General features: G+C 37.9%; 65 protein-coding genes (2 of these 65 cut by a window edge). 5 read left to right on the forward strand and 60 right to left on the reverse strand.

Annotated elements, in window-relative coordinates; translation table 11 throughout:
* Nucleotides 1-376: the beginning of an acyl-CoA carboxylase subunit beta gene (locus CVD27_RS23675; protein WP_101651045.1), read on the reverse strand. Its footprint begins 1,175 nt before the window's first position; the window shows 376 of its 1,551 coding nt (coding positions 1-376); its start codon is at nucleotides 374-376; its stop codon lies off the left edge, out of view.
* 9 nt (nucleotides 377-385) lie between these two features.
* On the reverse strand, nucleotides 386-793 hold the full coding sequence (gene mce / locus CVD27_RS23680) for a methylmalonyl-CoA epimerase (protein WP_101651048.1): 408 nt from the start codon (nucleotides 791-793) through the stop codon (nucleotides 386-388).
* Between the two features lie 161 nt (nucleotides 794-954).
* Here mce and prli42 point away from each other — a divergent pair, with 161 nt between their 5' ends.
* Nucleotides 955-1,053, forward strand: coding sequence for a stressosome-associated protein Prli42 (gene prli42, locus CVD27_RS28385; RefSeq protein ID WP_180960418.1), 99 nt, complete (start codon nucleotides 955-957; stop codon nucleotides 1,051-1,053).
* Between the two features lie 39 nt (nucleotides 1,054-1,092).
* Here the strand turns inward: prli42 and CVD27_RS23685 are convergent, their stop codons facing one another.
* From CVD27_RS23685 to CVD27_RS23770, 18 genes are all read right to left on the reverse strand, one after another.
* Nucleotides 1,093-1,578: a L,D-transpeptidase gene (locus tag CVD27_RS23685; protein WP_101651272.1), complete on the reverse strand. Its 486-nt coding sequence runs from the start codon at nucleotides 1,576-1,578 to the stop codon at nucleotides 1,093-1,095.
* A gap of 49 nt (nucleotides 1,579-1,627) precedes the next feature.
* Nucleotides 1,628-2,617, reverse strand: coding sequence for an aromatic acid exporter family protein (locus CVD27_RS23690; RefSeq protein WP_101651050.1), 990 nt, complete (start codon nucleotides 2,615-2,617; stop codon nucleotides 1,628-1,630).
* A gap of 121 nt (nucleotides 2,618-2,738) precedes the next feature.
* Nucleotides 2,739-3,461: an amino acid ABC transporter ATP-binding protein gene (locus CVD27_RS23695; RefSeq protein WP_101651052.1), complete on the reverse strand. Its 723-nt coding sequence runs from the start codon at nucleotides 3,459-3,461 to the stop codon at nucleotides 2,739-2,741.
* Nucleotides 3,454-4,113 carry an amino acid ABC transporter permease gene (locus tag CVD27_RS23700; RefSeq protein WP_098530096.1) on the reverse strand — a complete coding sequence of 220 codons (660 nt, stop codon included), beginning with the start codon at nucleotides 4,111-4,113 and terminating at the stop codon, nucleotides 3,454-3,456. The genes CVD27_RS23695 and CVD27_RS23700 overlap by 8 nt, the downstream gene beginning before the upstream one ends.
* A gap of 68 nt (nucleotides 4,114-4,181) precedes the next feature.
* A complete protein-coding gene (locus tag CVD27_RS23705; protein WP_101651054.1) occupies nucleotides 4,182-4,952 on the reverse strand; it encodes a transporter substrate-binding domain-containing protein in 771 nt (256 codons plus the stop codon).
* Nucleotides 4,953-5,143: 191 nt separating this feature from the next.
* Nucleotides 5,144-6,316 carry a M20 family metallopeptidase gene (locus CVD27_RS23710; RefSeq protein WP_101651056.1) on the reverse strand — a complete coding sequence of 391 codons (1,173 nt, stop codon included), beginning with the start codon at nucleotides 6,314-6,316 and terminating at the stop codon, nucleotides 5,144-5,146.
* Between the two features lie 128 nt (nucleotides 6,317-6,444).
* On the reverse strand, nucleotides 6,445-6,882 hold the full coding sequence (locus tag CVD27_RS23715; protein ID WP_101651058.1) for a BrxA/BrxB family bacilliredoxin: 438 nt from the start codon (nucleotides 6,880-6,882) through the stop codon (nucleotides 6,445-6,447).
* Nucleotides 6,883-6,963: 81 nt separating this feature from the next.
* Nucleotides 6,964-8,091 carry a methylmalonyl Co-A mutase-associated GTPase MeaB gene (meaB, locus tag CVD27_RS23720; protein WP_101651060.1) on the reverse strand — a complete coding sequence of 376 codons (1,128 nt, stop codon included), beginning with the start codon at nucleotides 8,089-8,091 and terminating at the stop codon, nucleotides 6,964-6,966.
* Entirely contained in the window at nucleotides 8,092-10,233 is a 2,142-nt protein-coding gene (scpA, locus tag CVD27_RS23725) for a methylmalonyl-CoA mutase (protein WP_257984475.1), read from the reverse strand.
* A 37-nt stretch (nucleotides 10,234-10,270) separates the two neighbouring features.
* A complete protein-coding gene (locus CVD27_RS23730) occupies nucleotides 10,271-12,160 on the reverse strand; it encodes a methylmalonyl-CoA mutase family protein (protein ID WP_101651062.1) in 1,890 nt (629 codons plus the stop codon).
* A gap of 173 nt (nucleotides 12,161-12,333) precedes the next feature.
* Nucleotides 12,334-13,626, reverse strand: coding sequence for a dihydrolipoamide acetyltransferase family protein (locus CVD27_RS23735; RefSeq protein WP_308301824.1), 1,293 nt, complete (start codon nucleotides 13,624-13,626; stop codon nucleotides 12,334-12,336).
* Between the two features lie 36 nt (nucleotides 13,627-13,662).
* Nucleotides 13,663-14,646 (reverse strand): alpha-ketoacid dehydrogenase subunit beta, encoded by a 984-nt coding sequence (locus CVD27_RS23740; protein WP_101651066.1) that lies wholly within the window; start codon nucleotides 14,644-14,646, stop codon nucleotides 13,663-13,665.
* A 13-nt stretch (nucleotides 14,647-14,659) separates the two neighbouring features.
* Nucleotides 14,660-15,661 carry a thiamine pyrophosphate-dependent dehydrogenase E1 component subunit alpha gene (locus tag CVD27_RS23745; RefSeq protein WP_101651068.1) on the reverse strand — a complete coding sequence of 334 codons (1,002 nt, stop codon included), beginning with the start codon at nucleotides 15,659-15,661 and terminating at the stop codon, nucleotides 14,660-14,662.
* A gap of 42 nt (nucleotides 15,662-15,703) precedes the next feature.
* Complete coding sequence (gene lpdA, locus CVD27_RS23750) at nucleotides 15,704-17,125, reverse strand: dihydrolipoyl dehydrogenase (protein ID WP_101651070.1); 1,422 nt, start codon at nucleotides 17,123-17,125, stop codon at nucleotides 15,704-15,706.
* Between the two features lie 22 nt (nucleotides 17,126-17,147).
* The gene (gene buk, locus CVD27_RS23755; protein WP_374703100.1) at nucleotides 17,148-18,278 is read right to left on the reverse strand and encodes a butyrate kinase; all 1,131 of its coding nucleotides are present in this window, start codon (nucleotides 18,276-18,278) and stop codon (nucleotides 17,148-17,150) included.
* Between the two features lie 120 nt (nucleotides 18,279-18,398).
* Nucleotides 18,399-19,508, reverse strand: coding sequence for a branched-chain amino acid dehydrogenase (bcd, locus tag CVD27_RS23760; RefSeq protein ID WP_101651276.1), 1,110 nt, complete (start codon nucleotides 19,506-19,508; stop codon nucleotides 18,399-18,401).
* A gap of 24 nt (nucleotides 19,509-19,532) precedes the next feature.
* Nucleotides 19,533-20,438, reverse strand: a complete 906-nt coding sequence (gene yqiS, locus CVD27_RS23765; RefSeq protein WP_101651074.1) for a phosphate butyryltransferase — start codon at nucleotides 20,436-20,438, stop codon at nucleotides 19,533-19,535.
* A 129-nt stretch (nucleotides 20,439-20,567) separates the two neighbouring features.
* Entirely contained in the window at nucleotides 20,568-22,643 is a 2,076-nt protein-coding gene (locus CVD27_RS23770; protein WP_101651076.1) for a sigma-54 interaction domain-containing protein, read from the reverse strand.
* 182 nt (nucleotides 22,644-22,825) lie between these two features.
* Here CVD27_RS23770 and CVD27_RS23775 point away from each other — a divergent pair, with 182 nt between their 5' ends.
* Complete coding sequence (locus tag CVD27_RS23775; RefSeq protein ID WP_101651078.1) at nucleotides 22,826-23,059, forward strand: DUF2627 domain-containing protein; 234 nt, start codon at nucleotides 22,826-22,828, stop codon at nucleotides 23,057-23,059.
* 73 nt (nucleotides 23,060-23,132) lie between these two features.
* Here the strand turns inward: CVD27_RS23775 and CVD27_RS23780 are convergent, their stop codons facing one another.
* Entirely contained in the window at nucleotides 23,133-23,861 is a 729-nt protein-coding gene (locus CVD27_RS23780; protein ID WP_101651079.1) for a glycerophosphodiester phosphodiesterase, read from the reverse strand.
* A 38-nt stretch (nucleotides 23,862-23,899) separates the two neighbouring features.
* Here CVD27_RS23780 and CVD27_RS23785 point away from each other — a divergent pair, with 38 nt between their 5' ends.
* Nucleotides 23,900-24,037, forward strand: a complete 138-nt coding sequence (locus CVD27_RS23785) for a YycC family protein (protein WP_101651082.1) — start codon at nucleotides 23,900-23,902, stop codon at nucleotides 24,035-24,037.
* A gap of 68 nt (nucleotides 24,038-24,105) precedes the next feature.
* On the opposite strand, the gene spo0A is transcribed toward CVD27_RS23785, so the two are convergent.
* From spo0A to spoIIIAA, 22 genes are all read right to left on the reverse strand, one after another.
* Nucleotides 24,106-24,897 (reverse strand): sporulation transcription factor Spo0A, encoded by a 792-nt coding sequence (gene spo0A, locus CVD27_RS23790; RefSeq protein ID WP_101651084.1) that lies wholly within the window; start codon nucleotides 24,895-24,897, stop codon nucleotides 24,106-24,108.
* A 285-nt stretch (nucleotides 24,898-25,182) separates the two neighbouring features.
* On the reverse strand, nucleotides 25,183-26,481 hold the full coding sequence (gene spoIVB, locus CVD27_RS23795; protein ID WP_374703101.1) for a SpoIVB peptidase: 1,299 nt from the start codon (nucleotides 26,479-26,481) through the stop codon (nucleotides 25,183-25,185).
* Between the two features lie 116 nt (nucleotides 26,482-26,597).
* Complete coding sequence (gene recN, locus CVD27_RS23800; protein ID WP_101651089.1) at nucleotides 26,598-28,286, reverse strand: DNA repair protein RecN; 1,689 nt, start codon at nucleotides 28,284-28,286, stop codon at nucleotides 26,598-26,600.
* Nucleotides 28,287-28,302: 16 nt separating this feature from the next.
* On the reverse strand, nucleotides 28,303-28,752 hold the full coding sequence (gene ahrC / locus CVD27_RS23805; protein ID WP_101651091.1) for a transcriptional regulator AhrC/ArgR: 450 nt from the start codon (nucleotides 28,750-28,752) through the stop codon (nucleotides 28,303-28,305).
* A gap of 135 nt (nucleotides 28,753-28,887) precedes the next feature.
* Entirely contained in the window at nucleotides 28,888-29,724 is an 837-nt protein-coding gene (locus CVD27_RS23810; RefSeq protein ID WP_101651093.1) for a TlyA family RNA methyltransferase, read from the reverse strand.
* Nucleotides 29,725-29,728: 4 nt separating this feature from the next.
* Nucleotides 29,729-31,630: a 1-deoxy-D-xylulose-5-phosphate synthase gene (gene dxs / locus CVD27_RS23815; RefSeq protein WP_101651095.1), complete on the reverse strand. Its 1,902-nt coding sequence runs from the start codon at nucleotides 31,628-31,630 to the stop codon at nucleotides 29,729-29,731.
* Nucleotides 31,631-31,793: 163 nt separating this feature from the next.
* The gene (locus CVD27_RS23820) at nucleotides 31,794-32,687 is read right to left on the reverse strand and encodes a polyprenyl synthetase family protein (RefSeq protein WP_308301819.1); all 894 of its coding nucleotides are present in this window, start codon (nucleotides 32,685-32,687) and stop codon (nucleotides 31,794-31,796) included.
* 3 nt (nucleotides 32,688-32,690) lie between these two features.
* Nucleotides 32,691-32,924, reverse strand: a complete 234-nt coding sequence (locus CVD27_RS23825) for an exodeoxyribonuclease VII small subunit (protein WP_101651097.1) — start codon at nucleotides 32,922-32,924, stop codon at nucleotides 32,691-32,693.
* Entirely contained in the window at nucleotides 32,917-34,272 is a 1,356-nt protein-coding gene (gene xseA / locus CVD27_RS23830) for an exodeoxyribonuclease VII large subunit (RefSeq protein ID WP_101651099.1), read from the reverse strand. The genes CVD27_RS23825 and xseA overlap by 8 nt, the downstream gene beginning before the upstream one ends.
* 119 nt (nucleotides 34,273-34,391) lie before the next feature.
* Nucleotides 34,392-35,249 (reverse strand): bifunctional methylenetetrahydrofolate dehydrogenase/methenyltetrahydrofolate cyclohydrolase FolD, encoded by an 858-nt coding sequence (gene folD, locus CVD27_RS23835; RefSeq protein WP_101651100.1) that lies wholly within the window; start codon nucleotides 35,247-35,249, stop codon nucleotides 34,392-34,394.
* A 34-nt stretch (nucleotides 35,250-35,283) separates the two neighbouring features.
* A complete protein-coding gene (gene nusB, locus CVD27_RS23840; RefSeq protein ID WP_101651102.1) occupies nucleotides 35,284-35,679 on the reverse strand; it encodes a transcription antitermination factor NusB in 396 nt (131 codons plus the stop codon).
* Between the two features lie 256 nt (nucleotides 35,680-35,935).
* Nucleotides 35,936-36,343, reverse strand: coding sequence for an Asp23/Gls24 family envelope stress response protein (locus tag CVD27_RS23845; protein WP_101651104.1), 408 nt, complete (start codon nucleotides 36,341-36,343; stop codon nucleotides 35,936-35,938).
* An 18-nt stretch (nucleotides 36,344-36,361) separates the two neighbouring features.
* Nucleotides 36,362-37,717: an acetyl-CoA carboxylase biotin carboxylase subunit gene (gene accC / locus CVD27_RS23850; protein WP_101651105.1), complete on the reverse strand. Its 1,356-nt coding sequence runs from the start codon at nucleotides 37,715-37,717 to the stop codon at nucleotides 36,362-36,364.
* Between the two features lie 14 nt (nucleotides 37,718-37,731).
* Entirely contained in the window at nucleotides 37,732-38,247 is a 516-nt protein-coding gene (accB, locus tag CVD27_RS23855; protein WP_101651107.1) for an acetyl-CoA carboxylase biotin carboxyl carrier protein, read from the reverse strand.
* Between the two features lie 239 nt (nucleotides 38,248-38,486).
* Nucleotides 38,487-39,044 (reverse strand): SpoIIIAH-like family protein, encoded by a 558-nt coding sequence (locus tag CVD27_RS23860; RefSeq protein ID WP_101651109.1) that lies wholly within the window; start codon nucleotides 39,042-39,044, stop codon nucleotides 38,487-38,489.
* A 15-nt stretch (nucleotides 39,045-39,059) separates the two neighbouring features.
* Nucleotides 39,060-39,710, reverse strand: a complete 651-nt coding sequence (spoIIIAG, locus tag CVD27_RS23865) for a stage III sporulation protein AG (RefSeq protein WP_101651111.1) — start codon at nucleotides 39,708-39,710, stop codon at nucleotides 39,060-39,062.
* Entirely contained in the window at nucleotides 39,703-40,332 is a 630-nt protein-coding gene (gene spoIIIAF / locus CVD27_RS23870) for a stage III sporulation protein AF (RefSeq protein WP_101651113.1), read from the reverse strand. Before spoIIIAF ends, spoIIIAG begins: the two co-directional genes overlap by 8 nt.
* A gap of 11 nt (nucleotides 40,333-40,343) precedes the next feature.
* A complete protein-coding gene (gene spoIIIAE / locus CVD27_RS23875) occupies nucleotides 40,344-41,543 on the reverse strand; it encodes a stage III sporulation protein AE (protein WP_101651115.1) in 1,200 nt (399 codons plus the stop codon).
* Nucleotides 41,544-41,570: 27 nt separating this feature from the next.
* Nucleotides 41,571-41,960 carry a stage III sporulation protein AD gene (gene spoIIIAD / locus CVD27_RS23880; protein ID WP_374703102.1) on the reverse strand — a complete coding sequence of 130 codons (390 nt, stop codon included), beginning with the start codon at nucleotides 41,958-41,960 and terminating at the stop codon, nucleotides 41,571-41,573.
* Between the two features lie 17 nt (nucleotides 41,961-41,977).
* A complete protein-coding gene (gene spoIIIAC, locus CVD27_RS23885; RefSeq protein ID WP_026572556.1) occupies nucleotides 41,978-42,181 on the reverse strand; it encodes a stage III sporulation protein AC in 204 nt (67 codons plus the stop codon).
* 11 nt (nucleotides 42,182-42,192) lie between these two features.
* Nucleotides 42,193-42,708, reverse strand: a complete 516-nt coding sequence (gene spoIIIAB / locus CVD27_RS23890; RefSeq protein WP_101651119.1) for a stage III sporulation protein SpoIIIAB — start codon at nucleotides 42,706-42,708, stop codon at nucleotides 42,193-42,195.
* Between the two features lies 1 nt (nucleotide 42,709).
* Entirely contained in the window at nucleotides 42,710-43,633 is a 924-nt protein-coding gene (spoIIIAA, locus tag CVD27_RS23895; RefSeq protein ID WP_101651121.1) for a stage III sporulation protein AA, read from the reverse strand.
* Between the two features lie 210 nt (nucleotides 43,634-43,843).
* Here spoIIIAA and CVD27_RS23900 point away from each other — a divergent pair, with 210 nt between their 5' ends.
* Nucleotides 43,844-44,506, forward strand: a complete 663-nt coding sequence (locus tag CVD27_RS23900) for an SIMPL domain-containing protein (RefSeq protein ID WP_101651123.1) — start codon at nucleotides 43,844-43,846, stop codon at nucleotides 44,504-44,506.
* A gap of 68 nt (nucleotides 44,507-44,574) precedes the next feature.
* On the opposite strand, the gene CVD27_RS23905 is transcribed toward CVD27_RS23900, so the two are convergent.
* The 17 genes from CVD27_RS23905 to CVD27_RS23985 all read right to left on the reverse strand — a co-directional run bounded on the left by CVD27_RS23905 (nucleotide 44,575) and on the right by CVD27_RS23985 (nucleotide 57,281).
* A complete protein-coding gene (locus CVD27_RS23905) occupies nucleotides 44,575-45,084 on the reverse strand; it encodes a TlpA family protein disulfide reductase (RefSeq protein WP_101651125.1) in 510 nt (169 codons plus the stop codon).
* A gap of 36 nt (nucleotides 45,085-45,120) precedes the next feature.
* Nucleotides 45,121-45,255 carry a CcmD family protein gene (locus CVD27_RS23910; protein ID WP_257984470.1) on the reverse strand — a complete coding sequence of 45 codons (135 nt, stop codon included), beginning with the start codon at nucleotides 45,253-45,255 and terminating at the stop codon, nucleotides 45,121-45,123.
* 9 nt (nucleotides 45,256-45,264) lie between these two features.
* Nucleotides 45,265-46,026 (reverse strand): cytochrome c biogenesis protein, encoded by a 762-nt coding sequence (locus CVD27_RS23915; protein ID WP_101651129.1) that lies wholly within the window; start codon nucleotides 46,024-46,026, stop codon nucleotides 45,265-45,267.
* A 3-nt stretch (nucleotides 46,027-46,029) separates the two neighbouring features.
* The gene (locus CVD27_RS23920; RefSeq protein ID WP_101651131.1) at nucleotides 46,030-46,710 is read right to left on the reverse strand and encodes a heme exporter protein CcmB; all 681 of its coding nucleotides are present in this window, start codon (nucleotides 46,708-46,710) and stop codon (nucleotides 46,030-46,032) included.
* Complete coding sequence (locus CVD27_RS23925; protein ID WP_101651133.1) at nucleotides 46,707-47,411, reverse strand: ABC transporter ATP-binding protein; 705 nt, start codon at nucleotides 47,409-47,411, stop codon at nucleotides 46,707-46,709. The genes CVD27_RS23920 and CVD27_RS23925 overlap by 4 nt, the downstream gene beginning before the upstream one ends.
* A gap of 23 nt (nucleotides 47,412-47,434) precedes the next feature.
* On the reverse strand, nucleotides 47,435-48,430 hold the full coding sequence (locus CVD27_RS23930; RefSeq protein WP_101651135.1) for a hypothetical protein: 996 nt from the start codon (nucleotides 48,428-48,430) through the stop codon (nucleotides 47,435-47,437).
* A complete protein-coding gene (locus tag CVD27_RS23935) occupies nucleotides 48,427-48,801 on the reverse strand; it encodes a hypothetical protein (RefSeq protein WP_101651137.1) in 375 nt (124 codons plus the stop codon). Before CVD27_RS23935 ends, CVD27_RS23930 begins: the two co-directional genes overlap by 4 nt.
* A 14-nt stretch (nucleotides 48,802-48,815) precedes the next feature.
* Nucleotides 48,816-49,319: a cytochrome c-type biogenesis protein gene (locus CVD27_RS23940; RefSeq protein ID WP_101651139.1), complete on the reverse strand. Its 504-nt coding sequence runs from the start codon at nucleotides 49,317-49,319 to the stop codon at nucleotides 48,816-48,818.
* Nucleotides 49,320-49,321: 2 nt separating this feature from the next.
* Nucleotides 49,322-51,304, reverse strand: a complete 1,983-nt coding sequence (locus tag CVD27_RS23945; protein WP_101651141.1) for a heme lyase CcmF/NrfE family subunit — start codon at nucleotides 51,302-51,304, stop codon at nucleotides 49,322-49,324.
* Nucleotides 51,305-51,328: 24 nt separating this feature from the next.
* Nucleotides 51,329-51,781: a cytochrome c maturation protein CcmE gene (locus CVD27_RS23950; RefSeq protein WP_101651143.1), complete on the reverse strand. Its 453-nt coding sequence runs from the start codon at nucleotides 51,779-51,781 to the stop codon at nucleotides 51,329-51,331.
* Nucleotides 51,782-51,796: 15 nt separating this feature from the next.
* Complete coding sequence (locus tag CVD27_RS23955) at nucleotides 51,797-52,858, reverse strand: hypothetical protein (protein ID WP_101651145.1); 1,062 nt, start codon at nucleotides 52,856-52,858, stop codon at nucleotides 51,797-51,799.
* A gap of 284 nt (nucleotides 52,859-53,142) precedes the next feature.
* Nucleotides 53,143-53,799 (reverse strand): c-type cytochrome, encoded by a 657-nt coding sequence (locus CVD27_RS23960; RefSeq protein ID WP_101651147.1) that lies wholly within the window; start codon nucleotides 53,797-53,799, stop codon nucleotides 53,143-53,145.
* Nucleotides 53,800-53,808: 9 nt separating this feature from the next.
* A complete protein-coding gene (locus tag CVD27_RS23965; protein ID WP_308301820.1) occupies nucleotides 53,809-54,258 on the reverse strand; it encodes a PCYCGC motif-containing (lipo)protein in 450 nt (149 codons plus the stop codon).
* A 167-nt stretch (nucleotides 54,259-54,425) separates the two neighbouring features.
* Complete coding sequence (locus CVD27_RS23970; protein ID WP_101651151.1) at nucleotides 54,426-54,923, reverse strand: DUF6803 family protein; 498 nt, start codon at nucleotides 54,921-54,923, stop codon at nucleotides 54,426-54,428.
* Between the two features lie 144 nt (nucleotides 54,924-55,067).
* Nucleotides 55,068-55,625 carry an elongation factor P gene (efp, locus tag CVD27_RS23975; protein WP_101651153.1) on the reverse strand — a complete coding sequence of 186 codons (558 nt, stop codon included), beginning with the start codon at nucleotides 55,623-55,625 and terminating at the stop codon, nucleotides 55,068-55,070.
* 20 nt (nucleotides 55,626-55,645) lie between these two features.
* On the reverse strand, nucleotides 55,646-56,707 hold the full coding sequence (locus CVD27_RS23980; RefSeq protein WP_101651155.1) for a M24 family metallopeptidase: 1,062 nt from the start codon (nucleotides 56,705-56,707) through the stop codon (nucleotides 55,646-55,648).
* 76 nt (nucleotides 56,708-56,783) lie between these two features.
* The gene (locus tag CVD27_RS23985) at nucleotides 56,784-57,281 is read right to left on the reverse strand and encodes a YqhR family membrane protein (RefSeq protein WP_101651156.1); all 498 of its coding nucleotides are present in this window, start codon (nucleotides 57,279-57,281) and stop codon (nucleotides 56,784-56,786) included.
* Nucleotides 57,282-57,521: 240 nt separating this feature from the next.
* Between CVD27_RS23985 and CVD27_RS23990 the strand changes: the two genes are divergently transcribed.
* Nucleotides 57,522-57,671 carry the 5' end (the start) of a DUF1385 domain-containing protein gene (locus tag CVD27_RS23990; RefSeq protein WP_101651158.1) on the forward strand. The gene runs 795 nt beyond the window's last position, so 150 of the gene's 945 nt are visible here — the first part of the coding sequence; its start codon is at nucleotides 57,522-57,524; its stop codon lies off the right edge, out of view.

Here is a 57,671-nt window from a genome sequence, read left to right on the forward strand (position 1 = left end):
CAAAGGGAGTACCGTTTTTGGCCGCTAAGTCCATTACGGCTACAATTTTTTTTGCATGCATTTCTCCTAATGCACCGCCAAACACAGTAAAATCCTGTGAGAATAAATAGATTGGCCGGCCATTTACTTTGCCAAAACCAGTCACGACCCCATCACCAGGACCCTTTTGTTCATCTAAACCAAAATCGTTGGTTCGGTGTTCAATAAAAGGGTTTAATTCAACAAAACTGTCTTTATCCACTAACAAGTCGATTCTTTCTCGAGCTGTCAATTTCCCTTTTTCATGCTGCTTATCAATTCTTTCATCCCCGCCTCCAAGCTCTACTTCCCTGCGCTTATCATACAACTCATTAATTTTTTCATAAATGTCGATCATTTTACCCCTTCATCCCCTTTTTTTTTCACAAAGCTCAACTAGAACACCTGCTGCAGATTTCGGGTGCATGAAAGCAATTTGTGCCCCGAGAGCCCCTAGACGCGGTTTGTCATCTATCATCCGGATCCCCTGTTCCTTCATTTCTGCGATCCTTTCTTCAATCGATGCTACACCAAGAGCCACATGATGAATTCCTTCTCCTCGTTTAGCAATAAAGCCAGCAATCGGGCTATCCTCTGAGGTTGGCTCTAGAAGCTCTATTTTTGTTTCACCTGCTTTTAGAAAAGCCACTTTGACCTTTTGGTTGTCAACCTCTTCAATCCCTAGTAATGAAAGTTTTAATACGTCCGTGTAAAATGGCAAGGTGTGCTCAAGAGACTTTACGGCAATTCCAATATGGTCAACTTTATTAATCATGTTTTCCCCTCTGTTCCAAAATTAAAATAACTCAGACAATTACCTTATTCGTTAAAAAATTCATAAATCCTTCCTGATTTACTTACTTGTTCCGTTGTTCAATTAGGCTTTTCCTAGTAAAATAGGGATTAGCAAATGAAAGACATAGGGAGGTATTACAATTGTCTAAAAAGAAAACAAGAAAAATTATTGTCTATCTCATGCTTTTTGCCATGCTGGCCTCAACCCTCCTATTAGGCATTGCAAGTTTTATATCATAAAAAATAAGAAGGGGCTGTTCGAATTCGAACAGCCCCTTCTTATTTCATTGCTCCGTTTTCTTTTGCTAAAATATCGAATGATTTATTTGAGGAAGTAACAAGTATTTTCGTTCCTAACGGGATGAATGGAAAAAGAGAGGCAACCACCTCATTTTGGGTGCGGATACAGCCTTGGGAAACATATTTACCAATGGAATCTGGCTGATTGGTTCCATGGATCCCATATATTCTTCCGTCTGTTCCTTTTGCATCAAAGCCGATCCATCTCGCTCCAAGTGGATTATTCGGGTCGCCTCCAGGAATGTTCTTTTTACGATAGTATGGGTTTTTTGCTTTCACCGTGATCGTAAAAAGCCCTTCGGGTGTTAAATCCTCAGTTTTTCCAGTACCCACACTGACAATCGTTTGCACCTTGTTTTCATTTATATACGCTAGTTCGTTTTTTGCTTTATTTACAATAACGAAGGGGTCGCCCGGCATAGGATTCTGCCCTAATGGCCATAGAGGTGCGAGAAAGAAAGTCATGAGGAGAGGCGATAATAGTTTAATCAATCCAACCACCTGCCTTTTTCCCCTAGTTTACCTCTCGTTTCTTCGTTTCATGCGCATTTATTTTTTTCACATAAAGAGAGCTTTTGATAATAAGATATTCATTCATCTCATTAACTAATTGTAATAGTGCCGCACGAACTTCAAATTCCTCTCTAGTTTTAGGCAGTTCCATTTCTTCAAATTCTTTTTTCATTTCTCTTAATTTATCGATATAAATATAAGCTGTATTCCCCGGATGGATATTCTCTGAAAGTTCCTCAAGAAAAGCCGCCACCATCTTTCCCTGAACCACCGTCCTAGTTAGTGAAGTAACCATAGGTAAAAGACGTTCAATAATTTCAAATTGTTTTTCTCTCATTTTAAAATATTGAAAGTAAAGATTATCTTCACGAAGAATATGGTTTTCAAAATCTCTTAAAGCAATCATTTTTGCCTCATCAAGCAGCTTAGCACTTTCAGTGATTTCTTTCCCATCCCAGCTGCTCTCTCCTGTTCTTAGATACCTTACCATTTCACAAAAGATAATTTTAAAATTTTCCTCGATTTTTATTTGGTATACTTTGAGTTTTTTATCCACACTTGGCATATAAAGGTTTATGAGCAAGGCAACACCTATACCAACTGTTATTACCCCAAGTTCATTAAAGAATAAATCCCATGAAATATGGCGCGCCATAAAGATATGCAAAATGATGACACTGCTTGTAACAACACCGTCCCGGGCCTTTAACATAACGATAATTGGAATAAAAAAGAGCAGCATAATACCAATTACAATAGGCTGATAAGCAATTCCCTCGAAAAAAAGTGCCGAAATAGGCATCGCTAATACACAAGCTAAAAATCGATCCCACGCTGTGCGAAGTGACCTTCTTTTTGTTACTTGGATACATAAAATAGTTAATATTCCTGCTGATGCGAAGTTGTGTAATCCAAGCTGCTGAGCAATTAAAATGGATATAGCTGTTCCTACCGCAGTTTTAATTGTCCGATAACCAATGCGAAAATTCATAAATCCTCTCCTAGGCTTAAAAAAATAAAAAGATGATCATAAAGACCATCTTTAGCATATCCCTATTAAAACATTTTTTTCAAGAAAAAACTGCTTTATCAAATTGAAGTAAGGTTATTATTTATAATACTTTTTCTAAAAAGTCCTTTGCTCTGCTTGTCTGAGGACGATTAAAAAATTCATCCGGTGAGCCTTCCTCTAACAACTTTCCTTCATCAAGGAAGAGAATACGGTCCGAAACCTCACGAGCAAATCCCATTTCATGTGTTACAATCGCCATCGTCATTCCAGATTGGGCTAGGTCCTTCATAACGTTTAATACTTCCTTTACCATTTCTGGGTCTAGCGCCGAAGTAGGCTCATCAAATAACATCAGCTCTGGTTCCATTGCAAGAGCACGAGCAATAGCAACACGCTGCTTCTGACCACCAGACAAATTATTAGGGAAAGCAGTCTCTTTTTCAGAAAGACCTACTCTAGAAAGCAATTCCCGAGCTTTTGCTGCAGCTGCTTCACGGGATTCTCCTTTTACTTTAATTGGAGCATATGTTAGGTTCTCCAAGACAGTTAAATGTGGGAATAAATAAAAGTGCTGAAAAACCATTCCGATCTGTTCTCGTACTTTCATGATATTCGTTTTTTTATCTGTAATCTCTTGATTATTTATCCACACTTTCCCTTTCGTCGGTGTCTCTAACAAATTTAAACAACGAAGAAAAGTGGACTTACCCGAACCAGAAGGCCCAATGATAGAAACTACTTCTCCGCTATCTATACTGGTAGAAATATTTTTTAGGACTTCATTTTCCCCGAATTGTTTATAGAGGTTTTCAACTTTAATCACTGAATTTCATCCTCCTTTCAACCCATTTACCAGCCAGTGTAAGCACCATTACTAAAATCCAATAGATTAATCCAACAAATATTAGTGGTTCAAAATTCCGATAAGTATCAGCTCCAACCACTTGCGCACGGCGCATCAAATCTAAATATCCAATCGTCGATACAAGTGCCGATTCTTTCGTTAGGGTAATAAATTCGTTCATAAGAGCTGGTAAAATATTTTTTAATGCTTGAGGCAATATAAGGTCCTTCATCATAAGACGATAAGGAACTCCCAGTGCTTGAGCCGCTTCAGTTTGACCTTTATCAACTGCTTGAATTCCTGCCCTGATAATTTCTGAAACATAGGCTGATGAATTCAAACCAAAAGCTAAAATGGAAGATAAAAATGGTGATATATCATAACCTGTTAATTGCGGAATTGCAAAATAGATTAGCATTAATTGCAAAATTAATGGTGTACCACGAAAAATAGAGGTATAAGCGTCACCAAACCAATTTAAAGCTTTTATTCGTGAAATTTTAAATAACGCTAAAATAGTACCAAGGATAAAACCTAAAATAATGGAAATAATAACAAATTTTAATGTAACCCATATTCCTTCTAAAATAAAAGGAATATAAGGCACAATTTGGCTAAAATCCAAATTCATGCCTTACACCTCACTTCAATATTTTCTTTACCTCAACAAATTAAACTAATGAATTTGGTCTTTACTAATTATTGTTGATCCTTTAACCATTTATCCTTCAATTCTTTAAGTTTTCCGTTCTCTTCAAGTTTTTGAAGTGCTTTATTCACATCGCCAACTAAGTTGCTGCCTTTTGGAAAAGCTACAGCCATCCCCGGAGAACTAGATGTTGGATCATCAAAACCAGCTAAGCCCTGTTCCTTCATGTATCCTGTTGCAACTGATTTATCTAAATAGGCTACTTGAACACGACCCGTTACTAGCTCTTGAATCAAAGTTGTTGAATTATCTAAAGGTTTAAGCGTAAAATCAACTTTTTTCTGAAGTGTTTTGGCTCCTTCTTCCTGAATAGTTCCTAACTGTACTGCAACGGTTTTACCTTTTAGATCATCAATTGTTTTAATTGAAGAACCTTTTTTCGTTAAGAACATTTCACCAGAATGGTTATAAGCTGTAGAAAAATCAACATTTTGTTTACGTTTTTCAGTTGCCGACATACCTGCTAGTACCATGTCAACCCGCTTCGCTTGCAATGCACCGATTAGACCATCGAACTTCATATCTTTGATTTCAAGTTTATAACCTAATTCATCTGCAATGGCATTAGCCAGATCGATATCAAATCCAACAACCTTTCCTGATGGATCTCTGGATTCAAATGGTGCAAAATCAGCAGAGGTTGCCATTGTTAATACTTTCTTGTCCGTGCTTTTTTCTTCCTTAGCTCCGTCCTTTTGACCACAAGCTGCCATTACTACCAATGTAAAGATAAGCATTAAAAATAACATCGTTTTTTTCATGATGTAACCCCCTCGTGTTATATAAAAACTTGCATATATTCTTGAATTTTTATTCAACATAACGAATAATAACACATGAATTCTTTTTTGAAAATATGTTTTTTAATATAAAAATATTCTAAAAATTTAGTATATCGATATATTGTTTAATTTACAAAAAAATACCTCTTTAAAAAGAGGTATTTTTGCGGTTAGGCTTTGATCATCTCGACCTTATGAAATTCATTTTTCATCTTTTCAAATACTTCTTTATCCGCAATCAGATCATAACCTGTCAGTGCAAGAGCCAAGGCTCCTCTAGAAAGAATTTTATGAGAGTTGTCAGTAATAGTTAAGTCTGCAAATTCCCTTGTATGGGCAACTAATCCAGGAGAATCAAGACCAATGTACGGATGAATGGCTGGAACTACCTGACTTACATTCCCCATATCGATTGAACCATATGAATCCTTGGCTTTCTCCACTTGCTTAACCCCTGTTGATAGGAGATTGTTTGTAAACAACTGGGATAGAGTTTGGTTCGTAACCATATTGTCATAGCTTAATTCGTAATTTTCAATATGAACCTCTGCACCTGTTACTAATGATGCACCTTTTGCAATATTAATGACCTTTTGAACAATCTCGTTTAAGTTATTCCGGTCCTTTGCTCTAACATAAAATTGTGCGACTGCTTTATCTGGAACAATATTGGCAGCTACTCCGCCTTCTTTAATAATTCCATGGATTCTAACATCTGAGGTAACATGCTGACGAAGAGCATTAATCCCGTTAAATAATTGAATAACCGCATCCAATGCATTAATACCCTTTTCTGGTGATGCAGCAGCATGACTCGTCCTGCCACGGAACTCAAATTGAATGGCATCCATCGCTAAGGAATCACCACTCTCATAAGACACATCTGCTGGGTGTAAAATCATTGCTGCATCAATGTCTTCAAAGATTCCTTGCTCTGCCATCGGTACTTTAGCGCCATTTGTTTCTTCAGCAGGCGTACCTAATACAACTACGCGGCCGCCAATTTCATCTACAACTTTACTTAAGAGAACTCCTGCCCCGGCACTCATCGTTCCAATCATATTATGGCCACAACCATGTCCAACCTCAGGCAAGGCATCATATTCGGATAAATAGGCAATAGTAGGTCCCTCTTTCTTACTATCGTAAACAGCTTTAAATGCTGTTGGCCGGCCAACAATTCCTTTTTCCACTGTAAATTGATGCTGTTCAAGAAACTCGACCAATAGTTTCATAGATTCAAATTCATTATCTCCCAGCTCAGGATGATGATACAAGCGGTCACTTATCGCCCATAAATTGTTTTGTATAATTTCTAAATGATTTTTTAATAACTCCTTCATATAATAACACCTCTTCAACGAATGATTAAAATTACGAAATAATTAATAAATATACACGAAATTTTGGATTTGGACAATAAAAAAGTCAAATCATTAAAGATTTGACCTTTTGATATTTATATTTATTTCTATATTTCTTCACAATATTGATCAAATTCACCCTGCAGCTTTGCAACTACAGTTGCAGGATCAAATCCCTCAATCTGGTGTCTTTCAATCATCGTTAAGATTTTCCCGTCTTTTAACAAAGCAAAGGATGGAGAGGAAGGCGGATAACCTGTAAAATAACTTCTTGCGGTTTCAGTTGCCTCTTTATCCTGACCGGCAAATACTGTAACTAAGTGGTCAGGACGCTTATCATTGTGAAGGGCATGTGCTGCTGCAGGGCGAGCAATACCTCCTGCACATCCGCAAACGGAATTAATCATCACTAACGTGGTTCCTTTTTGTGCAAAAGCTTCTTCTACTTCAGCGGGGGTTTTTAGTTCTTTATATCCAGCAGTCACTATTTCTTCACGAGCCTGCTTAACTACATCATTCATGAAAAAGTTAAAATTCATACTCATAACACACACTCCTTATTTCCGTATATAACTACATCATAACAGTTAAAATATGTTTTTTCCAAATGATATGAAATCTTAAGATTAACTTTTAGTAGATGATAAAAAAATCTCAAATAATGCTTCTACTGCAGTTGCTACTGTTTTTTCCCCAGAAATCACCTCATTTTCAAGTTTAGGCAGCTCACTTTTTACTCCCTTATGATGGTGAAAAAGAAATTGGAGCTGATCCGTTATCATTGAATAGAACCATTCCCTAGCTTGTATTCTTCTTCTTTCCTCAAAAACTCCAGAAGATTTCCCGTTTTTTTCAAATGATTGAATAACACCCCAGATGTCACTAATCCCTTCTAAGGTACTTGAAGAACATGTATAAGCCCTTGTTTTCCAGCCTTTTGTTGCTGGCTGCAGGAAATGGAGGATTCGATTATATTCCAGTCTTGTCTGTTCAGCCTTTTGTTTATTGGCCCCATCGGCCTTATGAACAAGAATAACATCTGCCAGTTCCATGATCCCTTTCTTCATTCCTTGCAGTTCGTCCCCAGCTCCGGTCAGTACAAGCAGCATGAAAAAGTCAACCATATCTCTAATAATTACTTCGCTTTGTCCCACGCCAACGGTTTCAATTAAAATAACATCAAAACCGGCCGCTTCACAAATCAACATAGCTTCCCTTGTTTTACGATGAACACCGCCAAGCTTTCCCGCCGTTGGTGATGGACGAATAAAAGCGCTGGCATGTTTTGATAATTGTTCCATTCGTGTTTTGTCTCCGAGAATACTGCCTCCACTGATACTTGAGCTTGGATCAACTGCTAATACAGCAACCCGAAACCCAAGAGCGCACAAGTACATTCCAAACGCTTCTATAAAAGTACTTTTTCCTGCACCTGGTACACCAGTAATCCCAATTCGAATCGCTTTACCAGTGTTGGGTAAAAGCTGCTGTAACAATTGCTGACTTTTTTTAAAATGCTGCTCAGCATTGCTTTCTACTAATGTTATCGCACGTGCTAGCAGAGTCCGATCCCCCTTTAGTACGCCTTCATACAGGGCGTCAATAGAAGGTTCAGTTGTTTTACGTTTTTCAAAGCGGGTATTTCTTCCAATTGAGATGGCCTGACTTTCCTGCTCTTGGCCTCTTCTTACAATACTTAAGCAATTTTCAGGTGTATTAGGGTCACTCCATTCTGGTTTATGATCCTTCCCCATTTATTGCGACACTTCCTCATAACCAAGTTTCAAATAAATCTCTCGAATCACTTTTTGTGCTGCTACAGGAATAATAGTTCCAGGACCAAATATAGCGGCTGCACCATGGTCATATAAAAATTGATAATCTTGTGCAGGGATAACCCCGCCGATTACAACCAAAATATCCTCACGGCCCAAATTTTTTAATTCGGCCACCAGCTGTGGCAGCAATGTTTTATGTCCTGCTGCAAGTGAACTCATACCAACTACATGTACATCATTTTCAACGGCTTGAATAGCAGTTTCTTCGGGAGTCTGGAATAATGGGCTAATGTCAACATCAAAACCTAAATCAGCAAAAGCAGTAGCAATGACCTTTGCCCCCCGATCATGTCCATCCTGCCCCATTTTCGCAATTAAGATTCTTGGCCGCCGCCCTTCGTTTTCAAGGAATTCGTCTGTCATTTTTTTTACTTCTATAATCTCTTCCTCATTGCTAAAGGCTGTACTATACACACCGCTTATCGAGCGTATCACAGCTTTATGCCTGCTCGCCACACGCTCAATGGCTTCTGAAATTTCTCCCAGTGTTGCTCTAACTCTGGCCGCATTTATAGCAAGTTCTAATAAATTATGTTCTCCTGTTTCTGCAGCTTTTGTTAACGCGTTAAGCGCCTCTTCGACTTTTTGATTATCACGTACTGCTTTTAATCTAGTTAATTTCTCTATTTGCTTTAACCGCACCGCCGTATTATCGATATCTAAAATATCTATCGCTTCTTCTTTTTCGAGCCTGTATTGATTAACACCAATAATGATTTCCTTCCCCGAGTCGATTTGAGCCTGTCTTCTGGCTGCCGCTTCTTCTATTCTCATTTTTGGAAGACCCGTTTCAATGGCTTTAGCCATTCCCCCCAGCCCTTCAATTTCATCAATATGCGTCCATGCCCGTGTCACCAATTCATCCGTTAACTTTTCTACATAATAAGAGCCTCCCCAAGGATCAATTACGTTGGTAATCCCAGTTTCCTCTTGTAAAAACAACTGAGTATTTCGAGCAATCCGGGCAGAAAAATCAGTTGGTAAGGCAATTGCTTCATCTAATGCATTTGTATGGAGTGATTGGGTATGCCCCATTGCGGCAGCATGTGCTTCAATAAGTGTGCGGGTGACATTATTAAACGGGTCCTGTTCTGTTAAACTCCACCCTGATGTTTGGGAATGAGTCCGTAAAACTAATGATTTTTCACTTTTCGGCTGAAAGGACTTCATCATTTTCGCCCAAATTAATCGGGCAGCCCGCAATTTTGCTACTTCCATGAAGTAATTCATTCCAATAGCCCAGAAGAAGGACAACCTAGGTGCAAATGAATCAATATTAATTCCAGCGTTAAGACCTGTCCGTACATACTCTAAGCCATCTGCAAGGGTATAGGCTAATTCTAAATCAGCAGGAGCCCCAGCTTCTTGCATATGATAGCCGGATATACTGATGCTATTAAATTTCGGCATGTATTTAGAGGTATATTCAAAAATATCAGCAATAATCTTCATCGACATATCTGGAGGGTAGATATACGTATTTCGAACCATGTATTCTTTTAAAATATCATTTTGAATGGTTCCCGCAAGTTTCTCTTGGCTGACTCCCTGCTCCTCAGCAGTCACGATAAAGAAAGCTAAGATCGGCAAAACAGCACCATTCATCGTCATTGATACAGACATTTGATCCAAAGGTATTCCAGCAAAAAGTGTTTTCATATCAAGGATAGAATCTATTGCAACACCAGCTTTTCCAACATCCCCAACTACACGTGGATGATCCGAATCATAACCTCTATGTGTGGCTAAATCAAAAGCTACTGATAACCCTTTTTGTCCCATGGCTAGATTCCTCCGGTAAAAGGCATTACTTTCCTCAGCAGTTGAAAAGCCCGCATACTGTCTGACCGTCCAGGGGCGATTGACATACATTGTGGGATACGGACCCCTCGTATAAGGCGCCAGACCAGGAAGATCATCTACATGCTCTAAACCTTCCCTATCTTCTTTTGTATAAATAGGCTTAAGGTAGATATGTTCATTTGTTTCAAACAGTAAATCCTCAAAGGAAGCAGAAATTTCATCTTTGACTTTATCTTCCCACTCTTTCTTCGTGATAAATTTTCGGTCAGCAAACAAATATATATTTTGAAAATTAGGCCTTTTTTTCTTCAACGGTGTTCACCTCCATATCAGTAAGGATCATGTTCAAAGTTTTATAGCAATTCGACTTTACATGAATGAATTGTTTAATCCCTTCCTTCTCCCATTCGAACTGTGTTCCTGTTTCAGGAAGCCCTGCTAGGTAAAAAATGTGTTCAGGAAATTCAGACTTTAAAGCGGTAAGGATAGTTTGACCTGTGAGTTCGTACTGTTCATTTGTTCCACAAAAGCAAAAATAAGAAGTAGATGTTTCTAAGATAAATTGTTTAGCCTTTTCCAAACTTATGATTGGATTACTTTCTACAGCTTTCAAACCCCCTGCTGCAAAAAACCCTTTCATAAAATCAGTCCTTGGTTTATGCTCCTTCATTTCGCCAAGACATATCATCCCTACAGATGGAATAGTTCCTGTTTTTTCTTCAAGTCTCTTTGCCCTTCTTCGCAGATTCTCAAATGGCTCTGATAGTCTCCGTTCCGAAATGACTTCCATTTCGGTTAATGAATATGTCCCATCCTTAAAAAAATTTGTTCTATTCATTTTAATGGGACTTAGATTGTTTTCATTTACATCTGCATAGACATTTGTTCCGATCATACTTTGTTTTCTTGTCTGGATGTCCAAAATTTTTTGATCAAAAACAGCTTTTATGTCCTCCTGCAGCCAATTGGATTTTAAAACATTTAAAATACCGCCTCCCGCTTCCATTTGTTGAAAATATTCCCAAGCCTTTTCAGCCAGTTCATTTGTAAGTTTTTCCACATACCAGGAGCCGCCAGCTGGGTCAATGACTTTATCCAGAAGTGCTTCCTGTTTTAAGAGTAATTGCATATTTCTAGCGATTCTTTCAGATAATGGTGTAGAGCCTGTTAGACTATTAAAAGGAGTAACATGTAAATATTGAACCCCTCCAATAACTGCAGCAAATGCTTCATTTCCAGCTCGAAGAAGATTAACATAGGGGTCTTGTATAGATTTTGTAAAGTTAGAGGTTACGGCAGAAATAATCATAGCTCGAGATTCATCTTTGGCACCATAAAGTTCGGTTATTCGATTCCAGAGTACCCGTGCTGCCCGAAGTTTTGCTATTTCCATAAAGAAGTTACTTCCAATGGAGAATTGGAATACCATATTTTTAAGAATCTGATTTAGTTCCATTTTGTCTTCTTGGAGGCTATCAAGGTAAAATACCCCTTCTGCAATAGCAATCCCAAGTTCTTGTACAGCATTAGCACCACCATTATGATATGGGATGGTATCGATAAGAATGGTGCTTAATGACGGGAACTCTTTACCAGCTTGGATGATAGTCCTCTTCCACTCTTCGATAAACTCCTTTGAGACTGCTCCCTCCTCGGCAAATAATGCAATGGGATCGGAAGCAATATAACCAGTAATTTTTTCTTTTTTATTTTCGTCTTCCGTCAATTTTGATAACATTGATAGAACTTTGGTTTGCCAGCCATATGAATTAATCGCTAATGGATAAACATGATAGAACTCTCCTAAAACACCCAAGAAGCTATCATTTGTTTCAAATAATTCCTCTGATACCTCAAAAGCTACAGTAGTTTGCCCTTTTTCCAACATTTCGTGAAGTTTCTTTTTCAATTCATCGGATGTTCGATAGGATACTTGCTGAGCCACCTCCCACTTGTTTGTGATATATCCAAGCGGATAAATACCTCTTCTATAGTCTGAACCCCCGGAATAATCCGGAACTATCTGCTCATCTTCTCGTGTATAAAGCGGTTTCAAAACAATGTTTTCATATGTATGGCAATTTAATGATTCAATCTTTTTCTGTTTTAAAGAGGTCTCAGCTGTTGCTTTCCAATCATTAATCGTTTTTGATGAAAAAGATTGTTCTTTTAATTTTTTCAACTCGATCTCCCCTCTCATTCCGAATTGAAGTAAAATTCAATCAATTCTACTCATTTCTATTTTATGGTACAAATTGGTTTCAAGCAACGAAAACCATTATAAGAGTAATGTTAATGTCTCTTTTACATTCCCTAGTTAAAAACCGCTGCAAATTTGGCAGCGGTTTTTATTACCTAATATATTGATGTAGTTGAATTTGAGATATTCTCAATGATTTCTTTTACACGTTGTAAGAAACGGCCGCAAATAAGCCCGTCCAATACCCTGTGATCTAATGACATGCATAGATTCACCATATCCCGAACAGCAATCATATTATTATTCATAACAACCGGCCGTTTAACAATGGATTCCACCTGAAGTATGGCAGCTTGTGGATAGTTAATGATTCCCATTGATTGTACTGAGCCAAAAGAACCTGTGTTGTTTACCGTAAACGTTCCTCCCTGCATATCATCTGATTTTAGTTTGCCAGATCTAACTTTTACAGCTAGTTCAGAAATCTCCCGAGCGATTCCTTTGATTGTCTTTTCATCCGCATTTTTTATGACAGGAACAAATAAAGCATCGTCAGTAGCGACAGCAATGGAAATATTAATATCTTTCTTTTGAATTATTTTATCGCCGGCCCACATGGAATTAATTTGTGGAAACTCTTTTAAGGCTTGTGCAACAGCCTTTACAAAAAATGCGAAGAAAGTTAAATTGAAGCCCTCTTTTTTCTTAAATTCGTCTTTCAAACTATTCCGATATTCCACAAGATTAGTTGCATCTACTTCCATCATGGTCCAGGCATGGGGAGCTTCGTGTTTGCTGCGAAGCATATTTGCTGCTATCGCTTTACGTACTCCAGTAACGGGAATTTCTATATCACCCGTTGTCAAAGGGACCGTCACTTTATGAGCTGTTGTAGTGTGAGCTGCTGCAGGTTGGATAGGAACATTTTGTGCTTTTTCTGGTAATTGATTAGAAGCTGCTAATGATTCACTAACAGTTTCTCTCTTCTCGCCAGCCGCTGGTATATTTCCGGATTCGATTAATTTCAATAAATCTTTTCTTGTGATCCTTCCCCCTGCACCGGTACCTGACACTTTCGTTAAATCAATACCGTGTTCTTGTGAAATTTTTAGTACTGCTGGGGAGTAACGGGCTTTATTTTCTTTTTCCGCTTGAACTGTAGTTTCCTTGCTTGTAGTTGCTGCTGTTTCTTTATTTTCGTTTACCGAAGTGTCGGGGGTACTACTCTCTTCCACTTCAATAGTACAAATCATTTCCCCAACAGCTAAAGTATCTCCTTCTTCTGCAATTAACTCTTTAATCACACCTGTAAAGGAGGAAGGGACTTCTGCATTAACTTTATCTGTCATAACCTCAGCTAAGGGATCGTATTTATTGACCTTATCTCCAACAGATACTAACCACTTGCTAATAGTACCTTCGGTTACACTTTCCCCTAACTGAGGCATTTTAATTTGTTCGGTTGTCACTATTTCCATACCTCCTTAATATTCGGCAAGCTCGCGCATTGCTTTTTCTACTTTGTCCGGATTAATCATAAAGAATTTTTCCATTGTAGGAGAATACGGCATGGCCGGTACATCTGGTCCTGCGAGCCTCATGATTGGAGCATCTAATTCAAATAAACAATGTTCAGCAATAATGGCAGAAACTTCACTTATGATGCTTCCTTCTTTATTGTCCTCGGTGATTAGTAATACCTTACCCGTCTTAGAAGCTGCTTCAATGATAGCCTCTTTATCAAGCGGGTAGACAGTACGTAAATCAAGAATATGAACTGAAATTCCATCATGAGCTAATTTTTCTGCCGCTTGAAGGGCAAAATGAACACATAGACCATAAGTAATGACCGTGATATCTTCACCCTCACGCTTAATGTCGGCTTTTCCGATTGGCAGAGTATAGTCATCCGAAGGAACCTCACCCTTGATTAACCGATAGGCCCGTTTATGCTCGAAAAAGAGAACTGGGTCATTGTCCCGGATGGCTGCTTTTAAAAGACCTTTAGCATCGTACGGTGTAGACGGCATAACAATTTTTAAGCCAGGCTGATTAGCAAAAACTGCTTCAACTGATTGGGAGTGGTAAAGTGCCCCATGTACTCCGCCTCCATAAGGAGCTCGGATAACAATTGGACAGTTCCAATCATTATTAGATCGATAGCGAATTTTTGCAGCTTCAGAAATAATTTGGTTTACAGCAGGCATAATAAAATCAGCGAATTGCATTTCTGCAATTGGGCGCATTCCATACATTGCTGCACCGATTCCTACTCCTGCAATAGCTGACTCGGCAAGAGGAGTATCAATGACCCTTTCTTCACCAAATTGTTCGTATAAACCTTGAGTTGCTTTAAATACGCCACCTTTAACCCCTACATCTTCGCCGAGGATGAACACCTTTGAATCCCGTTCCATTTCCTCACGCAATGCCATTGTAATTGCATCTATATATGAAATAATTGCCATCTAGAAATCCCCCTTACTCTTCCGTATCCGCATAAACAAATTTCAATGCATCTTCTGGTGCCGAATACGGAGCATTTTCAGCATAATCTGTCGCCTCATTCACCAGCTTCATCACTCGTTCATTGATTTCTTTTTCCAATTCATCATTCAATACGCCTGTTTCTTTTAAATATGCACCAAAGGTAATAATTGGATCCTTTGTTTTTGCTTTTGCCACTTCATCCGGTGCGCGATAGGAACGATCGTCATCATCAGATGAATGTGGTGTAAGACGGTATGATATGGTTTCAACTAGAGTTGGACCTTCACCGCGCCGGCCTCGGTCAGCTGCCTCTTTAACAGCCTTATATACTTCTAGAGGGTCATTACCATCAACAGTCACACCTGGCATCCCATATCCTATGGCACGATCTGAAACCTTTTCACAAGCTAACTGTTTTTCAATCGGTACAGAAATAGCGTATTTATTATTTTCACACATAAATATAACCGGGAGTTTATGAACACCTGCAAAGTTAGCACCCTCATGAAAATCCCCTTGGTTGGAAGAACCTTCTCCAAAGGTAACAAATGTCACTAGGTCTTTTTTCTCCATTTTCCCCGCAAGGGCAATCCCTACTGCGTGTGGAACTTGTGTTGTAACTGGTGATGAACCAGTTACGATTCTATTTTTCTTTTGCCCAAAGTGTCCAGGCATTTGCCGACTGCCTGAATTCGGATCCTCCGCCTTAGCAAAACCCGAGAGCATCAGTTCTTTCGGTGTCATTCCGAATGTTAATACAACCCCCATGTCACGGTAATAAGGCAGAACATAATCTTTATCCCGGTTAAGAGCGTAAGCAGCTCCTACCTGTGCCGCTTCCTGTCCCTGACATGAAATAACAAATGGGATTTTTCCTGCACGATTTAATAACCACATCCGCTCATCAATACGTCTGGCTAAAAGCATTGTCTCAAACATTTCCAATACCTTTTGGTCGCTTAAACCTAAAACTTCATGACGCTTTTCTATCATTAATTTTTTACCTCCCGATTGTTCAATAAAAAAGAACTTTATTTAAGAATGAATAGCCTTCCCATCCACTGCCAATGCAGCTTCCCCAATGGCTTCGGTCAAAGTCGGGTGTGGGTGTATCGTATGTGCTATTTCCCAAGGTGTTGCATCTAGTACCATAGCAAGACCTGCTTCTGTAATCATATCTGTTACATGCGGCCCAATCATATGAACTCCTAAAATATCATCGGTATCAGAATTGGCGACAATTTTTACAAAGCCGTCTGATTCACCGAAAACAAGGGCTTTCCCGATGGCTCGAAATGAAAATTTACCTATCTTTACGTTATATCCTTTTTCCCTAGCTTGCTCTTCGGTTATTCCTACACTAGATACCTCCGGATTACTATAAATACATCTTGAAATCAAGTTATAATCCAACGGAGATGGTTTTTCTCCTGCTATATGTTCCACAGCTAGAATACCCTCATGTGAAGCTACATGGGCCAGCTGTAAACCGCCGATTACATCACCAATCGCATAAATATGAGTTTCTTTTGTTTGGTAAAATTGGTTTGTGACAATAAAACCATTTTCAATTTGGATATCTGTATTTTCAAGGCCTATTCCCTCCATATTAGCTTGACGGCCAACTGAGACTAAGAGTTTTTCAGCTTTAAAATGTTTAACTGATCCTTTTACCTCTGCTGAAATACTAACCTCTTGATCCTTGGAAATGGTTTCTGGAAGTACTTTCGCACTAGTGATGAGTTTTATCCCTTTCTTTTTCAATACACGCTGCATTTCCTTAGATATTTCTTTATCTTCCGTTGGAATAATCCGGTCAGCAAACTCAATAACGGTAACATCTACTCCAAAATCAGACAGCATCGAAGCCCATTCTATTCCAATCACACCGCCGCCGACAATAATGATTGATTTTGGGAGTTCTTTAAGCTGTAAAGCTTCATCAGAAGACATCACAAAATGGCCATCAATTTCCAAACCAGGTAATGTTCTAGGTCTGGAACCAGTTGCTACGATTACATTTTTAGGAATCAGCATTTCGTTTTCGGTTCCGTTGTTCATTTCAACTGAAATGGTACCAGGCATTGGCGAAAAAATCGAAGGTCCAAGAATTCGGCCAATCCCTTCATATACATCGATTTTCCCCTGCTTCATTAGATGTTGTACACCCTTATGTAACTGATCAATTATCTTATTTTTTCTAGCTTGAACCTTTCCAAAATCTAATGAAACATCACTAGTGATCACACCAAACTCTTCACCGCGTTTCGTTGTGGCAAATACCTCTGCACTTCTTAGCAGTGCTTTACTCGGTATGCAGCCTTTATGCAGGCAGGTACCACCTAATTTTCCTTTTTCTACTATGGCTGTTTTTAAGCCAAGCTGAGAAGCTCGAATGGCTGCCACATAGCCGCCCGTTCCACCTCCAAGAATGACTAAATCATATTCTTGTGCCACTTATGTTTCCTCCCCATTCTCATTAGATTTTTGCAGTTGAAAAATTTCCAGGATATATTTTTACTTCTTCTTCTCCGCTTAAAACCCGAAGCGCTCCTTCTGCCAAAGCCTGAAGTTCATCTTCACCAGGATGTACAATTACGTCTGCTATCCAATTAATCCTATCACTTATTAGTTTGACAAATGCTTTTCCGCAAGCAAGGCCTCCCGTTAAGACAATAATATCCACCTTGCCCGAAATAACCGTACTGCAGGCACCAATCTCTTTTGCCACTTGATAGGCCATAGCTTCATAAATTAGTTTGGCCCTTTTATCACCCGCAGCAATTCGTTGTTCTACCTCCACCGCATCATTTGTTCCGAGGTAGCCGACTAGTCCCCCTTGCCCGACAAGTCTTTTCATAATTTCTTCCCGATAATGTTCTCCCGAGTAGCAAAGTGCAATTAAATCACCTGCGGGCACCGTACCTGCCCTTTCAGGACTAAACGGCCCGTCACCGTGCAGACCATTGTTTACGTCTACTACCTTGCCTTGATGGTGGACACCTACTGTAATCCCACCGCCCATATGGGCAATAATGAGATTCATATCACTGTATTCTCTTCCGAGTTCTTTTGCTACTCTTCTAGCCACTGCTTTTTGGTTTAAGGCATGAAAGATACTTTTTCTCTCAATCAAGGAAAAACCAGATACTCTAGCGATTGGTGCAAGTTCGTCAACAACGACAGGATCCACGATAAATGCAGGTATATTAAGACCTGAAGCAATCTCGTATGCGACTATGCCGCCTAAATTCGATGCATGCTGCCCTGAATAACCCGAATGCAAATCCTTTAGCATTAAGTCATTAACTGCATAGGTTCCCCCTTCAATAGGCCTTAATAATCCACCGCGGCCACAAACAGCTGATAATTTTGATATATTAATCCCTTCATTATCCAGTGTTTCCAAAATTGCGGTTTTTCTAAATTGATATTGGTCAATAATATTAGCAAAAGAATTAATTTTTTTAGTATCGTGACGGATCGTTTTTTCAAATATAGAGACTTCACTATCAAAAACGCCAATTTTAGTGGATGTTGATCCTGGGTTAATGGTTAGTATCCGATATTTAGTAGCTGACAACGTCGTAACCTCCACTTTTAAAAGCATCTAACTAAAGGCAAATGCGCTGAACCACAATTCAGCGCTCTGCCTTTACATGACCTTTTCCCTATCCGAAATGAATTTAATAAACCATTGGATTAGTTAGTCAAGCCTCTTTGGGCTTTGTTACCTTGAAATACGGTGACTTAAGATATGATGGCCATTTTGTAAGAACTGGCTTCTAGAGTTACGGATTCTTGCAATTCTTTCTTCTGCCATTCTGTCCGCAGCAACATAGGTTGGGATGGCGTCCCGTTTAGAAATTTCAATTACTTTCTCTATTGTTGTATAAAGCTGTTCAACCTTTTTCATCGCACGTTCTTGATTGTATCCATAAAGCTCATCAGCTACATTAATAACACCACCAGCGTTAATTACATAATCCGGGGCATAAACGATACCCATTTCATGAATGATATCTCCATGGCGGGCATCTTTTAATTGGTTATTTGCAGAACCCGCGATGACTCTTGCCTTTAATTGTGGAATGGTTTCATCATTAATGGTTGCCCCTAATGCACATGGAGCATAAATATCACACTCTACCCCATAAATATTTTCAGGATCTACAGCCTGAGCACCAAAGGCTTCTACAGCGCGATTAACTGCTTCCTTATTTATGTCGGTAACAATAAGCTGCGCCCCTTCTTTATGCAAATATTCACAGAGAGTATAAGCAACATTTCCGATCCCTTGAACAGCAACCACTTTTCCTTCAAGGGAATCTGTACCAAAGGCTTCTTTCGCAGCTGCTTTCATACCGCGATAAACACCAAAAGCAGTCACTGGAGAAGGATTTCCGGAAGATCCAAATGCCGGAGAAATCCCTGTTACAAAATCAGTCTCTTCGTGGATAATATCCATATCAGACACAGTAGTACCTACATCCTCAGCAGTAATATACCGGCCATTTAAACCTTGAATATACCGGCCGAAGGCTCTAAATAATGCTTCACTTTTGTCTTTACGAGGATCACCAATAATAACTGTTTTTCCACCACCAAGATTTAACCCCGCAGCAGCGTTTTTATAAGTCATTCCTCTCGCTAGGCGAAGAGCATCTTCAATGGCTGCTTCTTCTGATGCATATGTCCACATTCGGGTGCCTCCTAATGCTGGACCAAGTGTTGTATCATGAATAGCAATAATTGCCTTTAAACCTGATTCTTTATCTTGACAAAAAACTAATTGTTCATAATCATATTTCTCTAAATATTTAAAGATCTCCATAGAAATATTCCTCCTCAAATGGGTAAAAATCTACTTTTTTACACAGCATAAAGCTAAAGCAAGAGAATAAAGCTTGCTTTCTGCTGAATCAGCTCTGGATGTAAGTACAATTGGAGCACTTGCTCCAGCAAGTAAAGCACCAACCTTTGCCTGAGCAAAGTAAATTAATGATTTATATAAAACATTTCCAACTTCAATCGTTGGTACCAATAGTATATCTGCTTTACCGGCTACATCACTTTTAATCCCTTTGTGTTCTGCTGCTATATCAGAAATAGCATTATCAAGACCAAGGGGGCCATCGACAATGCATTCGGATATTTGTCCTCGTTTATTCATCATTGTTAATGCGGCAGCATCAAGCGTTGCCTGCATATTGGGATTAACCGCTTCAACCGCTGCAATTACAGCTACTTTTGGGAATTCTATCCCGACCGACTTTGCAAGTGTAACCGCGTTTCTTAAGATTTGTGCTTTTTGGACTAAGTCAGGCGCAATATTCATTGCTGCATCCGTAACTAGGAGCAATTGATTGAAACCGGGGATTTCAAAGAATGCAATATGTGATAAAACATTCCCGGTTCTAAGTCCATATTCCTTATCCAAAACGGCTTTTAATAAAATATTGGTAGGGATATTTCCTTTCATTAGTACATTAGCTTGTTTGTTTGACACAGACTGAACCGCAGATTTTGCAGCATCTCCTACAGAATCTGTATGAATTATTTTTAATTTATGATTATTCAGCAGCTCTGGTTTTTGCAATTTAATAAGTGAAGTGATTTTTTCTTTGTCGCCGAAAAGAATAAATTCAGCAAGATTACGAATTAACGCATCAATTACTGCCTCAATGACTTCAGCAGTGTCTGCAGCAGCTATTGCAACCGTACTTCGGTCATCCCGGGTTGCTTTGTCAATCAGTGAGTCTAGCAACAAGCAGTCATCAACCCTTTCTCCATTTCCTGCAATCCACTATAAAATATGCAAGTTCTATGCCAAAACACCTTTATGTATACGTTTTATTTTCCTCTTCCGACGAGCGCAATAATTTTCACACTATGAAAATTATTGCATGCCGTTTTTTTCAAGATTGAATTTTTCAAGTTTATAATAAAGATTCCTTACTGAAAGCCCCAATGTTTTTGCAGTTAATGTTTTATTACCATTTAATCGTGAAAGTGTCTCTTGGATAATCTTTGCTTCATATTCCTCTACCATCTCCGGCAAGGTCTTTTCTAATGTATGGTTTTCACTTGAATGACTACCAGCAGATTCATTTCTGAAATGTTTAATTCTTAATTCAGGAAGATGATGGACATCTATTAATGATTCATTATATTTCATAAAAATAATTGCCCGGCCAAGAATATTCTCTAACTCCCTTACATTCCCCGGCCAGTCATAGTCTATTAATTGATTTAGAGCTTCTTTTGTTACACCTTCTACATTTCTTCCATAGTCACGGTTGATTTTTTCAATCAGCCGGTCGCATAAAACAGGGATTTCCTCTTTCCTTTTTCGAAGTGGGGGAATTTGAATGGGCATACGATTTAATCGATAATATAAGTCTTCCCTAAACGAACCTTTGGCAATACCCTTTTCCAGATTTACATTTGTTGCAGCAATGATTCTTACATTTATGTTAATAGGTTTGGTTCCGCCTACACGGATAATTTCACCTTCTTGGAGCACTCTTAAGAGCTTGGCCTGCGTATTAGCAGACAACTCCCCTATCTCATCCAAAAAGATACTGCCGTTGTTTGCCTCCTCAAAAAGTCCACGTTTCCCTCCTCTTACAGCCCCAGAAAAGGCCCCTTCCTCATAGCCAAATAATTCACTTTCTAATAATGATTCAGAAATAGCCGCACAATTCACGCGAATAAATTTATTGTATTTTCTGTCACTTGCATTATGTATAGCATGAGCAAACAGCTCTTTCCCTGTTCCTGATTCTCCCCTCAGCAGTACAGTTGCCGGTGTTTTAGCTCCAAGCTTTGCCTGCTCAATCGCAATCACCATTTCCTCCGAGATCCCTATTATATCTTCGAAGGTATATTTTGCTTCAAGAGTTCGAATGATTTGCCTAGCACGGCTCAACTCTCTGCTTAATGATTTCATTTCAGACATATCATGAATGACTCCCACACTGCCTTTTAATTTCCCCTTTACAATAATCGGAGCTACATTCACGATAACTTCTCGTTTGTTTGGTCCGACCCTCATAGGTACACCACGTACAGCCCTTCTCGTTTGTAAAACTCTCATATGCATGCTTTCACCTTCAGAAATGTCAGCTGTAGCCGGTTTACCGATCACTTGATCTTGTGTAAGACCTGTAAGGCGAGTGTAGGCAGGGTTAATAAGAAGTCCACACCCAGTTTCATCGACGACGGAAATGGCATCATCACTTGAATGGATAATGGCTTGCAGCATCGTTTGGATTTCCTTTAAATCCGTAATTTCCTCCGCTAGTTTAACGACTTCTGTTATATCTTTAAACACGGCAAATGCCCCAATTAACGTTCCATTTTCTTCAATGATCGGAATACGGGTTGTAATAATTTTCCTCCCGTTATTTAAGACCATCTCTTGGTTAGATTCCGTTCTTCTTGTTTTTAAAATTAATAAAAGCCTGCTGGTTGGGATCACTTCAAGAACATCCTTTCCAATTGCCTGTTCTTTTTTCACTCCCATAATCTCTTCCGCTCTTTTATTAAAGAGAATGACTTTTCCTTCACGGTCGATTACCAGCATTCCATCATTGGCTGTATTAAAAATAAGTTCCTGTTTATAAGAATCATTTTGAAGCTTGGTGACAAGTTCCTCCTTTTCTTCCATTAACCTCGATACCAAAAAGGCCACACTACCCGGAATTAAAACTGTCTGTCTATTTTTAGTACTTCTTATTTCTTTAAATACTTCATCATCACCTGTAACTTCAATAATGATATCTATATTTTCATTTAAAAATTGCTGCCAGCTTGTCCCTGTTTTAATTCCTTCATTACGCGCAAGAATCATCCCTGGTGCATTTTCATTGCGGTCAATAACAACATGTACGTTAAGTACTTCCGATTCTTTTAATATTTTTAAGATTGCCGTTCCACCTTTACCAGCTCCAACAATCATAATGTTTTGCATTGAATTTACCCCTTTGATAATAGGAAATTTTTTTCATTGTGTAAAGGAAACTTTATGCAGTTCTTTTCATTTCTATTTTATAACTAAACCATACTCCTTGACAATTTTCTACTATGTAATAGGTTTTGGTTGCGATATAATGATATAGAAGTCTTGAAATTGTTAATCGGAAGGATTTATTTATGATACGTATTATTGCCCTCATCATTTTAGTCATTCCAGGTGCACTAGCAGCCTTAGGAATTAAATTAATGCGTGATATGACATTTGGAATTCTCCAGGCACCCTTTCCAAGTTTATGGCTGCAATTTTTAGCAGGACTGGTATTTTTTATCGGAGGTCTTGGATTTGTAGCAGGATTCATTTTTCATCGGGATCGTAAGAGGAATAAAGTACAGAGTAAATTTAAACGATAGGTTTTGTAGAGGTTAAAAAGGAGAGGCTGTTCACTTAGAACTGCACTCTCCTTTTAAGTTGAATTTTTATTTTTTAAAGCCTGTTCTCATATTGTTTTCTTATACGTATGGCCTTAACTGGATCATCTGTAATAATGGCCGTACAGTTAATATTAAAAAGCCTATGCATGTCTGCCTCTTTGTTCACTGTATAAGGACGGACAGCAATACCATTATCCATCGTATTGGTGAAAATATTGTCAGACATCGCTGAATGTTTAGGATGAATCCCTTTGGATCTGATTGATTGAGCATAAACCCAGGGCATATAGATGCTTTCAATAAACAAGGGCGCCGTTTCTATTTCGGGTGCGATTCGATAGCTATATACAATACTGTAATGATTAAACGAAGAAATAATAATCCGATTAGATAAGCCGTAGCTTCTAACAAGCTGAACCACTTTTTCTTCCATACCTTCATACGGAAGGAGACCGTTTTTCAATTCAATGTTACAGATTAAATTATTGGTTTGCAGCCATTCTAACACTTCTTTTAAGGATGGGATTTGTTCTTTTTTCAACCCTTTTTTGTTAGCATTTAATTTTCTAATTTCTTTAAATAAAAAATCTTTTACAAATCCACTTCCGGTTGTTGTTCTATCTACTTTTTCATCATGAATGACAACCACTTCGCCATCCTTTGTCAACTGAACATCAAGTTCTAATCCATCAGCTCCAGCTTTTTCCGCTTCAAAAAAGGCACCCATAGTATTTTCGGCAAATGAGGCGGAGTAGCCACGATGAGCAAATATTTGTGTCATTTTTTTCACTTCCCAAATCTAAATTGGAGGAATTAAGCATGAAACCATTACAACTATCGGCAGAAACTGCATTAAAACTATCAAAGGAATTAAATATATCGTTAGAACAGCTTATGCATTTGCCTCAACATATTCTTATAAAAAAATTGATGGAAGTAGAAAAGAAAGAAAAATAACGAATTTAATTAAAATAGAAAGGCCTTCATTCAAGTGATGAAGGCCTTTTTACGTATTACTGTTCTTTTCAAGAAGCCTTATGTTCAAGGCGTAATTTATCTGCTACCATCGCAATAAATTCACTGTTAGTAGGCTTTGCTTTCGACATGCTTACTGTATAGCCGAATAAGGAGGAAATGGAATCAATATTACCACGGCTCCAGGCCACTTCGATAGCATGACGAATGGCACGTTCTACACGGCTTGCCGTTGTATTATACTTTTTTGCAATATCCGGGTATAGTACTTTTGTGATTGAACCCAAAAGTTCGATATCGTTATAAACCATAGATATGGCCTCACGTAAATATAGATACCCTTTGATATGCGCTGGAACACCAATTTCATGGATAATACTAGTGATACTCGCATCGAGATTTTTTGGTTTTTGCTCGGACTGCGAACGATAGCTTACGGTTGGTGCCTTTCGTGTAAATGTATTTGTATTACCGCTAACCTGACGAATGTGATTACCTAGATTCTCCATATCGAAAGGTTTTAAGATAAAGTAGGAGGCACCAAGTTCAACAGCCTTTTTGGTTACATCTTCTTGACCAAATGCTGTCAGCATAATTACATTTGGAATTGTTCCTTTTTTCACATCACGTAAACGTTCTAGAACTGCTAACCCATCGAGATGCGGCATGATGATATCCAACACAAGTACATCAGGATCTACAGATGCAAGCATATCTAAACATTCTTGACCATTATGCGCAATACCAGCAACTTCCATATCGTCTTGGGAAGAAATATAGTCCTCTAATAACCCAACTAACTCCCTATTATCATCAACAACACATACCTTTATTTTCTTCAATTCCAGTTCCTCCCTTATCCAAATCCAGTCTCTATTTACAATCGAACATTAAAATCATTTATTTTTCTCATAATTCTATTCTAAATTAGAAATTCGACAATGCAACAAAAATTCCTCTCATTTTTTTAATAATTGTTAAAATAGTGATAAAATCTTATCTTTTCTTTGTTTTACTTCCTTTTTCGACTTAAATCGCATAATTACCATAATATAACTGGCTTTTGTCGAAAAATCTATTTCCAAAAAAGAAGCAAAATAGGTATTTACGCCTATTTTGCTTGAAAATTAACTAGCTTTATCCTTTGGTGTTTCGTATATATTAATTCCAGCTTCATTCAGCATCCACTCAATATGAACTCCATAGCCTGATGTAGGATCATTGACAAAGACATGGGTTACAGCTCCAACAAGCTTACCATTTTGAATAATTGGGCTTCCACTCATCCCCTGTACAATGCCTCCTGTTTTTTCAAGCAGCTTTGGATCGGTTACTTTGATAACCATGCCTTTTGTGGCCGGAAACTTTTGCGGGATTGTACTAACAATTTCAATATCAAACTCTTCTACTTTGTCATCATTAACCACGGTTAAAATTTTAGCAGGTCCTTCTTTAACCTGATGTGATAAAGCAATTGGAAGTGGTTTATCCAATATTCCATTTTTTAAATCCTTGTTTAATTCTCCGAAGATTCCAAACGGGCTATTCTTTTGAATATTTCCAACAATTTCATGGTCTGAAGAAAAACGTGCAAGTTTTTCACCTGGGTCTCCATTGCTGCCTTTTTCAATTGAAGTGACAGTCGAACGAACAATTTGACCATCTTCTACAACAATTGGTTTTTTTGTATCCATGTCTGAAATCACATGACCAAGGGCACCATACTTTTTAGATTGTGGATGAACAAAGGTCATGGTTCCAATTCCTGCTGCAGAATCTCTAATATACAATCCAAGCTTATAAGTGTTTTCCCCTTTATCTTTTAAGGGAGTCAGCTTGGTTTTAAATTTTCCACTTTCTCGGCTGATGACTAGATTGAGGGGTTTACCATCTTGCCCTGCCGATTGGACATATGGGGCTACGTCTGTCATTTTCTCAATTTTACTGCCATTGATTTCGGTAATGATGTCTCCTACTTTAATTCCTGCAATTTCACCTGGAGATTTTTTTCCGTTTGTTGTGTTGATTAGATGGTGACCAACCACCAATACTCCAACCGTATTTAATTTTACACCGATTGATTGTCCGCCTGGTAAAACACGAAAGTCTTTTAAGACACGTACATCGACCTTTTTAATGGGGATCCCTGCATACTCTAAAAGCATTTCATTCTTGCCGTGTTCGTTAGCTTTAACAGATACCGACGTTTTTTCCTGATTTAGTGTGATATTTGAATTGTGAGAACTAAGGGCGGCTGTTACCGGGGCAGCCTTTTGAAACGTATAATCTTGTCCTTCAAAAACAGTTATTGATTTTGGTATTGAAAGGTATTGCTGTAAGGGCTGAAAAAAAATAAGGCTAATTAATGAAACAAGGAGAATTCCACCAATAATCTTTCTAATTATTTCTAACTTCAAATCCTTCACTCTCCTCGCTTCTTTTCACTGCACTTATAAAAATGGCTACATCTATAATTTTGCCTCCTTGACAATCATTTATAACTTGCTTCAACATAAAAAAGCTACCCAATTTGGATAGCTTTTCATTTTATCTTATTTTTACCAGCTAATTGCAATAATTCTTCTGCATGTTTTTTGGTTAAATCGGTGATTTCCGTACCAGATATCATCCGGCCTATTTCTTTTATTTTCTCGTTTGTCTTTAACGGTGTTACAGAGGTTTTGGTGCGGCCGCCCTTAATAATTTTTGCAATAAACAAGTGTGTATCAGCCATAGCTGCCACTTGTGGTAAATGAGAAATACAAAGCACTTGAGAACCGGAAGCCACTTTATAAATCTTTTCAGCAATGGATTGGGCTACTCTTCCACTGACTCCGGTATCGACTTCATCAAAGATAATCGAAGTTACCCCTTGGTGTTTGGAGAAGATACTTTTTAATGCCAGCATGATACGGGACAATTCTCCTCCAGAGGCCACCTTTGATAAGGGTTTAAGTGGTTCACCAGGATTCGTTGAAATATAAAACTCTACGTGGTCAACACCATTCTTCGAAAAATGATGGGATTCAGATTCAATTCGAATTTCAAAAATAGTTTTCTCCATATAGAGTTCTTTTAATTCTTTATGGATTAATTTTGTAAGCTTCTCTGCCCATTTGTGGCGAAGTTCTGTTAATTGTTTTGCTTCAAGGACTAAGTCTTTCTTAATAGACGTTAATTCCTTTTCTAGTTCACCAATATGCGTTTCTTTGTTTTGAAGGGTTTCAATTTCTTCCTCTATCTTGGCGGCATATTCTAAAATCTCTACGATTGTTTTACCATATTTTCGTTTTAACTGATTAATTTCATTTAAACGTCCTTCAATTTCATTTAATCTCTGCGGGTCATACTCTAGGACGTCCAGTTCATTTCGTAAAGTATATGCTGCGTCCTCTAATAAGTAAAAACTATTTGAAACCGAATCAGATAGCTCTTTGTAATTTGAATCAAGTGCAGCGGCGTCTTCAAGAGACCCCATAACTACTCCCATCCAATCAAGCCCCTTTTGTTCACCTTTTAAAGCATTATAGGCCGTTTGAATCGCTTCAAATACTTTTTCGAAATTCCCTAATCTATTCTTCTCCTCAGCAAGTTCTTCATCTTCATTCGGCTTTAAATTTGCCTTTTGAATTTCATCTAATTGGAATTGTATTAAATCCAACCGATGAGCTGTCTGCTGATCATTTTCACTCAATAATTTAAGTTTATGCAATGTCTGCTCGTAACGTCTAAATACCTGTGAGTATTCATCTTGTGCCGGATTAATTTCTTCCGTTCCAAATTGGTCAAGTAATGGCAAATGTCTTGTTTCATCCATTAGCTCTTGATGTTCATGCTGACCATGGATATCTACAAGTGTTGCACCTAATTCCCTCAGGATAGAGATCGTCACAAGTTTTCCATTTATTCGGCAAACACTTTTCCCGCTTCGGGCAATGTCACGCCTTAAAATGACCATTCCTTCCTCAATATCAATTCCAAACTCATATGCTTTTAACATCACTGGATGGTTTGGATCATCTATTTGAAATAGCCCCTCAATTACAGCCTTTTCTTCACCATGCCGGACAAATTCAGCTGATCCTCTGCCTCCGACTAGTAAGTGAATAGCATCAATGATAATGGATTTACCTGCACCTGTTTCCCCAGTTAATACTGTTAAACCTTTTTCAAACGAGATAGATAAGTCTTCAATAATGGCGAAATTTTTAATTGATAGTTCTGCTAACAAAGAACTCTCCCCCAATTTAAAGCATGTCAAGGAACCGGTTTGTAATAACCTCTGTATCTTCAGGTGTTCGACAAATTATTAACATTGTATCGTCACCACATATTGTTCCTAATATTTCATCCCAATCGAGATTGTCAATAAGTGCACCTATTGCCATAGCATTTCCAGGTAAACATTTCATCACGAGTAAATGCCCCGCTGAGTCAATTCTGACAAATGCGTCAATAAGTGCTCGTTTCAGTTTTTGCAGCGGGTTAAATCGCTGGTCTGCCGGCAAGCTGTATTTATAGCGTCCATCTGTTAAAGGTACTTTCACTAAATGTAATTCTTTAATATCTCTTGAGACGGTTGCCTGTGTTACGTTATAACCTGCGCTTTTTAACTCATCCACTAACTCATCCTGCGTTTCAATATCATTGCTTGCAATGATTTCTCTTATTTTAATATGACGTTGACCTTTATTCATCTTTTCACCCCGTATAAAAGAACATTAGAGAATTTATCCAAATGTCCTATCTACCAATATGTTAGCCCATTTTTTAAGGAATGTACATTTTTTTATAAAAATACATTCACATGCAAAAGGATAGGCTTTTTTTGCCTACCCTTCTTCATTCTTTGTATGAAGTTCTTTATGGGATTCTTCCACAATTTCAGCTGGCTGAATCTGGAGTTGATTAATCCCTGTCTCTTGTTCACCTTCCCATAGGAGATGGAGCAAGAATTCTATATTTCCGTCTCCTCCAGTAATAGGGGAATAGGATAAATCTTTGACTACATAACCTTCCTTAATGGAAAAGTTAATGATCTTTTCTATAACCTGCAAATGAACTTTTTGATCTCGGACAATTCCTTTTTTGCCAACTTGTTCACGTCCAGCCTCAAATTGAGGTTTTACTAAGGCAATAATATCACTCCCAGGGATTAAAAGAGTCTTTAGTACAGGTAGGATTAAAGTCAATGAAATAAATGATACATCGATGGTAGCAAAATTCGGCATTTCCCGGCTTAAATCAGCTGGCGTAACATAGCGAAAGTTCGTTCTTTCCATTACGACCACCCGTTCATCTTGACGCAGCTTCCAGGCTAACTGATTATAACCAACATCAAGTGCATAGGACATATTAGCTCCATTTTGCAGTGCACAATCTGTAAACCCTCCAGTTGAAGCCCCGATATCCAATAATACTTTGTCTTGAACATTCACATCAAAAACTTTTAATGCCTTTTCAAGCTTTAATCCGCCCCTGCTAACATACGGAAGAACATTCCCTTTTATATTTAAAGGAATATCAACCTTGACTTTCTCACCTGGTTTATCAAGACGTTCTTCATTTGTGTACACCAATCCTGCCATAATGGCTCTTTTTGCCTTTTCCCTAGTCTCAATCAGGCCTCTTTCTACTAATAAAACATCTAAACGCTCTTTATTTTTCATGAATTTATGCCCTTTGTTGTTTTTTTCTGGCCTTCGCTAAAACGGAAGTTCTCTTTATCACTTCTTCTGTAGTTAAACCGATTTCCTCCAGTAAGGAGTCAACATCACCGTGTTCAATAAACTTATCTGGAATTCCCATTCTATCAATAATTGCATGGTGGTATCCCTGAGACTGGGCATATTCAAGAATTGCACTGCCAAATCCACCCTGTAAAATGGCCTCCTCAAGGGTCAGAATCGGTATATTTTTTTCCAGAAGTGCTGTCAGCATGGTTTCATCCATCGGTTTTATAAACCTTGCATTGATTACCTTAATAGAAAAACCCTGCTTTTCAAGATTCTTCGCAGCATCCATTGCCATTGGAATCGTAGTACCAAAGGTTAAAATCGCCGCATCTGTTCCTTCCTTTAGTGTCTCCCAAGTTCCAATCGGGATATTATGGAATTCTTCATCCATCTCTACTCCCAATCCATTTCCGCGCGGAAACCTCATGGCGATTGGTCCATCGTTATAATTTAAAGCCGTATAAACCATATGCTGACCTTCATTTTCGTCTTTCGGCATCATTAGAACCATGTTTGGAATATGCCGTAAAAAAGCAATATCAAATACTCCTTGATGTGTTTCGCCATCGGCTCCTACTAAACCAGCACGGTCGATCCCAATAAAAACATTTAAATTTTGCCTGCAAATATCGTGCAGGACTTGGTCATAGGCACGTTGTAAAAAGGTTGAATAAATCGCTAAGAATGGCTTCATATTTTGGGTTGCTAATCCCGCTGCCACTGTGGCAGCATGCTGTTCTGCAATCCCCACATCAAACATTCGGTCAGGAAACTCACCTGCAAAGCCCTCTAGCTTCGAACCAACAGGCATTGCTGGAGTTATTGCCACAATTCTTTCATCTTTTCTTGCTAGCTTTCGGACAGTTTCGCTTACAACACTGCTCCATGCAGGAGGTTGTTTTTTAGTTGGTTTAACAAAAGCACCTGTGTCCATTTTATATGGCCCAGTCCCGTGCCACGTCCCAATTTTGTCACTCTCAGCCGGCCTAAAACCCTTCCCCTTTTTCGTAATAACATGGAGAAGGACAGGCCCCTCCGTCTTTTTTGCATATTGGAGGTTTTCAAATAAATTTTCAAAATTATGGCCATCAATGGGTCCTAAATAGGTAAAGCCAAGTTCTTCGAAGAACATGCCTGAAACAACCAAATATTTGAGGCTATCCTTGATTCTTTCCGCTGTCGCAGCGAGTTTTCCGCCAACTGCAGGAACTTTTTTCAAAAGTACTTCGAGTTCATCTTTTACCCATTGATATTTACCTGCGGTCCTCAATTGCCCAAGAATATTATGCAGAGCACCTACATTGGGAGCAATTGACATCTCATTATCATTAAGAACCACAATCATGTCCTTTTTTTCATGACCAATGTGATTTAAGGCTTCAAGCGCCATTCCACCTGTTAAAGCACCATCACCGATAACAGGAACAACAAATGATTTCTCTTTTTTCAAGTCCCGTGCAATCGCCATTCCCATGGCAGCAGAAAGAGAAGTAGAGCTGTGTCCTGTCTCCCAGACATCATGTTCACTTTCAACACGTTTCGGGAATCCGCATAAACCCTTAAACTTCCTTAAGGTATCAAATTCACAAGCCCTTCCGGTTAAAATTTTATGAACATAAGATTGATGTCCAACATCCCAAATGAGTTTATCCTTTGGACTATCAAAGCATTTATGTAGAGCGATTGTTAATTCCACCACTCCCAAATTGGGCCCGATATGGCCTCCAGTCACAGACAATTTTTCAATTAAAAACTCGCGTATTTCCTGACTAAGAGCTTCAAGCTCCTGATTCGACATCCCTTTTAAGAAGGATGGGTCCTTGATTGATAATAAATCCATTTTTGGACCACTCACTTTCATACTTTTTCGTTCTTTACTATTTTATTACTAGTATTGGTATCTATATCTGAAAAAATAGCCGCTAACACACTAAGTGATAACGGCAATTCAACATTCTCCGCATTTTGAGATCCATAAGAACATATAATTACTGCCTAAACACCTAATGATCCCTTGAAGCAACTAAATCCGTTATCTCGTTTAGAAGAGTGGTATTTAAGTCTGTCTTTTCTAAGTAATCTTTTGACAGTTTAATCTGATTTTCAAGGGCAGCTTTTGCCCCTTCCAAGGATAATAGTTGTGGATAGGTGCTTTTTTGGTTAACTGTATCACTGCCAACTGGCTTTCCAATAAGTTGTTGATTGCCTATCAAGTCTAGAATATCATCCTGTATTTGGAAAGCAAGTCCAAGGTGATGAGCAAAGGCCGACAAGTTATGTAAAAGGCTGGCATTTGCCTGAGCCATTATGGCTCCTGCTACCACACTAAATTTTAGCAGCTTACCTGTTTTGTGAATATGTATATATTCTAGTTCCTCAAGAGAAAGGGCCTTGCCCTCTCCTTCCATATCAGCCACTTGACCGCCTACCATTCCCTCAGCACCAGCTGCTTTAGCCATTTCAATTACCAATTTCATTTTCGCAGATGGAGGCGTAAAATTTTCAGACAGCATATTTATTACTTCAAAACTATAAGTTAACAACGCATCCCCTGCAAGGATTGCAATGGCATCTCCAAAAACTTTATGATTGGTGGGCTTACCTCTTCTTAAGTCATCATTATCCATGCTGGGCAGGTCATCATGTATTAAAGAATAGGTATGAATCATTTCGATTGCACAAGCAGCCTGAATCCCTTTTTTAGGGTCAATTCCAAAAGCATCTAAGGTAGCAAACAGTAATAATGGGCGAATTCTTTTACCGCCTGCTTCAAGTGAATAAATCATTGAATCCTTAATTACGGAAGGGGCATCCAGTCTTTCTACCAGTCCTCGAAGTTCCCGATTAAGCAATAGCTGATATTCTTTTTTAAACGCATCAAGTAACCCGGTTTTCAAGCCCTAATCCTCCTCTGGAATAGAAAAACGCTCTTTACGACCATCCTCCGTAATAATTTGCGTAAGCTGTTCTTCCACAGTTTTTAATTTATCATGACAAAGTTTTGAAAGTTCCATACCTTCTTTATAGAAAGTAATAGCTTCTTCTAATGGAACGTCGCCTTCTTCAAGCTTTTCTACAATTTGTTCAAGCTTAGACATTGCCTCTTCGAAGGTTAAAGTTTTTTCATTAGTCACTAGCTTTTCTCTCCTTTATTGTTTCCACATTACAGTAAAGGCTTCCATCAGTTAATTGAATTTGTACTTGCTCATTCACCTTTACCTGCTTCACACTTTTAACTAACAGATTATCCTCTGTATAGGCCAAACTATATCCCCGTTCCATTATTTTAAGGGGACTTAACGCCTGCAAGGTAGAAAGAATCCGGTCAAACTCTGTATGTTTTTTTTCGTATATTTGAGCAACGGTCCGATAAAGATCCTTTTGAGTTCGTTCAAAACGTTTTTTTGCCTCCTGCAGTCCTTCATTTGGGTGATTTCGCTGCAATCGTTTCGATAATATCTCATGCTGACCTTTTTTTACTAAGGACAATCTCGAGGTACCGCGCACTAACATTTCAGTTAACCGGTCCACCTGCTCAAGCTTTTGCTCATAAAGACGGTGTGGATATCGAAAGGCATATGATTTTTGAACACGATTTAAACGTTCTTTTTCAAACTTGAATTTTCCACTCATGCTGCGAATCAAACGGGCTTGCCGCTGTAATACTCTGTCCACCAGTTCTTCTATATGCGGGACAGCTAGCTCTGCTGCGCCTGTAGGTGTAGGTGCTCGTAAGTCAGCAACAAAATCAGCAATAGTAAAGTCGGTTTCATGGCCAACTGCTGATATGATCGGAATTTTGGATGAAAAGATTGCCCGTGCAGTTATTTCTTCATTAAAAGCCCATAATTCTTCAATGGACCCTCCACCCCGCCCCACAATTAAGACATCGATTTCCTCCATGTTATTGGCCATTTCTATGGCTTTAGCGATGGACGGTGCAGCGTTGTCTCCTTGAACGAGTGCTGGTAATACAAGAATATTAGCAATTGGATAACGCCTTTTGATGGTAGTAATAACATCTCTAATAGCAGCCCCAGTAGGAGAGGTTATTACACCGACGGTTCTCGGATACTGAGGAATGGCCTTCTTCGTTTCTGGAGCAAATAACCCTTCCGATTCTAACCTTTGTTTAAGTTGTTCATATGCTAAAAATAATTCACCAATGCCATCCGGCTGCATCTCTCTAATATAAATTTGGTATTGACCACTTGGTTCATATACACTGATTTCACCCTTAACTATTACCTTCATACCGTTTTCTGGTGAAAACTTCATAAAACGGGATTGTCCGGCAAACATTACTGCAAGAATCCGCGCTTTCTCATCCTTTAATGTAAAATACATATGTCCGCTAGAATGCTGCTTGAAATTTGAAATTTCGCCTCTAACGTGGACTTCTCGTAAATGGGGATCAGCGTCAAATTTCCGCTTTATGTATTTGGTTAAAGCATTCACTGATAAATATCTTTGATCCTGCATGTGAAGCTCCTTTTGACGAAAGAATAAAACTGTCCTTATCTATTATACAATTAGCTCTATTGTTTGTCTGTAAAAACACAAAATAGCTAATTGTAATAAGATAAGGACAATCATTTTACCTAATCTCGATTTAGACTTTCTGCAGCAGATTTAACAGTATTATACATAAGCATGGTAATGGTCATAGGGCCAACTCCTTTTGGAACCGGAGTGATATAACCAGCCTTTTTCGCTACTTCATCAAAAGCAACATCACCGCAAAGTTTACCAGCTTCATTTCGGTTTATCCCAACATCAATAATAACAGCCCCATCCTTAACATGCTCTGCTTTTATAAAGTTTGGAATTCCAACCGCTGCGACAAGGATATCAGCTTGGTTTGTATGTAATGGTAAATCTTTTGTTTTTGAATGACAGTAGGTAACTGTCGCATCTTGATTTAGGAATAATTGACCAACTGGCTTTCCAACAATATTACTTCTTCCTACTACGACGACATGTTTACCAGGAATGGAAATACCAGTTTCCTCGAGTAACACCATTATCCCATACGGAGTACAAGGTAAAAATGCATTTTGGCCAGTCATCATTCTGCCAATATTGATTGGGTGGAAACCATCTACATCCTTTGACGGAGAAATCGATTCAATTACCTTCTTTTCATCAATATGCTTTGGAAGTGGCAACTGTACCAAGATTCCATGTATATCAGGTGTTTCGTTTAATTCGGCGATTTTCGCTAATAATTCTTCTTCTGAAACCTCTTCTTGCATTTCAATTAATATTGAGTTCATTCCTAGTTCATGACATGCCTTTTCCTTATTTCTTACATAGGTCCTTGATGCATGATTATTCCCTACTAGAATTACAGCTAATCCTGGTGTAACGCCAAGATTTTTAAGTCTTATAACCTCTTCGGCAATTTCAACCCTTTTTTTCTCTGCAATTTCTTTTCCGTTGATAATTTGTGCTGTCATCATTGTTCCTCCCAGTCCCTAGAAAAATAGTTAATTAATTATTATGAAGTGTTTCTTTTATCTTAGATAAAACACTATTAATAAACTTACTTGATTGGTCATCTCCGTAAACTTTAGCTATCTCTATGGCTTCATCTAAAACAACATTTTCCGGAATTTCTCGAGAAAATTTTAATTCATAGGCAGCCATTCTTAATAAATTTCTATCAACTGTTGCTAATCGGTCTAAAGACCACTTTTCAAGATTTTCACTAATAAGATGATCAATTGAAGTCTTTTGTTCAACAACTCCCAAAACCAAATGGGTCAGGTAATCGTCATTCTGCTCGCCTTCTAAGACATGTTCAATTGCTAATGATGGTTCTGTATTACTAACATCAATTTGAAAAAGAGCCTGTAACGCCTTTTCCCTAGCTGTTCTTCTTTTCATTTTACCGTTTACTCCTTTATCTATATTAACTAATTTTTGCTAATTTTCGCACATGAACTCGCACTTATCATTTAAAACTAGCATGCACATAAAAAGATAATAGCATAACTAAAATGGAATCGCACTGTATGTCTCATTATTTTATAAAGGAAGAATTAACCTAATAGAGATGGTTTATCTTCATATGTAAATTCCTAAGGATGGACTTACAAAAATAGAAGAACCAAAGGATCCAATACCTTTGGTTCTTAGAATATTATAGCTCAGAGTCAATTTCCTGTTCATTCTTTAGGGTCTCAAATTGAATTCCCACAACATGAATATTTACTTCCTCTGCATCTAAGGCAGTCATATTCAACAAGGCCTGACGAATATTATCCTGCACCTTGCCTGCAACAGCTGGAATGGACATACCGAACTTCATTAAACAATATACGTCTACTTTTATCCCGGTTTCAGTCAGTTCTACTTTAACACCTTTACCGTGATTCTTTTTCCCTAGACGTTCCACAACTCCTGTGGCAAAATTTCCGCGCATCCCAGAGACACCTTCTACTTCGGATGCAGCAATTCCGGCAATAACCTCAATTACCTCAGGGGCAATTTCAATTTTGCCATGACCATTGTTTCCTTGATCCATTTCCAAGACACTAAATTCGCTCATTTAAAACACCTCCAGATTTTAGACAGACTTCATCACATCATACAATTCCAGAAATTTCGTATTAAAATTGCCTTCAACAAATTTCTCATGCTCCAACAATTTTAAATGGAACGGTATGGTTGTATGAATTCCTTCTACAACAAACTCACTTAATGCCCGTTTCATTCTTGAGATTGCTTCTTCTCTGGTGCTGCCATATGCGATGACCTTCGCAATCATGGAATCGTAGTAGGGCGGAATGGTATATCCCGGATACGCTGCTGAATCAATACGAACTCCTAACCCACCAGGCGGTAAATACATCTTAATTTTACCAGCAGAAGGAAGAAAATTCTTCTCTGGATTTTCTGCATTAATCCTGCACTCAATTGCCCAGCCTGTAAAAGTAACATCCTGCTGTTTGATGGTTAGTTTTTCGCCATTTGCCACTCGAATTTGTTCTTTTATAAGGTCGATACCAGTAACCATTTCAGTCACAGGGTGTTCCACCTGTATTCTTGTGTTCATTTCCATAAAATAAAACTTGCGATTGCGGTAGTCATATATAAATTCTACCGTGCCTGCACCCGAATAATCAACTGCTTTGGCAGCCTTTACGGCTGCAGTTCCCATTTCTTCACGAATCTCACCATCTAAAGCCGGTGAAGGCGATTCTTCCAACAGCTTTTGAAGCCGGCGCTGAATAGAGCAATCTCTTTCACCTAAGTGAATCGCATTTCCATGTTTATCACCTAGTACTTGTATCTCCACATGTCGGAAATCCTCAATATATTTTTCTATGTAAACACCAGAATTTCCGAAAGCTGTCAATGCTTCCTGTTGTGTAATATTAATTCCTTTTATTAATTCCTGTTCATTTCTCGCGACACGGATCCCTTTACCACCGCCGCCTGCAGTTGCCTTAATAATGACAGGATAGTCAATTTGTTTTACTAGTTCCAGCGCTTCATCAATATCATTAATAATACCTGTAGAACCTGGGACAATAGGTACGCCTGCTTCCCTCATGGTTTCCCTTGCGACGTCCTTCGTGCCCATCTTATTAATTGCTTCCGGGCTTGGGCCGACAAATGTAATATTACACTCACGGCAAAGTTCTGCAAAGTCTGCATTTTCAGCAAGAAACCCATATCCTGGGTGAATCGCATCACAAGCGGTTAATTTTGCAACACTAATAATATTTGTAACGTTTAAATAACTGTCTTTTGAAGATGTTGGTCCTATACAATAGGCTTCATCTGCGAGTTGGACATGAAGGGCTTCACGGTCGGCTTCAGAATACACCGCAACCGATTCAATCCCCATTTCCCGGCAGGCACGAATAATCCTGACGGCAATTTCTCCTCTGTTTGCAATTAACAGTTTCTTAATCATCCTGTTATCGCTCCTTATTCCGGTTTTACTAGAAATAACGGCTGACCATATTCAACTAATTGGCCATTTTTAACCAATACTTCTACGATTTCCCCGTCTACTTCTGCCTCAATTTCATTAAATAATTTCATCGCTTCTACGATACAAACGATGGAATCCTTTGACACTCGGTCTCCTGCTTTTACATATACATCAGTATCTGGAGTTGGTGACGCATAGAAGGTTCCAACCATTGGTGATGTAATTTTGTGTAAATTAGCTTGTACTGCTGCTTCATTTACTGGTGCTTTCCCTGTTTCCAGTGCAGCTTCTTGGACTTGAACAGCAGGTGCTGGCTGTGCCGCAGGGACTGTTTTTACAGCTGGGATTAAGTCAGCTTCCTGTGGGAATGAAGACACCTGGGAAACAATAGTAGTTGAATTATTTTTCTTCATTTGAATTTTTGAACCATCAATTTCATATACAAATTCATCGATACTGGATTGATCAACTAATTTAATCAATTCGCGAATTTCTTGTACTTTTAACATTGAGTAACACTCCTTGTACAACTTTAATTAGTACTAACTACTAATACTATACGATAATAGCTAGTAAAAGTTCAATAATCTTAATTGAATTTCAAAAAGGCCTTCCTCTTTATATTAAACTTTTTTGATAAAAAAAAGAAATTTTTACGGTTGCACCTTTTCAAATGATGATTTTTACCTATTAATGATAAGTGTAAACATAAAAAAAGGAAAGCCAATGACTTTCCCTTTTTAAGGTATTATTTTGCAGGCTGATATTCAACTGCTACATAATTAGTTTCATCAATCTCTTTCTTCACTTCGAGCATAATCTTATTAGCATCTGAAACTGAAGGCTTCTTTTTTGCCTTCACTGTAACGATTACCTTTGCGCCATCTGCTCTAACAAGAACATCTTCATATCCCATTGTTTTAATAAAGGTTTCAAGTAACTCTTCGCTTTGCGCAATTTGATTTAGTTTATCCATTTGGTCTTTGACCTTGCTTTTTTCATCCGGAGAGAGATCAGTTGAAGCTAATTCGCTTGTTAATTCTTCCTGCTTTTGGCTGCGTAAGTCTTCAAGTTTCATCCGTAGTTCTTCAAATGCAACATCACCGGCAACACTGGATACAACCGTTTTCCCACTGTTTTCCTTTGTTTCCGATTTTGAATTACTTAGATTTTGATCTTTTGCCTTTTGTTGAACTGCAGTCAAATCGGTGCTCTTTTGCTCTGGTGATGTAATATAGTATACTGATAAGACCACTACTAAACTTAACATTGTTAATAACCAAACTGTTTGTTTTTTCAAAAGCATTTTATTTTTCCCCCTTTATTTTTTAGGCATGACAGCTACTCGATGGCTAGGTACTCCCAAAGCCCTAGTAACTGCTTCCTTAATCCATTTTTTTACTTCAATATTATCGGCACCCTTGGCTACAACCAGTACCCCTCGAATATCGGGTTTTTTTGTTTCTACAACAATAGGAACCTCTTTTTCTCCATTTCGAACAATAACGAGTTGTTCGTCTGTAGAGGAATCAACTACCTTCCGCTGTCCGCCTTCACGATCTGTTTCATCCGTTGTTTGCGATTTTGTGACCTTATTTTTTTCAAGTACTTTCTTATCAGTTGAATCTATTGTCACCACAACAGTAACGTCATCTACACCGAGCATTTCCTCTAAAGCCTTCTTCATTTGGTTTTCATACTTTTCTTCATATTCAGCAATGACTTTATTCTCTGAAGATTTTTTAATTCCAAATGTGGGAACGTCTTCAGAGGCCACTTTATTATTTGTTGATGCAGGCTGCGCTTGCGAACCAGTATGATCCTTGAAAACAATGTTACCTACAAGCATAAAGGCGGCTCCAATACAGAGGACCAATAGCATATACTGATATTTACCAGGTTTCTTTTCGCCCTTATCTTCAGGTTTTATTAATTTTTTGAGCCACGATAGTGGTCCTGGTTTGTTATCCATTATTCTTTTCACTCCCCCCTTCAATCGAGACCTCTACTGTTTTCTCTGATACATTCCATTTCTTTGACAGAAATGAAGCAATTTTTTCTGTTTCTTCTTTTGATCCATTAGATGAAAGAGGTTTTTCTGTGTTTATTTCGACGGGCTTAATTGCTTCGACTGTCTTCACACCATTTTCAGGCTGTTTTAGAAGAACCGTAACCTTTTGGAGGTTTTCAGGGAATGCTTTGTCGCTTTCTTCGTTTACTGCTAGGTCAATTTTATCTATCTCCAATCCGTATTGATTCATCAACTCCTCCTTAACATCCTTTTTTAGCTGGACAGCCATTTCTTCTAAAATATATGCATGTTGAGAGGCTTGTATTTCTTTTTTCTTTAAATCTATTGAATTTTTCATATTTTTTTCTCCAGGAACTTGATATGAAGGGATGGAACTCATTGTCGTTTCAAAATCCTTGGAGATGAGTTTGAAGATAGGAGTTAGAATAATCGCAATTAAGAGCAGCCCGGTAACCATCTTGGTATATTTCTGCATACTGGAGTTTGGAAGAAGCATATCGATGACAGTAGCCAACAGGATAAAAAGGATAATATTAGTTACCCATTCTTTTAAGAAATCCATGTCTTCCCTCCTTATCTCATCATCATCGTTAAATTTCCTGCTGCAACGATGACCGTAATACTTAAAAAGAACATAAGTGAGACAATTCCCAACGCTGCAAAAACATAGATGACACTTTTACTGATAATATCCAAACATTTAATAACGGGCCCGCCCCCTAAGGGCTGTAGGATAGCAGCTGCAAATTTATAAATAAATGAAATCATTAATATTTTTAATGCTGGAAAAGCCACGATAATTAACAAAATGGCGACCCCTGCTATTCCAACAGTATTTTTTAACAGTACCGACGCACTAACCACTGTATCTGTTGCATCAGTAAACATTCTTCCAATTACAGGAATAAAATTACCAGTAACAAACTTTGCCGTTCTGATGGCTACTCCATCGGTAACTGCCGCTGATGCCCCTTGAACTGAAATAACGCCAAGAAACACTGTTAAGAAAAGTCCCATTAAGCCAATACTCCAATTTCGAAGCAGGGCGGCTAACTGTGAAACTTTGTAATGTTCAGACATGGTACTAACAATACTCAGCAAAGTCGCTAAAAAGAGGAGGGGAAGAATAATATATTGCATGATTAATCCGCTAGAATTCATTAGGAATAGGATGACTGGGTGAAAAAAGGCAGCAGATACAACTCCTCCTGATGCTGCAATTAATGCAAGCAGGAGAGGAACAAGTGCCAAAACGAATGAGATCATCGTTCCAATAGCCTCATTTGTATAGCTGATTGCAATGTGGAAACTATTAAGCGCTAAAATAACCAGGACCATATAAATGATCGAATAGGCCACTTTACTAATCGTGCTCTTTTCAAAAGCATTCTGCATCGATTGAAGGAACATGCTGAAAATAGTTAACAAGATTAAGGAACCCAATAACTTGCCATTCGCTACAAACTCATGAAAAGCAAACTTAAGTACTCCTTGTCCCCATTGTTTAAAAGAAAACTTCTTGTCGCCTTTAATGAAATCATAAAGACTGCCTTTTTGACTTTCAGGAAGAAAACCTCCATATTTATTAGTTATATCCTCCCAATATTGTTGAAGTTCACTTAAATCCAACGTTTCAACCTGTTGATCTACCAATTCTTGCGCCGAAAGTGCTGCCTGATTGTCTTTAGATTCTTCGGCAGCTTGTACATTTGGAAGATAAAAAAATAAGATTACTAGAACTATAATAGGAATAAACTGCAGCTTTTGCTTCATTACTACACCTCTTTTTAGGGGCTGTCCTCAACTTGGAATTAGTTTAATGATTGTTTCGATCAATACTGTTAATATTGGGATTGACATGGCTAAGATGATAATTTTTCCCGCTAATTCTATCTTCGAAGCAATGGCGCCTTGACCAGCATCTTTTGTAATCTGTGTGGCAAATTCCGCAATGTAAGCAATTCCAATAATTTTAAGGATGGTCTCAACATAAACCATATTTACCTTTGCGTTGACTGCCAGTTTTTCAAGCATGTGAATAATTTCAAAAATTTTATCAACTAAAAAGAGAAAGATGGCACAGCCTACAAAAACAACTAAGAGAAAAGCAAAATTAGGTTTCTGTTCTTTGATAATTAAAGCAAGAAAAGTGGCGATTAGGGCAACACCGACTATTTTAATGATTTCAATGGCTACACCCCCCCTTTCTATTGAAACAAGAATACCGATTTTATTTTTTGGAATAGATCATCTACTATCGTAGCGACTTGGAACAAAATATAGATAAATCCAAATAACGTTACCCATTGGGCGTATTCTTTTTTACCGACCTGATCTAAAACAGTATGCAAAAAGGCAACAACGATCCCAACCCCTGCAATTTTAAAAATGATATCCACCTCTAAACCCATTGCTTTCCCCCCTAAAATAGTAAAATAATAAGTAACAATCCTGATAAGAAACCTAAACTCTTTAGCATTTTTTCATATTTTGCCTGCCGGTCAATGGCATCCGCTTCTTCTCTTTCAAGATGGGATAGTGTTAGTAAAATTTGCTTTTGCTGGGAAAAGCGATCATGACGGCCAAGTGTTTCCCCAAATTGCTTCATTATTTCAAATTCCCCTTGTTTTAAAGCCGTTAACTTCCAAATCTCTTGTAAACTAGTTTCCCAGGCGTCTTTTACGGTTGTTTCCGTATTCGTTAATTTATTCGCAAAGCCTTCAAAAAACCTGGAAAGCGGGTTAGCAAGCTGTGCTGCTAATCTTCTTGCAGCTTCATGCAAGGGCGTATGGCTATACATAATTTCAGCCTCTAGTGATTGCAGCGCTGAGCGCAATGCCCTTAACTGCTTAGGCCGATCACTAAAATTTCTTGCCGCTTCAAATCCCGTCCAGGTGGTTGCAATTATAATGATAATGGCACCAATTAACTTAATCATTTTAGGTCACGCTCACTTTTTGAGGCATTTCCTTACCATTGGCATCAAGGATACGGGTAATTGTTCCAGGTCCTGATGCCCGGCTCAGGATGACAAACCGTTCAAAAATCCTTTGATCCATAATGTCCCTTAAAGAAGGACGTTTTCGTATTTCCTCAAGGCTTGAACCGTGTGTGGTCATCATCAGCCTTATTCCAGCATGTACTGCCTCTTGAATAGCTTCAGCATCTTCCCTGCGGCCAATCTCGTCCACAATCAACACTTCCGGACTCATTGAACGGATCATCATCATCATTCCCTCAGCTTTTGGACAAGCGTCTAAAACATCGAGGCGATGGCCAAAGGTTAATTGTGGAATTCCATTAAGACTTCCCGCAATCTCACTTCGCTCATCAACAATCCCGACTTTACTTGCGCTAATACTTTTGGGGCTATACCCTGATGAGATGATTCTTGCAATATCTCTTAGTAAGGTTGTTTTTCCTGTTTGCGGGGGGCCTATAATCATGGTATGCATCCATTCTTCTTGATATATAAATGGAATAATTGACTCTGCTATTCCAACCTTCTCTCTGGCAATCCTAATATTAAAAGAGGAGATATCTCTTATCGCCTTTACTTTTCCATTTTCAAGAATGACCTTACCGGCCAAACCAATACGATGACCGCCGGAGATAGTAATATAACCGCGTTTAAGCTCTTCTTCTAGTGTATAAATGGAAAATTGACTTATTTTATTTAGAAGATGGAAGGCATCTTCTGGCTTTATAATGTACGATAAAAATCTAGGGGCACCTTTTAAAGTGATTTCAATTGGACGATTGATACGGATACGAATTTCCTCAACTTCTTCTTTTTGGTTAGGAGGGATTTGACTGATTAGACTGGCAAGATTTTTAGGTAAAAAAGTAAGAATGGTTTCCACGTAGGCTTCCTCCTCAAAATTTCCTTTCTCATTATTTAAAATGTATGCCTGCTTGGACACAATATGACATTCAAATCTGTAATTTCATCCTATTTTTCGGGTACTATTGCTAGAACAAAATACTAATAATTAATAGACTTGTTGATTACTCAGGAACATTTTCCGGGGACAGCCATATTTTATAGAAGGTAAAGAAATGAGGGGAAAAAATTGTATCATTATCATGTGCCTAATCGAAATGGATTACATCCTAAAAGCAATATAATTAAGGTAACAGGTGAAGGGGAACTTTCGATTCCTCCTGATTCAGCTTCAGTAAATTTGGGGGTTATAACAGAAATGAAGGAGCTAACAAGCGCTCAACAGCAAAATTCTGTTGAGGTGGCTAAAGTGATTAATGCACTTCAGACACTTGGAATACCTAAAAATTTAATCCAAACCTTAGATTATCGAATTGAAACGGAGTACGATTACGAACAAGGGAAACAACTTTTTCGCGGTTATAAAATTACTCATCTTTTACATGTAAAATTAGAAGAATTATCATTAGTAGGAAAAGCAGTCGATATTGCTGTTCAAAACGGAGTGAATTATGTCTCTAATGTCCAATTCAGCCTTAAAGATAAAGAAACCTATTATTTACAAGCATTGTCACTTGCACTTAATAATGCCAGTGATAAAGCTAAAACGATTGCTTCAACCTTGCATGTCACTTTACTTCCAACACCTATCATGGTAGTGGAAAGAGAACCTGCCGTTCAACCCATACCTTATTCTGCAGGAACCTTAATGAAAGGGATTAACTCAACTCCAATTGAACCTGGGCTAATTAAGGTGAAAGCGGTTATTTTAGCTGAATTTCACTATCATTGAGAATTAAAAAACTAAAGAAAAAAGGACTGATCCTAAATTAGGCATCAATCCTTTTCTTTTTAAAATTATTACTTATCATATTTTTTAGCCCAATTATACAATTGCATTTCTGTAACAGGCCCATTAAAGTGCTCTCTAATTATTCCTTGTTTATCAATAACAAAGGTTTCAGGCTGTCCGGTGACATTATACATTTTTGATACTTTGGCATTATAGTCAAATAGATAGTTCATTCCCTCTTTATTATTTTTAGTAGCTTTTTTTATCCTATCAATTGTTTCTCCACGGTTAATCATAAGAAAGGGATATTTGTCACCATAATCCTTTTGATACGATGCCAGCTCAGGGAATTCCTCTTTACAAGGTTCACACCAGCTCGCAAAATAATTAATGATGACCACCTTGCCTTTATAATCAGAGAGTTTACTTGTACCACCCTCATATTTTGGCAGTTCGAAGTTATATGCCTTATCACCGACATCTGTGCTTTTTCCTTTTGTGACCAAACTATACCCAAAAAAGCCAAACATACTTACAATTAGAATTAATACGAGTATTTTGATGACTCGCTGGTTCATCGTGTTTCCCCCTGACACTCTTGACACGGTATAAAATTACTTTTCCAGTTCCTTTAAAAACTCAATTTCCTTTTTTAGCTTTGTGTGCCTTTTTCCTAATATTAGCATGTATGCAAAAATAACTACCCAAGCAACAGAATATGCACCGTACATATATTCATAACCCATCATTTATTCCTCCTAATTTTCTTGTTCTGCTATTAATTTTTCTTTAAAGCGTTCAACCTTTATTTTCATATTTTCAAAAGATACACCCTTTTGAAGAAGGTAAGTATAAAGAATTGTGAATGCTGCGAGCGAAACAAACAAGGCTGTCAGCATGGTACCCTCAATTCCTCCCCCTTGCTGGGAAGGTCCACTGCCAAAAATGATAGGATGAAATTTTGTTTGCCACCAGCGAATGGCAAAAAATACAATTGGAACATCAGCAAAACCGATAATCCCAAATACAGCGGCAAGTCTTGCTTTTTTATCCCAAACACCATCCATTTGGCGGATCATAATATAAGCAATATAGATAAAAAATAGAATCAATGTTGTGATTAACCTTGGTTCCCAGACCCACCAAGTATTCCATGAGGATTTTGCCCAGATTGGACCTGTGGTTAAAACAATAATCGTAAAAACAACACCAATCTCTGCAGACACATATGCATATGTATCAAATATTCTTTCTCTCTTAATTAAGAATAAAATACTAAATACAAATGTAACGAAAAAGGCCATAAATGCCAGCCATGCAGAGCTAACATGAAAATAAAATATTTTTTGTGCTGCCCCCATTGTTTTTTCTTCAGCAGCATAGATAAAAATAAAATAAAGGGCAACTAACATGAAAATGACTGTTCCACCAAACAGAATACTAGAAATATTGTTTGTCTTTGTTTCAGTCAAATGAGCCCCAGGGAGTACCGCTTTCTCACGTTCGAGATTCATACTCATCACTTAAACCTCCAGCACATAGTCTATTAATAAGAAACAAACAACAAAGAAAATAAGATCATAGGCTGTAACAAGCTGGATCCAGGCTATGGCGCTAGAAAGCTTTCCCATATTTGTTAATATGATCTTTGTTGCTTGAACAACACCAATTAAGATTGGCGTTGTGATTGGAAAGAGCAACAGCGGCAGCAGCATTTCACTGCTTTTTGAATTTGACGCAAGAGCGGCTAGAAATGTCCCAATTGCGATAAATCCAAAACTTCCTAAAAAGATAACTAGAAGGAAATAAGGAAAACTGCCGAAAAATTTAAAATCAAATAATAGAAACAGGAATGGAATCGATACAACTTCAACAAGCAGCATCATCGTGAAATTGGCCAAGAACTTACCTAAATAGACACTTACTGCTTCCATTGGGGCTACTAATAACCCTTGCATGGTATCATTTCGCTGTTCTGATATAAACGATCGATTCAGTCCAAGAATACCTGCAAATACGATAATGACCCAAATGACTCCTGGAATGACAGCTTTTGTTGTATTATTAGCGGGATCAAAGGCAAAGCTGAACACAACGATTACGAGACCCGCAAAAATAATCTGTGTAGTCAATATTTGTTTCGTTTTAAGCTCGGAATATAAGTCCTTTTTTGCTAAGAAGAGGGCTGTTCGAAAGAGGTTCATGATGCTCCCTCCACTTGAAATTCATATTTTTCGGTAACAAACCTAAGATTGCGATCTTCAACTTTAAAGTCGTCCACAATGATTCCATTCTTTACAATAATCACCCGATCACAGATTTCTGCGGCTTGTTTAAAATCATGGGTAACCATTAATGTAGTCGTACCTTTTTCCTTCATCGATAAAATGACATTGTTTAATATCGAAATCGCTCCTTGATCCAAACCAGTATGAGGTTCATCTAAAAGTAATATCTCAGGTTCATGGATAATGGCCCTTGCAATAGCAATCCTCTGAATCATCCCTCGGGAAAAATTCTTGACTGGCTCATTCAAAAAGAAGGATAAGCCTACATCTTTTACAAGCTTTCTTGCTTTTTTTTCCACATCTTTCACCCCGTAGATATTCCCAAAGAATACGAGATTTTCTAACGGAGAGTAATGATCATAAAGTAAACTCGAATGAGGTAAATATCCTAATAATTTTTTTATCATTATCTGGTTTTTTCGGAGTTCCAAGCCATTGATCATCACTTGACCTGATGTGGGTTTAATTAAGGTGGCCAATACCTTAAGAAGCGTACTCTTCCCCGCTCCATTTGGTCCTAAAATGGCAACTGTTTCCCCTTTTTTTATAGAGAGGTCTACGCCACGTAAGATCAGCTTATTATCAGCTTGCTTCGTCAGCTTTTTTAATTTGATCATCAAGAGTCCCCCCTAACCTGCTATTACTCAATAAAACTACGTAAATTTAACTTAACTTGTACTAAATGCTGCTTATAAGCAGCAATCTTTGCATGGTATTCATCTTCTGTTAGTTTTCCATGATCAAAGGTTTCTTCTAGTTCAATAATCTTATCCATGATTGCTTTTTGTTTGGCAATTAACTGCTTGAATGCCTTTTCTTCTTTATCCGCTCCTAGTCTTTCTTCTTCCAGTCTAGCTTTTCTCTTAAAGTAGATAAAATAAGAAATTCCTGCAATAATGATGGCTCCAACTATAATTAGAAAGATGTGCGGATTGAAACTGTGTAATGGCGATTGAGCCCACATTCTTAGATGGCCAGGATTGTGAAAGGCAGGGGCAGTATGTGTTACACCGCTTGTACTTTCTTTGCCTGCTGTTGTTGCAGACTGTTTTGTTTCGTCTGCCGGCGGCTGAACATCCTTGTTGTAAGCAAGTGTAAAAGTCTGGTTTTCCTTCAACCCCTCAATGCTATATCCAAAATAGTTTTGGTCATCAAATTTGAAAAGCCCTTGATTCGTTGCTTCTGCACCTGTTACTTCAACACTCCCCATTCCCTCCGGTACAAGGATTTGCATCGCTCCAACAGGATAATCCATCGCTAATTTGATTTCTTTCCCTTTTGGCATTCTATAACTATATGCAAGCACAGTTGTTTGATTGGCTGGAATCGGGGTAGTTGTTATAAACCCTTTTCCGACTTGTTTAAAGGCGATTTTACTATCTAAAAAATTTAAGTCCTTCGCTTCATCAGGCAGAGTGACCTTTAATACAGCTTCACTTTTACCATCACCTTTATATTCCGCTGAAGAGTTATTTGTATAATTAACCATGTTCATCATGTTTGTTGAGCCATCTTCTGCTGGACTTACAACAAGGTAATGCATTTCAATGGATACCTCAGAATCTGTTGCTGCAAATCCATGGAAAGGAATTAGAAGTATAAGACCAAGGAGGAAAATGGTGATTTTCTTGATCACTTTCCTTCCCCCTTTTTGTTTGCATAGATTTTCATCTGGGCTTCAATTTCTTTTTCCACTTCTGCCATTAAGTCTTTATCAATACTCTGGTCCACAAATTTTTCTTCTTCTTTCATGATGCTGGCAATTTCTGTTTCATATTGCCTTTTTAAATTTTTGTAATCAGCGTGTGAAATTTTATCCATTTTGTACTCAAATTCAATTTCATTCAGCGTAGTTAAAAGAGCCTCTTTTGTTGCAGATAAATCCTGGTCGTTTGAACTAAATTGTTTAAATGTATCCCATTTAAAAAACGGAGCTAATATTAAAAGTAAACAGATTAGCGCTAATGCGGCAGTAAAAATCATGGAGATGATTGAGATATCATGCATTTTTTGTTCACATCCTAAAGATACTTTTTGCGTTCTTCATCGATCATAGAGGAAAGAATTTCTCCCTCTACTTCCTCCTCAGTGCTTTCATAATCAGTTATTACTGCTTCAGTACCTTTTCTCTTCACCCATTTGCGGATAATGAAGAACACAGCTACTGCAGCTAATCCTAATACGACAAATGGAAGAACCCAAGCTGTTAAACTAAAACCGCTCTTTTCAGGGGACGTTAAGATTTCTTCACCATAAATATTGACATAATATTGACGAATTTTATCTTTATCCCAGCCTTTATTCATCATCCCAACTAGGTCTTTTTTAAAATCTTTTGTGAGATTACAAGTGTTCGGATCACATTCATAATGATCTTGGCCACAGCCGCAAGTACAGGCAAATTGTTGTGCAACGGCTTTAAACTCTGCTGATTTATAATCAATCTGACTAGCTTCTACTCGAAGAAAAGATACTTGAAAAATAAACGCAATGACAAGGAGTCCAAGATAGAGTTTTTTCTTCATTTTTAAGACACCTCTTTGCGTACCCCTGTATATCTAGGAGTGACATTTCCATATTTTCCGTTCCACACTGCAAACAGTGCACCAATGACAATCATGAAGGAACCAAACCATAACCAATCCATCATAGGATTAATTTTGACAACAAAGGTGGCTTTTCCATCATCTTCCCAGGCACTTAAGACAATATATAAGTCTTCTTTTACAGATGAAATGATGGCTACTTCAGAAGATGGTTGCTCCCAGTTACCATAAAACACTTTTTCCGGCTGGAAGGTTCCTAGTTTTTTCCCATTTCTAAATACGGTAACGTCAGCATAAACGATATCGTTAATTCCCTCTTTCTTTTGATCGAGCCGATCATAATTAATTCGGTAATCTCTCAGCTCAATTGATTTTCCCAGCGGAACTGTTTTCATCGTTTCAACGTCATAGTTTTGTGAACCGATGATCCCCATAGTAATAAATGCAATTCCAAGATGAACTATATATCCTCCATAGCGGCGGCGGTTGCGTATCATCAGACGATATAATGCAACTGCCGCAGATTCTTTTGTCATCTTTCTTCTCGCTTTCACACCTCTATAAAACTCTAAAAAGTGGGTAATTAATAAAAGAATAATAACTCCGTATCCAATGACAGCCCATGCTTTTTGAATCCCTAACACAACCATTAAAACCATTCCTGCTACAGCAAAAATCGCCGGAATTAAGAAATTTTTCCTTAGATTTTTTACAGTAGATTTCTGCCATGCTAGAAGTGGACAGACAGCCATAACAAACATCATCGATAATAGGATGGGAGCTTCAACCTTGTTAAAGAAGGGCATACCTACAGTTACCTTAGTACCTCGGACAGCCTCAGATACTAGCGGGAATACGGTTCCCCAAAAAGTAGCAAATGCTGCACCAACTAGTAAAAGGTTGTTAACTAAGAAGCTGCTCTCTTTAGAAACAATAGAGTTAAACTCCCCTGCACTCCGTTTAAGCAAGTTATACCGGCTCATTAATACATATAGAGCCAAGATGACAGCAACACCCATAAAGATTAAGAAGTATAATCCTAGATTTGAGTTGGCAAATGCATGTACAGAAGTTAAAACACCGCTGCGCACCAGGAATGTCCCAAATAATGTCAAGGCATAGGAAACAATAATTAAGCTGATATTCCATATTTTTAACATGTTTTTTCGTTCTTGTATCATGACGGAATGCAGGAATGCCGTTGCTGTTAACCATGGCATAAACGAAGCATTCTCCACCGCATCCCATGCCCAATATCCGCCCCAGCCAAGTTCCACATAGGCCCATTGACCGCCAAAAATATTTCCAAGACTTAAAAATAACCAGGCAACGATTGTCCAACGTCTTGTCATTTTTATCCAGAAGTCATCTACATTTTTCAGGATCAAAGCTGCCATCGCAAAGGCAAATGGAATAGCGAGACCAACATACCCCAAGTAAAGTGTGACCGGATGAATAATCATCCCAGGGTTTTGAAGCATGGGATTAAGGCCTTTTCCCTCTGTTGGGACAGTATCCAATAAGACAAATGGTTTAGCGACAAATCCCAAAATGAAGAAGAAAAAAACGGCATTAGCCATTAAGATGGCAGATATGTAAGGAACCATGGGGTTTCCTTTCATCTTTCTTGAATAAGCGATCATCACCATATAAAGGGTTAAGAAAAAGGTCCATAATAGTAATGATCCAGCGTTCCCTGCCCATAAAGCAGTAAGTTTATAAATAATTGGCAGTTCACTGCTTGTATAATCAGTAACGTATTCGTATTGAAATTGAGAGGTACCTAAAAGGTAGAACATAGAAAGCATCGCCATTGCTGCACTAATAAATAGTGCGATCATCCCGCTTTTTCCACTGTTTACAAGTTTTTGATTTTTGGTACTTATTCCCAGGGTAATGATAAGTAGCGAGTATATCGCAATGACTAAACCTATATAAATGGTTGCATTGGCAAATAAATACATTTTATCACCTTCTTACGTTGACAGTTATTTTTCTTTCACTGATTTATCTAGTAGTTGCTTATGTTTTTCAGGGTCATAGTTTTTCATATCTTTCCCCTCATATTTAGAAGGGCATCTAGTTTTTACCGATTCAGCTGCAAAAGTATCCTTTTTAGTTGGGGAACCTTGAAGTATGGTAATGACCCCTTCGGAGAAGTTATCTGGTTTGGTACCATGATAAATAACATGCATTACGTTGCCATGATTATCCTTCACGTCAAATTTTAATTGGATTTTTTCCGGATCCCATTCAACTGTTTTTTCCATAAGTAATCCTTCAACTGTAACAAAATCGTTTTTATGTTGCTCTTGGGTTGCTAAAAGTTCTTTCATGGTTAACTCCACACCACTTGAGCCTGGTGTTGCAGCCATTAACAAGAATACGATTGCTCCCGCAATAATAAAGCCACCTAACATAACAAGGGTATTTTTTTTCATCCCTTTCTCACCCCATCAGATTAATTTTTTCATTTCTTCTTCATACATTTCTTGGTCAATCTTTCCAGTTAATAACTTTTTACGCAGTTCCATTTTTTCTTCTGCATTTAGAGACCTGCTGTTTTCTTTCTTTTCCACCGTTTGACTATTTGACTTATGTTTAGGTTTTGTACCTTTTGAAGCCGGGCGTCGATGTGCTTGAGAAGTACCTTTTAATCCCAAATAAACAAAGATGCCAGCGATAATAAAAGCAATACCAATTATCGATGCTCCGCCAACTCCAATAAGTGGCTGTTCAGTACTACTGCTTGATGCCCCTTTCTTTACTTGGTCAGTTGCTGTTAAACCACTATGGTTTTCGTCATTCGGCGGCTGTTGCTTATTGATTGCCTCCATCGTGGATTCAGTTCCTTCTTTTTTGTAAGAAAAAGAGTATGTAAGATTCTCGTTTGCTTTTACATTCTTATATTGGTAGTAATAAAGCTCTTCCCCATACTCACTTTTAGTATTATTCGCAGTTTTTGGTTCCAGCTTTATCGCTTTTGCATCCATTGGGGAGTAAAAGATTACATCCAATTGGTTAATTCCCGCATGATTAATTAGCTGATATGTAAAACTTTTTTGTTCCTTTACATCAATTGTTTTGGTGTAATATTCAATAACAAATTTATAGGTTTCATTATTCTTGATTGACTTTGACGGCTTCCATGATATGAATCCTTTTTCCTTATCAACATCATATGGGCGTTGAACTTCCGGCTTATTTTCCTCTGGAAACTCTGCAACTAAAGAGGCCATAAATCCTTTTTCCATAGAAGGAACAGGTATTTCAATCTTCCCCTCATAGTCTAGACCACTCTTATTTGTAATGGTTCCATACTCACCAACTAGTAAAGATGGCACATCCCTTGATCCCCAACCATCGGGATAATCAAATTCCGGCATTACTTGAACCTGCATTTCCTTAAAAGGAAATTTTTCCGCTTGAAATACGGTTTCAGCGCTAGCTTTAGAACTGATAAAACTAGTTAAAAATGAAGCAATGACCAACATTGCCAACCACTTTTTCTTAAGCATAATAATCCTCCTTGGCGTAGAAAACTCCTCATTTAAACCTATTGATTTTCACTATAGTCCTCTTAAAAATAAATATAATTCTTCTATCACCTATAAAGATGAATCACTCTTGAACATTTTGTTAAAGGGTGAAAACGTTTGAGGTTTTGACAAAAAACCACCACAAAATGTTCACATTTAAAAAATTCCAACGATTTTTTAAGTATTTTGTCGGATTGTAAATTTTAAAAAACTGAAAAAAACCTGCACCCAATATTGGGACACAGGTTTTTTTACGTTTATAACTATTTCTTTTCTTCTAACGATCGGATATACATAACAATATCCGTAATATCCTGTTTCTTTAACTGACGTACCCCGTCAAGACCTTTTAAAGAAGGACCCATTCTTGTCTCTTCTCGGCCATATGCAATACTAATCCATATTTGCTCATCAGTAGTAAATTTTAAATATTGTGGATGGGAAAGAGCTGTTCCCATTCGTAACATTCCCGCTCCCGCTTCCATGTGACAGTTCTGGCAATAAAGATGGTACAGTTTTTTTCCATAGGCAGGATTCCCCGTAATTGTTTCTGGAACCTTAAACTGAATGTCTTCCGTTTGCCAATTTCGGATATAAACAACGAGATTTTTCAACTCATTCTCAGATAATCTAGGGCCATAGGCAGGCATACCTGTCCCTTCTCTTCCATATTTTATATAATTATATAGATTTTTATCAGTTACAGAGTTTAAGAAATTTTGATTATTTAAAGCTGTTCCTGCTTTTTTCCCTTCACCTTTTCCAGCGGCACCATGACAAACCAAACAATTTTTGTTATATACCTTTTCACCTGCAACAATAGCCTGTGAATTCTTTTTAGTAAAAATATTACTATTACTAATACAAACAATAATACCAATAATAACCAAAATATAAAATCCTATGAGTATTTTTTTCATGGGTTACCCCTACTTTGGCTCAGGTGTTGGGGTTGGTTCCCCAAGGTCTTCGTATTTCTGCGTAATTAATTTATAAATTTTCTCAGGACTCTTCCCGTTAAGATGCATTTCTATTGCCTCCCGGGCAATATTGACACAAGTATCTCACGATATACCATGTGAATCCCATTCTTGTACAGCATTATCTCCACTTACGCTCTTAACAAAGCAATCTAGATTGCTCTTATGGCCATCTGCTAAACACCCGCAATAACATGGAACTTGAGCAACAACCTCTGGATATGTTGATGCCATTATATAGGTTTCTTGAACTTTTTCAGAAGAATTCAATACAAAATCTGGTAATGGTTTATGCTTCTTGTCAAGTTTCCAACTTTGGTCATCAAGCTTGGAACTGCATCCTGCTGCTACTATTGCCAATAGAATGAAAAGGAAGAAGAAAGTTGTTATTCGTTTCATTTGATCACCCCTTTCCTAGTATTCTTATACTAGTTCATTTTACCAAAGCGATATTTCCAAACTTGCACTTAATTCTTACTATTTAGTGAAGTTTTTAAGCTTGAAAAATGTAAAAAAATAAAACGATTAAACAACAAGGAGACAGCTTTGCTGCCTCCTATTAAAAATTACATATTCATCATTTCATGCCCTCCGGCGTTATTTGAACCTAAGGAAGGATCAATCATACCGAAGATCATGGCAATGTGAGCTACAACAAGGAAGATACTAACTAAGATAGCATGGATTTTAAGTTTTTCTTCATCAGTTTTATTTCGATAAATAAGCCCTAAATCAAGTAATGCCATACCAAGAAACGGGATAATACCAAGCATATAGAAGGTGACAGCTACAACGTCAATCCAGCCCTTCCATTCACCGTTAACGGTAAGTGGGATGTAGGCCGTTTTCATCAAATAAATGAATATACCTGTAAAATAAAAACCTGCAAAGACCCCTGTTACTTTATTCAACATTTTCAAAGCACCATTTATTTTTCTAGTAAATAAAATGGCTATTTCTGATATTGCCAGAATCTCGGCGCAAATTACTGGAACGGCCATAAAAATTAATAAATTCCAAGGCTGGTTGGCTGCTAGTAATCCCATATAGTGTGTCATGTTCATATTATCTTCTCCTTCAAGTTTTTTTCACCCTTAATATAGAAAAAAATTGTGCAGAAACTGAGGAGAAACTTTGACTAAAATGTGTTAATTTTGTCGAAAAAAAACCCTAGACCGTTTAATGATCTAAGGTTTCTTGGTAATAACTTATGCACGAGAAACATAACTTGCTTCTGTTGTATTAATGATGAGCTTATCTCCTTGGTTTACAAAGAATGGCACTTGAACAATAAGTCCGGTTTCAAGTGTTGCTGGCTTTGTTCCGCCTGAAGCTGTATCACCTTTAATGCCAGGTTCTGTTTCTGTCACTTCTAATTCAACGGTGTTCGGTAATTCAACTCCAAGAGTTTCATATTGGAACATCATGATATGAACTTCCATATTTTCTTTTAAAAACTTTAATTCGTATTCAATGTTTGCTGCTGGAAGTTCCACTTGTTCATAAGAATCCATATCCATAAACACGTGTGAATCACCGCTTGCATATAGATATTGCATTTTGCGATTATCAATCTGTGCTTTTTCTACTTTTTCACCTGCACGGAAGGTTTTTTCTTGAATCGCACCGTTTCGAAGGTTGCGAAGCTTTGAACGAACAAATGCCGCTCCTTTTCCTGGCTTTACGTGTTGGAAATCAAGAACGCGCCATAGGCCGCCATCAACTTCAATTGTTAATCCCGTTTTAAAATCGTTAACAGATATCATGTGTAAATCCTCCTAAAATCTTACAATATAATTAGTTCCTTTGTAGAGTGGGTTAGAGCTTCATTATGAGTGTCCGTTATTAAAGTATCGTCTTCAATTCGAACGCCGCCAAGACCAGGGATGTAGATACCTGGTTCACAAGTAACCACCATGCCAGGTTCTAAAATAATATCAGATTTCATTGATAAACCAGGGCCTTCATGAACCTCCAGGCCAATCCCATGGCCAGTAGAGTGACCAAAGTATTCCCCATAACCCTTTTCTGTTATGTAGTCTCTCGTAATCGCATCTGCTTCTCTTCCTGTTATACCGGGTTTAAATCCCGCCATACCTCGTAATTGTGCTTCCAAAACAATATTATAAATTTCCTTCAGCTTAGCGTCAGGTTCACCAACGGCAATTGTCCGGGTAATATCAGAAACATAGCCATTATAATAGCAGCCGTAGTCCATAGTAACGATATCCCCAGCTTCAATGACTTTATCACTCGCCACACCATGCGGCAGTGCGGAACGATGACCAGAAGCTACAATGGTATCAAAAGAAGAAGAAGTAGCGCCAGCCTTTCTCATAAAAAACTCAAGCTCATTAGAAACTTCTAATTCGGTTTTACCGGGACGGATAAAATCCAAAATATGTTTAAATGCAGCATCAGCGATATCTGCTGCTACCTTTAATATCTTAATCTCTGCGTCAGTCTTAATCAAGCGTAACTTTTCAATTACGCCTGAAATCGGTGCAAGTTCAGCCTCTATTTCTTTTTCATATACTTTTACTGAAGAATATGTTAAGAAATCCGCCTCAAAACCAAGCTTTTTAATCCCTAATTTTTTTACTTGCAGGGCGACTTCTTCCGGTATAGAACCGGTAAATTTAATAATGTCAAATCCCTGGCATTGTTCAGTAGCTTGTTCAATATAGCGGAAATCTGTAATAAATTGCGCTTTCTCTGCGCTAATTAAAACCACACCTGCTGTGCCTGTAAAATTAGATATGTAGCGGCGATTGTAAGGGCTCGTAATCAATATGCCATCAATGCCATTTGCTGAAAAAACAGAACGTAATTTCTCTAATTTTCCCATTTATCTCACTCTCCCTAAAAATCAATGTAGATAAAAATATTTTATCATAACCTTTTAGCATTCGACTAATTCAAACTTAAGTTGAAGCCTCTTTGTCTTGTACTTTATTAATTTCATACTCATAATTAATGGAATATCCGATAAAAGTTCCATATAACATATATAAACAAATAGAAGTTATGATGGTATCTCTGCTTAACTCCATGAAGGGTTTAATCCCAGGGAAAATGGGATTGAGAACAAAAAATACCACTAAAAATAAAGCAATACCAAATCCCATTCCAAACCATATTCCTTTTAGTTTTCTTAAGACAGCGTAGTAAACGAAAGCGATTATTATTGAGACAATCACCAAAAAAACTAAGGAAATAACTTTACCTAGCCAGCCGTATTTCCAATCGCCCAATGCCCATGGTTCAAGAATGACATTTGGACTAACTTCTGTAAAATTAAAAAAATAAGCAATGTAGCCAATAATCCCCCAAAAAATGCCCCCAAATAATCCAGTCCAGAAAACCATCATTAAAAAAGACATTGCTTTTGGATATTGTTTTAATTCATGTTCGTTTAACATAATGAAAACCTCCAATCTATTTGTCACATCTGTTCTAATTAATAAATTCTTACTAATTTCATGATTATTATGCCCTTAGACAATTAATCCTTACATAGAAAAAAATTTTTTACTGTTTTAAATGGAAATATTATGTCAGCCTAGAGGTTTTTTCACTTTTCTAGTAGAATAAAATTAAGTACATACAGATTTATCATTTCTGCTATTGTGCAACTTTGTTATAGGTTGGTGTTAATAACCATGTCCAATTCTGAAAAACCCGTTTATGGCGGCCAAGCAGTGGTTGAAGGTGTTATGTTTGGCGGAAAGCATCATTACGTTACTGCTATACGCAGAAAAGATCGTTCTGTAGAATACTATCACTTGCCGCGTAAAGCCAATCCTGCTTTA

Origin of the sequence: Neobacillus cucumis (assembly GCF_002860255.1) — a bacterium.
GTDB classification, from domain to species: Bacteria; Bacillota; Bacilli; order Bacillales; family Cytobacillaceae; genus Neobacillus; species Neobacillus cucumis_A.

Excerpts from the sequence above, each read along its gene's own strand:
- mce (WP_101651048.1), bottom strand. The coding sequence starts at position 793 with ATGATTAATAAAGTTGACCATATTGGAATTGCCGTAAAGTCTCTTGAG.
- CVD27_RS23685 (WP_101651272.1), bottom strand. The coding sequence starts at position 1,578 with ATGACTTTCTTTCTCGCACCTCTATGGCCATTAGGGCAGAATCCTATG.
- CVD27_RS23690 (WP_101651050.1), bottom strand. The coding sequence starts at position 2,617 with ATGAATTTTCGCATTGGTTATCGGACAATTAAAACTGCGGTAGGAACA.
- CVD27_RS23700 (WP_098530096.1), bottom strand. The coding sequence starts at position 4,113 with ATGAATTTGGATTTTAGCCAAATTGTGCCTTATATTCCTTTTATTTTA.
- CVD27_RS23705 (WP_101651054.1), bottom strand. The coding sequence starts at position 4,952 with ATGAAAAAAACGATGTTATTTTTAATGCTTATCTTTACATTGGTAGTA.
- CVD27_RS23710 (WP_101651056.1), bottom strand. The coding sequence starts at position 6,316 with ATGAAGGAGTTATTAAAAAATCATTTAGAAATTATACAAAACAATTTA.
- CVD27_RS23715 (WP_101651058.1), bottom strand. The coding sequence starts at position 6,882 with ATGAGTATGAATTTTAACTTTTTCATGAATGATGTAGTTAAGCAGGCT.
- meaB (WP_101651060.1), bottom strand. The coding sequence starts at position 8,091 with ATGGGGAAGGATCATAAACCAGAATGGAGTGACCCTAATACACCTGAA.
- CVD27_RS23735 (WP_308301824.1), bottom strand. The coding sequence starts at position 13,626 with ATGCCTCAGTTAGGGGAAAGTGTAACCGAAGGTACTATTAGCAAGTGG.
- CVD27_RS23740 (WP_101651066.1), bottom strand. The coding sequence starts at position 14,646 with ATGGCAATTATTTCATATATAGATGCAATTACAATGGCATTGCGTGAG.
- CVD27_RS23745 (WP_101651068.1), bottom strand. The coding sequence starts at position 15,661 with ATGATAGAAAAGCGTCATGAAGTTTTAGGTTTAAGCGACCAAAAGGTA.
- buk (WP_374703100.1), bottom strand. The coding sequence starts at position 18,278 with ATGCTTTTAAAAGTGGAGGTTACGACGTTGTCAGCTACTAAATATCGG.
- CVD27_RS23770 (WP_101651076.1), bottom strand. The coding sequence starts at position 22,643 with ATGCAAAACATTATGATTGTTGGAGCTGGTAAAGGTGGAACGGCAATC.
- CVD27_RS23775 (WP_101651078.1), top strand. The coding sequence starts at position 22,826 with ATGATACGTATTATTGCCCTCATCATTTTAGTCATTCCAGGTGCACTA.
- CVD27_RS23780 (WP_101651079.1), bottom strand. The coding sequence starts at position 23,861 with ATGACACAAATATTTGCTCATCGTGGCTACTCCGCCTCATTTGCCGAA.
- CVD27_RS23785 (WP_101651082.1), top strand. The coding sequence starts at position 23,900 with ATGAAACCATTACAACTATCGGCAGAAACTGCATTAAAACTATCAAAG.
- ahrC (WP_101651091.1), bottom strand. The coding sequence starts at position 28,752 with ATGAATAAAGGTCAACGTCATATTAAAATAAGAGAAATCATTGCAAGC.
- CVD27_RS23810 (WP_101651093.1), bottom strand. The coding sequence starts at position 29,724 with ATGAAAAATAAAGAGCGTTTAGATGTTTTATTAGTAGAAAGAGGCCTG.
- dxs (WP_101651095.1), bottom strand. The coding sequence starts at position 31,630 with ATGGATTTATTATCAATCAAGGACCCATCCTTCTTAAAAGGGATGTCG.
- xseA (WP_101651099.1), bottom strand. The coding sequence starts at position 34,272 with ATGCAGGATCAAAGATATTTATCAGTGAATGCTTTAACCAAATACATA.
- folD (WP_101651100.1), bottom strand. The coding sequence starts at position 35,249 with ATGACAGCACAAATTATCAACGGAAAAGAAATTGCAGAGAAAAAAAGG.
- nusB (WP_101651102.1), bottom strand. The coding sequence starts at position 35,679 with ATGAAAAGAAGAACAGCTAGGGAAAAGGCGTTACAGGCTCTTTTTCAA.
- CVD27_RS23845 (WP_101651104.1), bottom strand. The coding sequence starts at position 36,343 with ATGAGCGAATTTAGTGTCTTGGAAATGGATCAAGGAAACAATGGTCAT.
- accC (WP_101651105.1), bottom strand. The coding sequence starts at position 37,717 with ATGATTAAGAAACTGTTAATTGCAAACAGAGGAGAAATTGCCGTCAGG.
- accB (WP_101651107.1), bottom strand. The coding sequence starts at position 38,247 with ATGTTAAAAGTACAAGAAATTCGCGAATTGATTAAATTAGTTGATCAA.
- CVD27_RS23860 (WP_101651109.1), bottom strand. The coding sequence starts at position 39,044 with ATGCTTTTGAAAAAACAAACAGTTTGGTTATTAACAATGTTAAGTTTA.
- spoIIIAG (WP_101651111.1), bottom strand. The coding sequence starts at position 39,710 with ATGGATAACAAACCAGGACCACTATCGTGGCTCAAAAAATTAATAAAA.
- spoIIIAF (WP_101651113.1), bottom strand. The coding sequence starts at position 40,332 with ATGGATTTCTTAAAAGAATGGGTAACTAATATTATCCTTTTTATCCTG.
- spoIIIAE (WP_101651115.1), bottom strand. The coding sequence starts at position 41,543 with ATGAAGCAAAAGCTGCAGTTTATTCCTATTATAGTTCTAGTAATCTTA.
- spoIIIAC (WP_026572556.1), bottom strand. The coding sequence starts at position 42,181 with ATGGGTTTAGAGGTGGATATCATTTTTAAAATTGCAGGGGTTGGGATC.
- spoIIIAB (WP_101651119.1), bottom strand. The coding sequence starts at position 42,708 with ATGATTAAGTTAATTGGTGCCATTATCATTATAATTGCAACCACCTGG.
- CVD27_RS23905 (WP_101651125.1), bottom strand. The coding sequence starts at position 45,084 with ATGAACCAGCGAGTCATCAAAATACTCGTATTAATTCTAATTGTAAGT.
- CVD27_RS23910 (WP_257984470.1), bottom strand. The coding sequence starts at position 45,255 with ATGATGGGTTATGAATATATGTACGGTGCATATTCTGTTGCTTGGGTA.
- CVD27_RS23915 (WP_101651129.1), bottom strand. The coding sequence starts at position 46,026 with ATGAGTATGAATCTCGAACGTGAGAAAGCGGTACTCCCTGGGGCTCAT.
- CVD27_RS23920 (WP_101651131.1), bottom strand. The coding sequence starts at position 46,710 with ATGAACCTCTTTCGAACAGCCCTCTTCTTAGCAAAAAAGGACTTATAT.
- CVD27_RS23925 (WP_101651133.1), bottom strand. The coding sequence starts at position 47,411 with ATGATCAAATTAAAAAAGCTGACGAAGCAAGCTGATAATAAGCTGATC.
- CVD27_RS23935 (WP_101651137.1), bottom strand. The coding sequence starts at position 48,801 with ATGCATGATATCTCAATCATCTCCATGATTTTTACTGCCGCATTAGCG.
- CVD27_RS23940 (WP_101651139.1), bottom strand. The coding sequence starts at position 49,319 with ATGAAGAAAAAACTCTATCTTGGACTCCTTGTCATTGCGTTTATTTTT.
- CVD27_RS23945 (WP_101651141.1), bottom strand. The coding sequence starts at position 51,304 with ATGTATTTATTTGCCAATGCAACCATTTATATAGGTTTAGTCATTGCG.
- CVD27_RS23950 (WP_101651143.1), bottom strand. The coding sequence starts at position 51,781 with ATGAAAAAAAATACCCTTGTTATGTTAGGTGGCTTTATTATTGCGGGA.
- CVD27_RS23955 (WP_101651145.1), bottom strand. The coding sequence starts at position 52,858 with ATGCTTAAGAAAAAGTGGTTGGCAATGTTGGTCATTGCTTCATTTTTA.
- CVD27_RS23960 (WP_101651147.1), bottom strand. The coding sequence starts at position 53,799 with ATGAAAAAAATACTCATAGGATTTTATATTTTGGTTATTATTGGTATT.
- CVD27_RS23970 (WP_101651151.1), bottom strand. The coding sequence starts at position 54,923 with ATGAACATGACACACTATATGGGATTACTAGCAGCCAACCAGCCTTGG.
- efp (WP_101651153.1), bottom strand. The coding sequence starts at position 55,625 with ATGATATCTGTTAACGATTTTAAAACGGGATTAACAATTGAAGTTGAT.
- CVD27_RS23980 (WP_101651155.1), bottom strand. The coding sequence starts at position 56,707 with ATGGGAAAATTAGAGAAATTACGTTCTGTTTTTTCAGCAAATGGCATT.
- CVD27_RS23985 (WP_101651156.1), bottom strand. The coding sequence starts at position 57,281 with ATGTTAAACGAACATGAATTAAAACAATATCCAAAAGCAATGTCTTTT.